The 56,583-nt window shown below is 58.1% G+C and carries 56 protein-coding genes (2 of these 56 only partly in view); 20 read left to right on the plus strand and 36 right to left on the minus strand.

What is annotated here, in order from left to right; translation table 11 throughout:
• Positions 1-157, minus strand: the 5' end (the start) of a protein-coding gene (locus BLT38_RS00300; RefSeq protein WP_083343398.1) for a TetR/AcrR family transcriptional regulator. The gene continues 443 nt to the left of window position 1, outside the view; the window shows 157 of its 600 coding nt (coding positions 1-157); its start codon is at positions 155-157; its stop codon lies beyond the left edge, outside the window.
• A gap of 83 nt (positions 158-240) precedes the next feature.
• On the opposite strand from BLT38_RS00300, the gene BLT38_RS00305 reads away from it, so the two are divergent.
• The gene (locus BLT38_RS00305) at positions 241-1,425 is read left to right on the plus strand and encodes an FAD-dependent monooxygenase (RefSeq protein WP_172838091.1); all 1,185 of its coding nucleotides are present in this window, start codon (positions 241-243) and stop codon (positions 1,423-1,425) included.
• Between the two features lie 61 nt (positions 1,426-1,486).
• Here BLT38_RS00305 and BLT38_RS00310 read toward each other — a convergent pair whose 3' ends face one another.
• The gene (locus BLT38_RS00310; RefSeq protein WP_083343400.1) at positions 1,487-2,314 is read right to left on the minus strand and encodes an oxidoreductase; all 828 of its coding nucleotides are present in this window, start codon (positions 2,312-2,314) and stop codon (positions 1,487-1,489) included.
• Positions 2,315-2,417: 103 nt separating this feature from the next.
• Between BLT38_RS00310 and BLT38_RS00315 the strand changes: the two genes are divergently transcribed.
• The 3 genes from BLT38_RS00315 to rfbC all read left to right on the plus strand — a co-directional run bounded on the left by BLT38_RS00315 (position 2,418) and on the right by rfbC (position 4,489).
• A complete protein-coding gene (locus BLT38_RS00315; RefSeq protein WP_172838092.1) occupies positions 2,418-3,044 on the plus strand; it encodes a TetR/AcrR family transcriptional regulator in 627 nt (208 codons plus the stop codon).
• Between the two features lie 82 nt (positions 3,045-3,126).
• Complete coding sequence (locus BLT38_RS00320; protein WP_083343402.1) at positions 3,127-3,666, plus strand: hypothetical protein; 540 nt, start codon at positions 3,127-3,129, stop codon at positions 3,664-3,666.
• 250 nt (positions 3,667-3,916) lie between these two features.
• Positions 3,917-4,489, plus strand: a complete 573-nt coding sequence (rfbC, locus tag BLT38_RS00325; protein WP_083343403.1) for a dTDP-4-dehydrorhamnose 3,5-epimerase — start codon at positions 3,917-3,919, stop codon at positions 4,487-4,489.
• On the opposite strand, the gene rfbD is transcribed toward rfbC, so the two are convergent.
• The 5 genes from rfbD to BLT38_RS00350 all read right to left on the minus strand — a co-directional run bounded on the left by rfbD (position 4,462) and on the right by BLT38_RS00350 (position 9,787).
• A complete protein-coding gene (rfbD, locus tag BLT38_RS00330) occupies positions 4,462-5,388 on the minus strand; it encodes a dTDP-4-dehydrorhamnose reductase (protein WP_083343404.1) in 927 nt (308 codons plus the stop codon). The two genes, rfbC and rfbD, sit on opposite strands and share 28 nt — an antisense overlap.
• A 1-nt stretch (position 5,389) precedes the next feature.
• A complete protein-coding gene (gene rfbA, locus BLT38_RS00335) occupies positions 5,390-6,265 on the minus strand; it encodes a glucose-1-phosphate thymidylyltransferase RfbA (protein ID WP_083343405.1) in 876 nt (291 codons plus the stop codon).
• Positions 6,262-7,353 carry a dTDP-glucose 4,6-dehydratase gene (gene rfbB, locus BLT38_RS00340; protein WP_083346829.1) on the minus strand — a complete coding sequence of 364 codons (1,092 nt, stop codon included), beginning with the start codon at positions 7,351-7,353 and terminating at the stop codon, positions 6,262-6,264. The genes rfbA and rfbB overlap by 4 nt, the downstream gene beginning before the upstream one ends.
• Positions 7,354-7,494: 141 nt before the next feature.
• Positions 7,495-8,379, minus strand: a complete 885-nt coding sequence (locus tag BLT38_RS00345) for a DMT family transporter (RefSeq protein WP_083343406.1) — start codon at positions 8,377-8,379, stop codon at positions 7,495-7,497.
• Between the two features lie 76 nt (positions 8,380-8,455).
• On the minus strand, positions 8,456-9,787 hold the full coding sequence (locus BLT38_RS00350) for a VWA domain-containing protein (RefSeq protein WP_231966648.1): 1,332 nt from the start codon (positions 9,785-9,787) through the stop codon (positions 8,456-8,458).
• Positions 9,788-9,945: 158 nt separating this feature from the next.
• Here BLT38_RS00350 and BLT38_RS00355 point away from each other — a divergent pair, with 158 nt between their 5' ends.
• The 3 genes from BLT38_RS00355 (at position 9,946) to BLT38_RS00365 (ending at position 12,727) form a co-directional block, all read left to right on the plus strand.
• Complete coding sequence (locus tag BLT38_RS00355) at positions 9,946-10,989, plus strand: VWA domain-containing protein (RefSeq protein ID WP_083343408.1); 1,044 nt, start codon at positions 9,946-9,948, stop codon at positions 10,987-10,989.
• Between the two features lie 122 nt (positions 10,990-11,111).
• Positions 11,112-12,278 (plus strand): two-component system sensor histidine kinase NtrB, encoded by a 1,167-nt coding sequence (locus tag BLT38_RS00360; protein WP_231966649.1) that lies wholly within the window; start codon positions 11,112-11,114, stop codon positions 12,276-12,278.
• A complete protein-coding gene (locus tag BLT38_RS00365) occupies positions 12,275-12,727 on the plus strand; it encodes a response regulator (RefSeq protein ID WP_083343409.1) in 453 nt (150 codons plus the stop codon). Before BLT38_RS00360 ends, BLT38_RS00365 begins: the two co-directional genes overlap by 4 nt.
• Positions 12,728-12,802: 75 nt before the next feature.
• On the opposite strand, the gene BLT38_RS00370 is transcribed toward BLT38_RS00365, so the two are convergent.
• Positions 12,803-13,504: a HisA/HisF-related TIM barrel protein gene (locus BLT38_RS00370; RefSeq protein ID WP_083343410.1), complete on the minus strand. Its 702-nt coding sequence runs from the start codon at positions 13,502-13,504 to the stop codon at positions 12,803-12,805.
• A 39-nt stretch (positions 13,505-13,543) separates the two neighbouring features.
• The gene (locus tag BLT38_RS00375) at positions 13,544-16,252 is read right to left on the minus strand and encodes an MGH1-like glycoside hydrolase domain-containing protein (RefSeq protein ID WP_083343411.1); all 2,709 of its coding nucleotides are present in this window, start codon (positions 16,250-16,252) and stop codon (positions 13,544-13,546) included.
• Between the two features lie 140 nt (positions 16,253-16,392).
• On the opposite strand from BLT38_RS00375, the gene BLT38_RS00380 reads away from it, so the two are divergent.
• Positions 16,393-17,343: a family 43 glycosylhydrolase gene (locus BLT38_RS00380; protein ID WP_172838093.1), complete on the plus strand. Its 951-nt coding sequence runs from the start codon at positions 16,393-16,395 to the stop codon at positions 17,341-17,343.
• A 32-nt stretch (positions 17,344-17,375) separates the two neighbouring features.
• Here BLT38_RS00380 and hisF read toward each other — a convergent pair whose 3' ends face one another.
• The 8 genes from hisF to BLT38_RS00425 form a co-directional block, all read right to left on the minus strand.
• Positions 17,376-18,149: an imidazole glycerol phosphate synthase subunit HisF gene (gene hisF, locus BLT38_RS00385; protein WP_083343413.1), complete on the minus strand. Its 774-nt coding sequence runs from the start codon at positions 18,147-18,149 to the stop codon at positions 17,376-17,378.
• Position 18,150: 1 nt separating this feature from the next.
• On the minus strand, positions 18,151-18,570 hold the full coding sequence (locus BLT38_RS00390) for a hypothetical protein (protein WP_083343414.1): 420 nt from the start codon (positions 18,568-18,570) through the stop codon (positions 18,151-18,153).
• Positions 18,570-19,178, minus strand: a complete 609-nt coding sequence (gene hisH / locus BLT38_RS00395) for an imidazole glycerol phosphate synthase subunit HisH (protein WP_083343415.1) — start codon at positions 19,176-19,178, stop codon at positions 18,570-18,572. The genes BLT38_RS00390 and hisH overlap by 1 nt, the downstream gene beginning before the upstream one ends.
• Positions 19,179-19,578: 400 nt before the next feature.
• Positions 19,579-20,268, minus strand: coding sequence for an imidazoleglycerol-phosphate dehydratase HisB (gene hisB / locus BLT38_RS00405; protein WP_083343417.1), 690 nt, complete (start codon positions 20,266-20,268; stop codon positions 19,579-19,581).
• A complete protein-coding gene (gene hisC, locus BLT38_RS00410; RefSeq protein WP_083343418.1) occupies positions 20,261-21,388 on the minus strand; it encodes a histidinol-phosphate transaminase in 1,128 nt (375 codons plus the stop codon). Before hisC ends, hisB begins: the two co-directional genes overlap by 8 nt.
• Positions 21,385-22,650 carry a histidinol dehydrogenase gene (hisD, locus tag BLT38_RS00415; RefSeq protein ID WP_083343419.1) on the minus strand — a complete coding sequence of 422 codons (1,266 nt, stop codon included), beginning with the start codon at positions 22,648-22,650 and terminating at the stop codon, positions 21,385-21,387. The genes hisC and hisD overlap by 4 nt, the downstream gene beginning before the upstream one ends.
• 151 nt (positions 22,651-22,801) lie before the next feature.
• Positions 22,802-23,677, minus strand: coding sequence for an ATP phosphoribosyltransferase (hisG, locus tag BLT38_RS00420; protein ID WP_047497658.1), 876 nt, complete (start codon positions 23,675-23,677; stop codon positions 22,802-22,804).
• 43 nt (positions 23,678-23,720) lie between these two features.
• Positions 23,721-24,071 (minus strand): phosphoribosyl-AMP cyclohydrolase, encoded by a 351-nt coding sequence (locus BLT38_RS00425; protein WP_083343420.1) that lies wholly within the window; start codon positions 24,069-24,071, stop codon positions 23,721-23,723.
• A gap of 335 nt (positions 24,072-24,406) precedes the next feature.
• Here BLT38_RS00425 and BLT38_RS00430 point away from each other — a divergent pair, with 335 nt between their 5' ends.
• Positions 24,407-24,730, plus strand: coding sequence for a ComEA family DNA-binding protein (locus BLT38_RS00430; RefSeq protein WP_047497662.1), 324 nt, complete (start codon positions 24,407-24,409; stop codon positions 24,728-24,730).
• Between the two features lie 64 nt (positions 24,731-24,794).
• Here BLT38_RS00430 and pgm read toward each other — a convergent pair whose 3' ends face one another.
• Positions 24,795-26,459, minus strand: a complete 1,665-nt coding sequence (gene pgm, locus BLT38_RS00435) for a phosphoglucomutase (alpha-D-glucose-1,6-bisphosphate-dependent) (protein WP_083343421.1) — start codon at positions 26,457-26,459, stop codon at positions 24,795-24,797.
• 250 nt (positions 26,460-26,709) lie between these two features.
• Here pgm and BLT38_RS21005 point away from each other — a divergent pair, with 250 nt between their 5' ends.
• Positions 26,710-30,537, plus strand: a complete 3,828-nt coding sequence (locus tag BLT38_RS21005) for a DNRLRE domain-containing protein (RefSeq protein ID WP_083343422.1) — start codon at positions 26,710-26,712, stop codon at positions 30,535-30,537.
• Between the two features lie 72 nt (positions 30,538-30,609).
• Here BLT38_RS21005 and BLT38_RS00445 read toward each other — a convergent pair whose 3' ends face one another.
• The 5 genes from BLT38_RS00445 to BLT38_RS00465 form a co-directional block, all read right to left on the minus strand.
• On the minus strand, positions 30,610-30,810 hold the full coding sequence (locus tag BLT38_RS00445) for a cold-shock protein (protein ID WP_047497671.1): 201 nt from the start codon (positions 30,808-30,810) through the stop codon (positions 30,610-30,612).
• Positions 30,811-31,009: 199 nt separating this feature from the next.
• Positions 31,010-31,708, minus strand: coding sequence for a (d)CMP kinase (cmk, locus tag BLT38_RS00450; RefSeq protein ID WP_083343423.1), 699 nt, complete (start codon positions 31,706-31,708; stop codon positions 31,010-31,012).
• A gap of 42 nt (positions 31,709-31,750) precedes the next feature.
• Positions 31,751-32,737, minus strand: coding sequence for a hypothetical protein (locus BLT38_RS00455; RefSeq protein ID WP_172838094.1), 987 nt, complete (start codon positions 32,735-32,737; stop codon positions 31,751-31,753).
• A gap of 45 nt (positions 32,738-32,782) precedes the next feature.
• Complete coding sequence (locus BLT38_RS00460; RefSeq protein ID WP_083343425.1) at positions 32,783-33,919, minus strand: citrate synthase; 1,137 nt, start codon at positions 33,917-33,919, stop codon at positions 32,783-32,785.
• Positions 33,920-34,044: 125 nt separating this feature from the next.
• A complete protein-coding gene (locus tag BLT38_RS00465; protein WP_083343426.1) occupies positions 34,045-35,064 on the minus strand; it encodes an NAD(P)/FAD-dependent oxidoreductase in 1,020 nt (339 codons plus the stop codon).
• 22 nt (positions 35,065-35,086) lie between these two features.
• On the opposite strand from BLT38_RS00465, the gene BLT38_RS00470 reads away from it, so the two are divergent.
• Together BLT38_RS00470 and BLT38_RS00475 are read left to right on the plus strand one after the other, a co-directional pair.
• Entirely contained in the window at positions 35,087-35,962 is an 876-nt protein-coding gene (locus tag BLT38_RS00470) for a hypothetical protein (protein WP_231966650.1), read from the plus strand.
• Between the two features lie 66 nt (positions 35,963-36,028).
• Complete coding sequence (locus BLT38_RS00475; RefSeq protein ID WP_083343427.1) at positions 36,029-36,754, plus strand: energy transducer TonB; 726 nt, start codon at positions 36,029-36,031, stop codon at positions 36,752-36,754.
• A gap of 76 nt (positions 36,755-36,830) precedes the next feature.
• Here the strand turns inward: BLT38_RS00475 and BLT38_RS00480 are convergent, their stop codons facing one another.
• The 4 genes from BLT38_RS00480 to BLT38_RS00495 form a co-directional block, all read right to left on the minus strand.
• Positions 36,831-37,409, minus strand: coding sequence for a hypothetical protein (locus tag BLT38_RS00480; RefSeq protein WP_083343428.1), 579 nt, complete (start codon positions 37,407-37,409; stop codon positions 36,831-36,833).
• 5 nt (positions 37,410-37,414) lie between these two features.
• On the minus strand, positions 37,415-39,184 hold the full coding sequence (polX, locus tag BLT38_RS00485) for a DNA polymerase/3'-5' exonuclease PolX (protein WP_083343429.1): 1,770 nt from the start codon (positions 39,182-39,184) through the stop codon (positions 37,415-37,417).
• 108 nt (positions 39,185-39,292) lie between these two features.
• A complete protein-coding gene (locus BLT38_RS00490; RefSeq protein WP_047497695.1) occupies positions 39,293-39,508 on the minus strand; it encodes a cold shock domain-containing protein in 216 nt (71 codons plus the stop codon).
• A 172-nt stretch (positions 39,509-39,680) separates the two neighbouring features.
• Positions 39,681-40,406, minus strand: coding sequence for an NUDIX hydrolase (locus BLT38_RS00495; protein ID WP_419865728.1), 726 nt, complete (start codon positions 40,404-40,406; stop codon positions 39,681-39,683).
• 57 nt (positions 40,407-40,463) lie between these two features.
• Here BLT38_RS00495 and bshC point away from each other — a divergent pair, with 57 nt between their 5' ends.
• From bshC to BLT38_RS00510, 3 genes are read left to right on the plus strand one after another with little or no spacing between them, the layout of a single operon-like run.
• Positions 40,464-42,080: a bacillithiol biosynthesis cysteine-adding enzyme BshC gene (bshC, locus tag BLT38_RS00500; protein ID WP_083343430.1), complete on the plus strand. Its 1,617-nt coding sequence runs from the start codon at positions 40,464-40,466 to the stop codon at positions 42,078-42,080.
• A gap of 37 nt (positions 42,081-42,117) precedes the next feature.
• Positions 42,118-42,435 (plus strand): hypothetical protein, encoded by a 318-nt coding sequence (locus BLT38_RS00505; protein ID WP_047497702.1) that lies wholly within the window; start codon positions 42,118-42,120, stop codon positions 42,433-42,435.
• Between the two features lie 47 nt (positions 42,436-42,482).
• Positions 42,483-43,868 (plus strand): glycoside hydrolase family 28 protein, encoded by a 1,386-nt coding sequence (locus tag BLT38_RS00510; protein WP_231966651.1) that lies wholly within the window; start codon positions 42,483-42,485, stop codon positions 43,866-43,868.
• A gap of 4 nt (positions 43,869-43,872) precedes the next feature.
• On the opposite strand, the gene BLT38_RS00515 is transcribed toward BLT38_RS00510, so the two are convergent.
• Genes BLT38_RS00515 through BLT38_RS00525 form a run of 3 tightly spaced genes read right to left on the minus strand, consistent with a single transcriptional unit; the run spans position 43,873 to position 47,000 of the window.
• On the minus strand, positions 43,873-44,238 hold the full coding sequence (locus BLT38_RS00515; protein ID WP_083343432.1) for a metal-sulfur cluster assembly factor: 366 nt from the start codon (positions 44,236-44,238) through the stop codon (positions 43,873-43,875).
• A gap of 4 nt (positions 44,239-44,242) precedes the next feature.
• Entirely contained in the window at positions 44,243-45,154 is a 912-nt protein-coding gene (locus BLT38_RS00520) for a polyprenyl synthetase family protein (RefSeq protein ID WP_047498047.1), read from the minus strand.
• A 25-nt stretch (positions 45,155-45,179) separates the two neighbouring features.
• Positions 45,180-47,000, minus strand: coding sequence for a hypothetical protein (locus BLT38_RS00525; RefSeq protein WP_083343433.1), 1,821 nt, complete (start codon positions 46,998-47,000; stop codon positions 45,180-45,182).
• A 152-nt stretch (positions 47,001-47,152) separates the two neighbouring features.
• Here BLT38_RS00525 and BLT38_RS00530 point away from each other — a divergent pair, with 152 nt between their 5' ends.
• Positions 47,153-48,751 carry a Na+/H+ antiporter gene (locus tag BLT38_RS00530; RefSeq protein WP_231966652.1) on the plus strand — a complete coding sequence of 533 codons (1,599 nt, stop codon included), beginning with the start codon at positions 47,153-47,155 and terminating at the stop codon, positions 48,749-48,751.
• Between the two features lie 2 nt (positions 48,752-48,753).
• On the opposite strand, the gene BLT38_RS00535 is transcribed toward BLT38_RS00530, so the two are convergent.
• The 4 genes from BLT38_RS00535 to BLT38_RS00550 form a co-directional block, all read right to left on the minus strand.
• On the minus strand, positions 48,754-49,749 hold the full coding sequence (locus BLT38_RS00535; RefSeq protein ID WP_083343434.1) for a phosphoesterase: 996 nt from the start codon (positions 49,747-49,749) through the stop codon (positions 48,754-48,756).
• The gene (locus BLT38_RS00540) at positions 49,746-50,669 is read right to left on the minus strand and encodes a ketopantoate reductase family protein (RefSeq protein WP_083343435.1); all 924 of its coding nucleotides are present in this window, start codon (positions 50,667-50,669) and stop codon (positions 49,746-49,748) included. Before BLT38_RS00540 ends, BLT38_RS00535 begins: the two co-directional genes overlap by 4 nt.
• Positions 50,670-50,674: 5 nt before the next feature.
• Positions 50,675-52,117 (minus strand): RIP metalloprotease RseP, encoded by a 1,443-nt coding sequence (gene rseP / locus BLT38_RS00545; RefSeq protein ID WP_231966653.1) that lies wholly within the window; start codon positions 52,115-52,117, stop codon positions 50,675-50,677.
• A 95-nt stretch (positions 52,118-52,212) separates the two neighbouring features.
• Positions 52,213-53,385 (minus strand): 1-deoxy-D-xylulose-5-phosphate reductoisomerase, encoded by a 1,173-nt coding sequence (locus tag BLT38_RS00550; RefSeq protein WP_083343437.1) that lies wholly within the window; start codon positions 53,383-53,385, stop codon positions 52,213-52,215.
• 62 nt (positions 53,386-53,447) lie between these two features.
• Between BLT38_RS00550 and BLT38_RS00555 the strand changes: the two genes are divergently transcribed.
• Positions 53,448-53,912 (plus strand): hypothetical protein, encoded by a 465-nt coding sequence (locus tag BLT38_RS00555; RefSeq protein ID WP_083343438.1) that lies wholly within the window; start codon positions 53,448-53,450, stop codon positions 53,910-53,912.
• Between the two features lie 162 nt (positions 53,913-54,074).
• Positions 54,075-54,365 carry an HU family DNA-binding protein gene (locus BLT38_RS00560; RefSeq protein ID WP_083343439.1) on the plus strand — a complete coding sequence of 97 codons (291 nt, stop codon included), beginning with the start codon at positions 54,075-54,077 and terminating at the stop codon, positions 54,363-54,365.
• Here the strand turns inward: BLT38_RS00560 and BLT38_RS00565 are convergent.
• Entirely contained in the window at positions 54,362-54,793 is a 432-nt protein-coding gene (locus tag BLT38_RS00565; RefSeq protein ID WP_083343440.1) for an acyl-CoA thioesterase, read from the minus strand. The two genes, BLT38_RS00560 and BLT38_RS00565, sit on opposite strands and share 4 nt — an antisense overlap.
• 9 nt (positions 54,794-54,802) lie before the next feature.
• Entirely contained in the window at positions 54,803-55,423 is a 621-nt protein-coding gene (gene pncA, locus BLT38_RS00570; protein ID WP_083346834.1) for a bifunctional nicotinamidase/pyrazinamidase, read from the minus strand.
• Between the two features lie 287 nt (positions 55,424-55,710).
• On the opposite strand from pncA, the gene BLT38_RS00575 reads away from it, so the two are divergent.
• Positions 55,711-56,253 carry a helix-turn-helix domain-containing protein gene (locus tag BLT38_RS00575; protein WP_083343441.1) on the plus strand — a complete coding sequence of 181 codons (543 nt, stop codon included), beginning with the start codon at positions 55,711-55,713 and terminating at the stop codon, positions 56,251-56,253.
• Between the two features lie 121 nt (positions 56,254-56,374).
• Positions 56,375-56,583, plus strand: the start of a protein-coding gene (locus BLT38_RS00580) for an isoprenyl transferase (protein WP_083343442.1). 685 nt of this gene lie beyond the right edge of the window; the window shows 209 of its 894 coding nt (coding positions 1-209); the start codon lies at positions 56,375-56,377; its stop codon lies off the right edge, out of view.

The following is a 56,583-nucleotide window of genomic DNA, read 5'->3' on the forward strand; positions in this document are numbered from 1 at the left end:
CGACGCTGATGCCGGTCTTCTTTGCGATGTGGTTTGTGGACACTTCGCCGAGCGGCTTTCGATTCAAAAGGTGAGCAGTTGCCTTGAGGATGTCTTGCCTTGTTTGCCTGGAACGATCTTGTTGTGGCGTCTTTCTTGGCTTAATAGTCTTTTTCATCTGTCACCCAAGGGCTTTCGGAAAGCGAGCAGTAAAGGCGAGTGATTGCTCGCTATTCTTACTAGAATTGAAGCATGAATGCGATGAGAGTCCAAGACGAAACGGCGACGGAATGCGATGTGCTGATTCAGGGTGCTGGTATTGGCGGTTTGGCATTGGGCATTGCTTTGCAGCGGCGTGGTTATCGCGTGCAGCTTGTGGAACGCGCAGGCGGATTGTCAGAGGTGGGAGCGGGCATTTGGATGGCAGCCAATGCAATGCAGGTTTTCGCGCATCTTGGCTTTGCAGAAAAGATCATTGCAGCGGGATGGACTGTGAAGTTGCTGCGACTTCAGGACTCGAAGTCTGGCGATATTCAGGTAACGGATATGTCGCAGATCGCAAAGGAATATGGATTTGAAACGATTGCGCTACATCGTGGTGTGTTGCAGCGCGTGTTGCTGGAACAGCTTCAGGAAGACCCTGTTCGCTTCGGTTGCGAAGTGCGATCTGTAACTCAAAGTGGTGATGGAGTTATTGCGAAGTTATCGGATGGTTCGTTGTGTATAGCAGCGGTGTTGATTGGTGCGGATGGATTGCATTCTCAAATTCGCTCGATTGTTGGGCTCGATGGCGAGAAGAGATATTCAGGGTCGTCTTCGTATCGCGCTATTGCACGTGGTGCGCGGGTATTGCCTGCTGGTGCGGAGCACGATGCTTATGAAGTATGGGCCAGCGGATGTCGTGTTGGTTTTTCGAAGATCAATGCGGGTGATTACTACTGGTACATGACGTTCGATTCTGCTGCAGGCGAAACTTCGTCTGCGAGCGAGAGGAAGGAGCATGCACAGAAGTTGTTTCGAACTCATTTTCCGCAATGGATATCGCTGCTTGAGAGCACGCGAGCGGAAGATATTTTGAGGACAGACATCGGTGATTTGAAGCCTCTATCTCGGTGGTCTTCCGAGCGTATTGGACTGGTGGGCGATGCAGCGCATGCGACGACACCGAATCTGGGACAAGGCGGCGCGATGGCAGTGGAAGATGCGTTAGCTTTGGCGGAAGCCTTCGGAAGATTCGGCCTGAACGAAACAGCATTAAGTCGCTTTGAACAATTGCGGCGAAAGAAGGTGGATTGGACTGTGTCCACTTCGTGGTCGATCGGGAAGATCTGTCATGTGGGGAATCCGTTGTTTCGTTTTCTTCGCAACGTTGCTTTGAGAAAGACACCGGCGAGCGTTACGCAGAAACAGGTGCAGCGGATGTATCGCCTTGACTCCTATTCGTGATGTGGGCCTGCGGAACGATAGTGCATGCAGGCCCACGATTTCGGTTGGAGTTTAGTGATCATCAGAAGTCCGTTGATAGGGAAAGATTCTTGTAGCGCTCCGTCTGTTCGATGACGAATGCGTTCTTCTTTTCAATGCGTGCGAGGGTATCGCTTCCCAATGGCAGGCGCACGGGCGGCTCGTTCATGTTGGCAAGCGTTAGCAGTGCTTGCGCTAGCTTTGCAGGATCGCCGGGTTGTTGTCCGTTATGTCCACCTGCAAATTCCCGCATCTGACCGACTGTTTCGGCGTAATCGCTGATTCGAGTTTTGGTTTCGATCAAAGAGCTTGCGTCGAGAAAATTTGTGCGGAAGAATCCTGGCTCTACGACGGTGACGTGGATGCCCAGCGGTTTTAGCTCGGCGTGCATTGCCTCTGTGATGCCTTCCAATGCAAACTTCGTCGAGCCATAGATTCCCCAGCCTTGAAAGCCTGCATAACCGCCGATGGATGAGATGTTCATGATGTGTCCGGCGTGGCGTGCGCGCATGCTTGGTAGTACGGCGCGAACGACGTTCAACAGACCGAAGACGTTGGTGCGATAGACGCCTTCCACTTCTTCAGCACTGCTTTCCTCGACAGCGCCGAGCAGACCATAGCCAGCGTTGTTCACCAGTACATCGATTCGACCGAACTTCGCCAATGCTTTGCTGACGGCGTCTTTAACCTGCTCCTCATTCGTGACGTCGAGGGCTACTTTCAGAAGATTTTCCGGTTCGCCGAGATAATCCAGCGCTTCCGTCTTGCGAGCTGTGGCGACGAGGGTATCGCCTGCTGCGAGGATCGCCTTCGCAATCTCTGCACCTAATCCGCGGGAAGCACCCGTAACGAACCATACTTTGGCATTCATCACATCCTCCTATAACGAAACATTGTGTCTCGTTATTCATTTGGAATATACGATACACTCAGTTCCGTAATGGATGCAGGAAATTTTTCAGCGGGGAAAAATCTTGTCTACTGCCAGTGAAGCGGTGTCTCGCCGCGGAAGGCCGAGAAGCGACGAGGCGCATCAGGCGATCCTTAAAGCGGCTTTGGAAGAAGTTTTTGCGGTTGGATTTCGTGCGCTTGGCATTGATGTGATTGCCGCCAAAGCGGGTGTGGGCAAAGCAACGATCTATCGTCGCTGGCCCAATAAGGCGGCGGTTGTGATGGACGCCTTTCTGGCGGAAGTTGGTCCAGGGACTGGGTTTCCGCGTGCGCCTCGCGCGGTGGACCGCATCCGGATGCAGATGGAGGCCCAGTCAAAGGCGTTTCGTAGCAAGTATGGAGTGCTGATCAAGTCGCTGCTGGGTGAGGCGCAGTTTGATCCAGAGCTTGCAGAGGCTTTCCGGGAGCGGTGGATTATGCCGAGGCGGCGTATGGCTCGCGAAGTCCTCGAAGAAGCGATTCAGCAAGGCGATTTGCGTGAGGACATCGATTTCGACGCTGCCATCGACATGCTTTACGCGCCCATCTATTACCGGCTGCAGATCGGGACGGGGCCTATCTCTGAGCAGTACGTCCGCGGAATATTTGAGCAGGTGATGTCCGGGCTCGGACGGAAAGAGAAGACAGCAACTGCTCGATTGAAACGGTAACCAGTGTCGTGAGATGGCGTCACGAGGAGGAACGGGGTGGTGGCTATACTGCGTCTACTTCTGCCGCTCCCGGATTCTGACAATGACCTTTGTTTCGCGTGCCTTGCTTGCTGCCAGCCTTGTGGCTGTCCCCGTTCTCGCGTGTGCCGAGAGCCATAACCCTGCCGATTATCCGTTGCGTTTGCATATCTTTGGGCGCAACCAGACGACGTTCTACCAAAATCGGCAGGCAGAAGAGTCGAAGGGCGAAGGCCGCGCGAATCTGTTTGAAAATGGCGAGCCGCGGGGGATCGATTTTCAGTTTGAGTGCGACAAGCGGTTGCAGGTGTCGTCGGGGTTTGAGACGTTTCCGGCGAAATGGAAAAAGCCGAACCAGGAGCTGGTCGTACTTTTGCCTGAGTTTGGCAAGCCGGGCAGCTATGACACCTGCCGTTTCAAGGTGGAGATGAAGGATTTTGCCTATTTCATGCGTGACGGGCGTCTGGGCTCTGAGCCCACGGCTGCTTTTAAGCAGTGGATGGTGAAGCATGAGTACGACCCGGAGCATGGGAAGAACACTCCAGTGGCGGCTGCTCCGGCGGCTGGCGTTGGTTCGGCTCCGGCGGGTGCTGCTCAGCCGTAATTTTGTCTTCAGTGAAGTATTTCTTCAGCTGCTCAAGCGCTGCTGCTACGGAGAGAAATATTCCGGCACGTCGTTTTGAGGCTTGTATTGAGGGCAAAGGTACGTCCGCTGCATTTAAATGTGAGTAAATGGCCCGTTTGGCACTAGGGTAGAATCAAGGTGAAGGCGGGCTTCTCCAGATCGTTGCTACTGGCGCGTATGCTGGTTACGCAATCTCGGCTGCCCTTCGATCTTTCTGGAGCTCCCATTCGTGCAGGTTCTCGATACTCCGTTGTCTGAAGTGAAGTTGGTACGCCCGAAGGTGCACGGAGACGACCGCGGCTGGTTTGCCGAAATTTTTAGCACGCGTACGTTTGCCGAACACGGTCTGCCAACCCGCTTTGTACAGGACAATCAGTCGTTTTCGCGGCGCGGCGTGCTGCGTGGACTGCACTTTCAGTTGGGCAATGAGCAGGGCAAGCTGGTGCGTGCGGCTTCTGGACACATCTGGGATGTGGCTGTTGATTTGCGGCCGGGTTCGCCACAGTTTGGTCAGTGGGCCGGATTCCATCTGACGGGGGAGACGATCGAGTATCTCTGGATTCCAGAGGGGTTTGGCCACGGCTTCCTGGTTCTGTCTGAAACCGCGACCGTGATGTACAAGGTCACGAATCTTTATGACTCCAACATGGAACGCGCTGTGCGGTGGGATGATCCTGCGTTGGGGATTAAGTGGCCCATCGAGGGTTTTGAGCCACAGTTATCCTCGCGAGATTTGGTCGCTCCGCTATTGAAAGATGCGGATTTGCCCAGCGCCTACAAGGAACCTGTCGCGCGTAGCTGATCGTATTCCGAGATAACTTGGGCGAGTGACTCATGCCAGTCCGGCATAAGGAAGCCGAGTTTTGTTGCAAGCAGGGAGCAGTCCATGCGCGAGTTCGCAGGACGCTTTGCCGGTGTCGGATACGCATCCGTTGGTATCGGCTGCAGTGTTGCGAATTGCACGTCAGGTTCGTAGTGCGCAGCCTGTCGAAGTATTTCTTCGGCGAAACCAAACCAGGTTGTCTCTCCACCGTTGCAAGCGTGATAACGACCGCTCAGGTTGCGCACGGCGCTCTCAGCGTTTGAGCCTGCTCTGTCGATGACGTGCAACGCAAGACGGGCCAGATCGTGTGACCATGTGGGTGCGCCGAACTGATCGGCAACGATGGTCATGGATTCGCGCTCACGGGCGACGCGAAGGATGGTGCGGAGGAAGTTCTTGCCGGTTGCGCCGTAGACCCAGCTTGTTCGAAAGATCATGTACGCAGCGCCGCTGTTTGCGAGGGCTTGTTCGCCTTCCAGTTTTGTGCGGCCGTATGTGCTCAAAGGGCCGGTTGCGTCAGTCTCTACCCACGGTTTCGTACCATCTCCAGCGAAAACATAATCCGTTGAAAAGTGGATCACCGGGATATGCAATGCTGCAGCTTCTTCACCGAGAACGCCCGGCGCGATTGCATTGATGGCTTCCGCAAGTTCGACTTCCGATTCTGCTTTGTCGACTGCGGTGTACGCCGCGGCGTTGATGATCCAGGATGGCCGATGCTCGCGAACGTAGGAGCGGATTGCATCCGGCGATGCGAGGTTCATCTCCGCGCTGGTTGGTGCGAGAACGGATTGATTGCGGAGACGCAGGAGGATGACGATCTCTCCGCCAACCTGACCTGATGCGCCCGTGACAAGAATGGGGGAAGCAGCGGTCACGTTAGAAGAACCGCTCTTTCAGAATGCGGCGGAGATAGACGGCATACGAACTCTTGCCAATCTTTTCAGCCAGTGCCTCAAGCTGGCCGCCGGTAATCCATCCCTTACGCCACGCGATCTCTTCCGGACAGGCAACCTTGAGGCCTTGGCGATGTTCGATTGCATGGATGAAGTTCGAAGCTTCCAGCAGCGAGTCGTGCGTGCCGGTGTCGAGCCAGGCGATGCCACGCCCCAGAATTTCCACCTGTAGCTGACCCTTTTCGAGGTACCAGCAATTGATATCGGTGATTTCAAGCTCGCCACGCGGTGAAGGCTTGATGCTTTCTGCGGCTTCGACGATCTGGGAGTCGTAGAAGTAGAGGCCCGTCACGGCGTAGTTCGATTTGGGTTCCGCTGGTTTTTCCTGCAGAGAGAGGGCGCGTCGTTGGTCATCAAACTCAACTACACCGTAACGCTCTGGATCGCTGACCGGATAAGCAAATACCATAGCGCCTTGCTTGCGCTTTGCGGCTTCCATCAAGGTTGGCTGGAGATCGTGTCCGAAGAAAAGATTGTCTCCCAGAACCAGACAGCAGCTATCGCCAGCGAGGAAGTCGCGACCAATGAGGAATGCCTGTGCCAGGCCGTCAGGCGAAGGCTGCACAGCATATTGAATGGAAAGTCCCCATTGTGAACCGTCTCCCAACAGATGCTGAAAGCGCGGCGTATCCATGGGAGTGGAGATCAGAAGGATCTCACGGATGCCAGCGAGCATGAGTGTCGACAGCGGATAGTAGACCATCGGCTTGTCATACACAGGAAGAAGCTGCTTGGAGACGGGCAGCGTTACGGGGTGGAGACGTGTTCCAGAACCCCCAGCGAGAATGATGCCTTTCACTTCTGTACCTCACGAGCCGAGTAGTTCTGCTCGATCCACTTTCTGTAATCGCCGCTTGTCACGCCCTGTACCCAAGCCTGATTTGCGAGGTACCACTCTACCGTCTTTCGCAGCCCGCTTTCAAAACTTTCTGCGGGCTTCCAGTTGAGTTCCGTTTCAATCTTTGTTGCGTCGATTGCGTAGCGACGATCATGTCCGGGGCGGTCCTGAACATGCGTGATCAGTTTGCTGTGCGGGACGTTTTGCGAGTCGGGCAGGAGCTCGTCAAGCAACGCACAGATGGTCTTGACCACGTCGATATTGGCGCGCTGATTGCAACCGCCGACGTTATAGGTTTCGCCGGGCTTGCCGCGTTCCAGAACCGCGCGAACGGCGGAGCAATGATCCTGTACGAAGAGCCAATCGCGAACCTGCAGTCCATCGCCATACACCGGCAGAGGCTTGCCTGCCATCGCGTTAAGGAGGATCAGCGGAATCAACTTTTCCGGGAAGTGATATGGCCCATAGTTGTTCGAGCAATTGGTGATTGTCGTCGGCAGGCCGTACGTGTGGTGCCACGCGCGTACGAGATGATCACTGGCTGCCTTGGACGCAGCGTAGGGGCTGTTTGGAGCGTATTGCGTGGTCTCTGAGAATGCCGGGTCGTTTGGTTCCAGCGTTCCATACACCTCATCGGTGGAGATGTGGTGGAAGCGGAATGCGGAGCGCTCGTCGCCGGTGAGCGTTTCATAAAACTCACGGGCCGCGTTCAGCAGCTGATGTGTGCCACCGATATTCGTGTCAAAGAATACCTTTGGCCCAAGGATCGAGCGATCGACGTGGCTTTCCGCGGCGAAGTGAATGACTGCCCGGAAACGATGCTCTGCAAAGAGACGTTTCAATAGGTCGGCATCACAGATGTCGCCGTGGATGAACGTGTAGTTGGGATTGTCCTTCAGCGATTCAAGAGTCAGCGGATTGCCCGCATACGTCAGCTTGTCGAGATTGACGAGCGGTGTTCCAACCGTTTCGAACCAATCGAGTACAAAGTTGGCACCAATAAAGCCCGCGCCGCCTGTTACCAGCACGGGGGCGTTCTGAAAACTCATACCAACCATCTTATATTTGAGCGACTTTCTCTGGAGTTTCCTGAGTGCCGTTTCCATGAGGGACGTTCCAGCATGAAACTGCGTGTGAGTTACGGCGGTTTCTGTGTTGTTCTGTCGAGAACTGGCGGTGATTTCTGGCGATTAGATGGTGATGAGTGCGACGGCGGGCAGGGCGAGGAGCATGCCGAATCTTTGGCGGCGGGAAGTCTTTTCGTGTAGCAGCCATGCCGCAAGCAGGATGGTTCCGGCGGGGTAGATGGAGGCGAGGACTGCGGCTACGTCGAGACGTCCAGCGCGGGTGGCCGCCAGGTAGCTGAGATTGCCACCAGTGTCGAGTAGCGATCCTCCGAGGATGAACAGGAGCGTCTTGGTGTGCCGTGGGTCGATATGGCCTTTTTCGCGGAAGCCGACCAGCAGAAGCAGGAGCGATATCGCCAACGCAGTGGTGGATGAGCCGATACGGGCTGAGGCCATGCCCCAAAGAACGCCGGATTGTCCCGCGAACTTCAAGGCCACGAAGTAAATGCCAAAACCTATGCCACCCAGGACGGAGAGCACCATCGCTTGTCGTGAGGCGCTGTGTGTGGGGTCGGTGGACGAGGCGATCATCCAGATGGCGGTTCCCGCGAGCAGGAAGCCGCTGAGTCGTAGTACGCCGGGTGCGCCGTCGAGGAAGACGGAGACGATGGCCGGGACGATGGCGCAGAGGAGTCCGCTTACGGCCGCGGCGGAGCCCATGTGGCCGGTGGAGAGCGCGATGTAAAAGGCCACCAGCGAGACGGAGGCGATGACTCCTCCTCCGATGCCCCACCAAAGCGTGGTTCCTGTAGGGAGGGGATTGCCCTGAAGCGTGGCGAGGGTGGCGACGACGGCAAGGCTGACGAGATGGCCGATGAAGACGACCAGCAGGGCTCCGCGAATGGTGCTGCCTGCACGACGGACGGCGATGGAACCGGCGAAGTCGCCACCGCCCCATAGGGCTGCGGCGAGCAGTCCGAAGGCCGCGTTTGCCCCAAGGAATGTCATCTATAGATGTTACCTGCTCGAACATGAGAAAGCCCCGTCACCGTGGTTGGTGGCGGGGCTTCAGAGTATGGCGCGATTACTTCTGAGGTGTGGTGGTGTTTCCGCCCGTGCGCATCATGTTTTCTGCGGTGGGGTAGTAGCCCTTCTTGGCAACGATGTTCAGGTCCGGGCGCGTTACGCGAACTTCGACCGTTCGGAACTTGCCGTCGGTGATGGCTTCGTGGGAGTAGTAGCCGACGGTGTACTGCAGGCGGACGTCCTCAGCAACCTTGCCGAAGCTTTCTTCGATGCCCTTGCGGCTCCACTGCGAGACGGCTTCACCACCGGTGGCTGCAGCGTACTGCGGCAGTACGTTTTCACGCATGGTGTATGGGATGTGGAACTTGTCCAGCCAGCCCACGTAGGGGGTGGCGGAGTCGCCGACGACAGTGGAGTAGATGGCGATCTTGTTGGTCTGGAGGAACTGAACCACGTCCTTGAACTTGACCTTGGAGCCGTATTCCTTACCGTCGCTGACGACGTAGATGATTCGGCGGCGGTCGCCGGGGCGCTTGGCGAGGGACTTGGCGGCTTCAAAGATGGCGTCGTTGAGCGGGTGCTGTTCCTTCGGCGGTGCCTGGAAAGTGGAGGCGGAGTTGCGCACCGGGGCCGTGTTGGGGTCGAACTGGTGGCCGTTGATGTTGGTGGTCTGCGAGAGTGGGCCCATGGGCGAGGCGAGGTAGGCTTCGCGACCGGTGGACTTAGCGCGCTCAATGGCGGCGATGGCGCGGTTGCTCTGCGCGCCGGTGTACTCGGTAACCATCTTGGTGCTGTTGTTGTAGGTAAAGATCGCCATTTCGTCGTAGGGCGTGAAGGCTCCCTGCACGGCGCCGAGGGCGTCGTTAACGCGCTGCATTACGTCAAAGGGCAACGACTGATCGACGACGAAGGCAATGGAAAGCGGGAAAGGATCGCTGGAGAAGTAGCGCATCTGCTGGCGGATGCCGTTTTCGTAGACGCGGATTTCGCGCCAGTCGATGGCGGGAACCAGCTTGCCGGACTTGTCCTTCACGGTGAAGGGAATCTGCACGAAGTTGACGCCGACGTTCAGCGTCTGCACGCGGCCGCCGGGGCCGAGTTCGGCTTTGAGGTCCGGAGCGGCCTGGTCGGCCTCGGGAACTTCATTTTTCTGCTGCGAACCCGGAAGCGACGAGGTGGGGACTACGCCGCCGTTGCCGCCATCGTCCGCGGGGGTGTTGCTGGTGCTGGTCGTGATGCCCCGGCCGGGGGTGACGCCAGCGGCCTCTGGGATCACGTTGGGACGTGGGCCGTCCGGGATGGCCTGCTGCTGACCCGCCTGCGCGCCTGCTACCGTAACCAAGCCCGCCGCAAGACCTGTTGCCAACACCGCTGCCAATCCAAGCTTCACCAAGACAAAACTCCTTCAATACGAACGAAACTGTCCCACCAAGAGTATCAGCCGAGGGTTTCGCGGCGGAATCTGGCGGTCGCTTTCTTGTTGGACGCAGCGGCGGGGTGCATCGTTGTCGTAGACTTCGGGGCGTGGTGTCCCGTCCAATACTTTGTATGCGTCCTCTGCGCGTTTCTACCCTTGCCTTTGCTGCCGTGATGTCGTTCGCCGCCTCTGCGCGGGCGCAGGATGCCCCATCGCCCATGGGGCCGCCGCCGGCGAGTTCCGCTCCGAAACAGGAGGAAGTGGTTGCCGATGGGCAGACGCTGAAGGTTCAAGTGAACCTTGTGAACACGTATTTCTCTGCGCGCGACAAGGGCGGCTTCCTGACTGGGTTGCACAAGGACGACTGCTCGCTGACGGAGAACAACGATCCGCAGGTGATCAAGAACTTCACGCAGGAAAAGAAGCTGCCGCTGACGATTGGAATTCTGCTGGATACCAGCGGATCGCAGCAGAATGTGTTGCCGCTGGAGCAGGAGAGTGGCGCGACATTTTTGAAGGATGTGCTGACGCCTAAGGATGAGGCGTTCCTGATTTCGTTCGACATCAATGTTGACCTGCTGGCGGATTACACGAACAGTCCTGCGGCGTTGCGCAGAGCGATGAACAAGGCGCAGATCAACACGGGTGCGGCCACTGGCTCGGTGACGGGTAACTCCACTCCGAGAGGCACGCTGCTGTACGACGCGGTGTACCTGGCGACGCACGAGAAGCTGCATGACGAGGCTGGCCGCAAGGTGATCGTCATGCTGACCGACGGCGGCGATCAGGGCAGCCAGGTGAAGTTGAAGGAAGCCATCGAAGCGGCGCAGAAGGCGAACACGATTATCTACGTGATCCTGATCAGCGACGCGGGTGGATTTGGCTTTGGTATGGGCGGGCCGATGTATACCGTGGGCAATCCTGCGGGAGACATGGACAAGCTGACCAAGGAGACGGGTGGCCGCGTGATCAACGTGGGGCATAACGGCAAGAAGCTGGACGATGCCTTTGCGCAGATCAGCGATGAATTGCGCACGCAGTACCTGATCAGCTACACGCCGAAGAACCAGAAGTTCGATGGGACATTCCGCAACATTGCCATCTCCTGCGGCAAGGATGTGAAGATCCAGGCGCGCAAGGGTTACTACGCGATGGCGGACTCGAATACGGAGTAACTGGTCTGACGACTTGCGTGCATCCTTTTTCTTAGCCGCGCTATCTTAGGTGGAAACGCAAATAGTTTTTCCCCGGGGAAGATGCGATGCGGATTGTATTCCGTGGTCGACAGGTCTAAGTAGTGACGCAGGACAACGAATCAAAAGAGAAGTCTTCCGGACAGCTACTGCCGGTTGATGCGGCGCGGGCAAATTCGTTGCTGGCGGCGATTGTGGAGTCGTCTGACGACGCCATTATCAGCAAAGACCTGGATGGAACCATTACAAGTTGGAATGCGGCGGCGGAACGGATCTTCGGCTTCTCGTCAGAAGAGATCGTTGGCAAATCGATTTTGACGCTGATCCCTGAAGACCTGCAAGATGAAGAGAAGACGATCATTGCGCGGCTGCGTCGTGGCGAGCGCATTGAACACTTTGAGACGACGCGCGTTGCAAAGTCTGGCAAGTTGCTGTCGCTGTCGCTGACGATCTCGCCAGTGAGAGATGCAAGCGGCACAGTAGTGGGCGCTTCGAAGATTGCCCGCGACATTTCTGAGCGCAAGGAATTTGAGCGCCGACTGGTGGAGACGGAGAAGATCGTTGCCACGGGGCGCATGGCCGCGACGATTGCGCACGAGATCAACAATCCCCTGGAAGCTGTGGTGAACCTGATCTACCTGGCACGGTTGAGTCCTACCGTGAACGAACAGGTACGCGAGTATTTGCGGTTGGCCGAGCAGGAGATTGAGCGTGTGTCGTTGATTGCGCGGCAGACGCTGGGGTATTTCCGCGAGACGGCGGTGCCGGTGGATTTTCCGGTGAGCGTGCTGCTTGATGAAGTTCTGACGGTATACGGTGCGAAGCTGGCTTACAGCGGCATTGATGTGCATCGTGACTACCAGCCTGCGCAGCGCCTGACGATGCGTAAGGGCGAACTGACGCAGTTGTTCTCAAACCTGGTGGCGAACGCAATTGATGCGATGCCGCTGGGTGGCGATCTGTCTGTCTCGGTTGCGCCTGAGGGCCAGTCTCCGGAAGACGGTGTACGCGTGCAGATGGCAGATACGGGCACGGGTATTTCCGAGGAATTGCTGGAGAAGATCTTCGAACCGTTCTTCACGACGAAGGAACAGCGTGGCACCGGTATTGGGCTGTGGCTCTCCAGGCAGTTTGTGGAGGACCATCGCGGTAGTATTGCTGTTACCAGCAGCACAGACGTCGAGGATCACGGAACCACCTTCCGCATCTTCCTGCCGTACGCAAACGGTCTGATGCAGGATGCTGTGGCTGGTGAGAGAGGCAATGCATGAGCATCCTTCGCCTTGATGGCGATTCGGCGTTTCCCCCGCCGCCGCATGATGCGGTTGCACAATTTAGTGAACGTTCTGCTCCGCGCAGACGGCGTGTACTGGTGGTGGATGACGAACGCCTGATCACCGATACCGTTGTGCAGATCCTGAACATCCATGGCTATGACGCGTTCGGCGCATACTCTGCAAACGAAGCGATGAAGCTGGCAGAGAACTTTCATCCAGACTTTCTGTTGTCTGACGTGATGATGCCGGGCACGAATGGTATTGAACTGGCTGTGGCCGTGCAAGAGATGTTGCCCACAGTACAGGTGCTGCTGTTTTCAGGCCAGGCAGGCACCAGCCAGTTGATTGAAAATCGGAACCTTCCGTTCGCACTGGAAGCGAAGCCAATTCATCCGGACAAGTTGATTAAGACGTTGGAGAACCTGGGCCGTCGACGCCGGTAAGACTGATCGTATCCACATAGGTAAGGGCATGGCGAAAGCCATGCCCTTATGCTTTTCGTAGTTTGTTTACGAGTACTACGCTTCCATGGCTCCGCTGTAGACGGCCATGCCTGCTACGGCGTCAACGCCCATGGCGTCGAGGTCGTCGACTTCTTTCTTTTCCTTGATGCCGCCGGCGACGATCAACTGCTTTGCTGTGCATGCGCGCAGGATGCCGGCGATGTCCATGGGGAAGCCGCTCATGGTGCCTTCGGTGTCGACGTGCGTGTAGAGGAAGGCGGCGCAGTCGTTCTCAAGCCATGTGACGGCTTCCTCAGGCGTGAGGTCAACGCTTTCCTTCCAACCCTTTACTGCGACCTTGCCGTGCTTCGTGTCGACGGAGAAGACGAGTTGATCTTCACCGAGCGTCCTGTTGAGCGACTCTGCGAAGTTGAGGTTCATGATCGGGTGGCGCTTGCGGTCGGCCTCGTTGTCGCCGCCGAAGAGCGTGGAGCCGTAGATGACGCGCTTGGCGCCGAGGTCGAGCATGCGCTGGCCGTCTTCTGCGGTGCGCAGGCCACCGCCCACCTGGCAGGTGAGCTTCGATGTGAACTGCTGGATGAGTGCGCGGTTGTCGCCCTGGCGCATGGCGGCGTCGAGGTCGATCAGTTGCACGAGCGGGTACTTCGAGAAGCGGTCGATCCAGTAATCGAAGTCGTCAAAGGCGAGCTTGAGTTTTTCACCCTGGACAAGCTGGACGATCTGTCCGTTCATGAGGTCGATAGATGGAATGAGCATGACTCTTCTAGTGTCGCAGCTTTGCGGTGGTGGCCGCCACTATTGGGCGCGGTTGCGTAGGGCACGGCGTGTGTAAAGGCCGTGGATGAGCGTGGCGGCGAGGGCGGTCCAGCCGGTCTGGTGCGAGGCTCCAACACCGCGGCCCGTGTCGCCGTCAAAGTATTCGCTGAACAGAATGAGGTTCTTCCAGTGGGGGTCGTCAGCGTAACGATGTTCGCGGCCGTGGCTGGGACGATAGCCATCCTTGTCTGGAAGGAAGAGGTTCACCATGCGGCGAGCGATGTCTTCGGCGATTTCAACGAAGGTCTTTTGTTCGCCGCTGCCGGTGGGGTATTCCATGGTGAAGCTGTCGCCGTAGACGAGGTAGTAACGCTCGAGCGCGGTGATGAGCAGCATGTTCATGGGGAACCATACGGGGCCGCGCCAGTTGCTGTTGCCGCCGAACATGCCGCTGTCGCCCTCTGCGGGAACGTAGCGTACGGTGAAGCGCTGGCCGTGGATTTCCGTCTCAAAGGGATGTTCGAGGTGATGACGCGAAAGGCCACGGATGCCGTGTGGCGAAAGGAATTCTGATTCGTCGAAGACGCGGCGGAGGATGCGTTCCATGCGGTCGCGCGGAGCGATGGCGATCCAGCGCGAGTTATCGATTTCAGGGTTGCCGCTCTTCGCAGTGGTTACGAAGTTCTTGAGTTCGGTTTTGTAATCAAGGAACCAGTCGATGCGCTTTTTGAAATCGTTCAGACCTTTGACGGTGCCTTTCTTCAGGATGCAGACGGCATAGAGCGGTGCGATGCCGACGAGGCTGCGTGCCTTGAGTGCGGTGGAGTTGCTCCCATCGGTTTTTTCGAGGCGGTCGAAGTAGAAGCCTTCTTCCTCATCCCATAGGCCGTTGCCACTGCTGGAATTGATGGCATCGATGATGGAGATGTAGTGCTCGAAGAACTTGTTTGCAATGTCTTCGTACGCGCTGGAGCGGCGGTGCGCAAGTTCGAGCGCCATGGTGAGCATGACGGAGCAGTACAGTCCCATCCATGCTGTGCCATCGGCCTGATGTAGGAGGGTGTCTTGTGGCAGCGGGATGGAACGGTCGAAGACGCCGATATTGTCGAGGCCGAGGAAGCCGCCGCCGAAGAGGTTGCGTCCTGACTGGTCGTTGCGGTTGACCCACCATGTGAAGTTGAGCAACAGCTTCTGGAAGGCGCGTTCCAGGAACTCGATGTCGCCTTCGTTGTTCTTATCAATGCCGAGGCGATAGACGTGCCATACGGCCCATGCATGCACGGGCGGATTGACGTCGCCGAATGCGAACTCGTATGCGGGCATTTGCCCGTTGGGGTGCATGTACCACTCACGCAGCAGGAGCAACAGTTGGTTCTTTGCGAACTCCGGATCGATCTGCGCCATGGGGATCATGTGGAATGCAGTGTCCCATGCGGCGAACCATGGGTACTCCCACTTGTCGGGCATGGAGAGAACGTCACGACAGAAGAGGTGACGCCACTCCGCAGACTTTTTACTGCGCGGTGGTGGCGCTACCTGTGTTGAGTCGCCGCTCATCCACTGCTGCGCGATGAAGTAGTAGAACTGCTTGCACCATAGCAGTCCTGCGTAAGCCTGGCGCGAGACGTTGCGCTCTTCCTTGGTGGCCTGGAGCGGGATGTGCGTTCCATAAAAATCGTTTGCTTCTGCGATGCGTTGATCGAAGATGGCTGCTGCTTGTTCCGCTTCAATGCGCGGCGGATGGGGCATATCTGCTGTTGGCAGTCGGACGAGGCGCAAGTAGACGGATCGGCTTTCGCCTGCGGGGATGGTGTCTTTGAAGAGCAGTGCGCAGCGTGTGCCCTCTGTGTGTTTCACGGCGTTGGCGTCGCCGTGAACGATGTAACGATCGAAGCCGTCTTTGCTGTAATGCGGCTCGCCTTTGTAGTTGGGGTCGAGGCGGAAGAAGTTGGTGTCGTTCTCAGTGAAGAGCAGTTCACTGGGCGTGAGTTGGCTGCCGGTGAGCGCGTAAAAGTTATATGTGCCCAGCATCTTGTGGACGGCGCGGACGCCTGTCTCTGCGCGCTTGCGAATGATGGGACGCGTTTTGCCGGTGGCTTCAAGATTGCGCCATGACCAGTTGTTGCGCAGCGTCAACGTGGGCAGCAGGTAGAGCGGTGCAGCGTCAGGGCCGCGATTGGAGGCGGTGATGCGGATGAGCGTGTCTTCATCGTCGGCCTTGGCGTATTCGATGAGGATGTCGAAGTAACGGCTCTCGTCGAAGATGCCGGTGTCGAGTAGTTCGTACTCAAGGTCGTTGTAGCCACGACGCTTGTTTTCTTCGCGCAGCTGCTGGTACGGGAAGGCACGTTGCGGATACTTGTAGAGCGCCTTGCAGTAGCTGTGCGTGGGTGTGGCGTCGAGATAGTAGAACTGCTCTTTGACGTCTTCGCCGTGATTGCCTTCCTGATTGCCGAGGCCGAAGAGGCGCTCCTTCAGGTGCGAGTCCTGGCCGTTCCACAGCGCGGTTGAGAAGCAGACGCGGCATTGGCGGTCGGTCCATCCGAGAAGACCGTCCTCGCCCCAGCGATAGGCACGGTACTGCGCCATCTCGTAGGGAAAGCTAGTCCACACATTGCCATCGGCGGAGTAGTCTTCGCGCACGGTGCCCCACTGGCGTTCCGGAAGGTAAGTGCCCCAGCGCTGCCAGTTCTTTTGACGGGTCCGATTTTCTTCTAAGCGATGTTCTTCGGCGGTGGTGTGTGACATGGGTTCTTTGATGCTCAAGTGTCCGATAGGTCACAAGCTGATTGGGATACCACATTTTTGTTAGTGGCCGTTGCAGTGTCTGGCTATGGGTTAGTGTATTGACGCTTGACCGGGCGTGCATGTTGGCTTGGAATTGGCGGATGAAACTTCTTCGCGTGTTGGTGTTGTGTGTTTTGAGTGCGGGTGTTGCGGTGGCGCAGGCGAATCCACTACTGGATCATGCGGACCCATTCATTACGCTGCATCCGGTGCAGGGCAAGTACGTGTTGCTGGCGACCACGGGCAACAACATTACGCTTTGGAGCGGCGCCTCTGTGCCTACCGCGGCGCAGGATAGCAAGGTGGTGTTAACCGCGCCTGAAGGGATGGATCAGGTGTGGTCGCCGACGCTGTGGCAGATGCAGGGGAAGTGGTGGATCTACTTTACGGCTCGCATGAACAAGGGCGGCCATGCCATCTTTGTGTTGTCGTCAGATACGACTGATGTGTTTGGTAGCTACACGTTTCATGGTGCGCTGGAGCTGGGAAGACCTTCGATTGATCCGTCATTGTTGATGGTGAAGGGCGTGCCGTACCTGATGTATGTGACAGTGGATCGTGGTGAGAATGCGATCTGGATGACGAAGCTTGCATCGCCATTGCAGCCGGTGGGTGAGAAGGCATTGATTGCGGAACCGGAGTTCGCGTGGGAGCGTGGTGCGGGGACGACGAAGAACTATCCCGTGAATGAAGGGCCTACAACGCTGTATCACGCGGGTAAGACTTTCATTGTGTATTCGGGGAGCGATACGGCATCGCCACGATATTGCTTGGGATTGTTGACGTTTCGTGGCGGCGATCCGTTAGTGCGGACGAACTGGGTGAAGATGCCGCAACCGGTGTTTGAGGCGAATCCTGCGAATGGGATTTATGGGCCGGGGCGTGGCACGTTTGCGCAGGATGCTGGCGGTTGGTGGCTGCTGTATGCGGCCAAGGCTACGGATGATCCTACGTCTCGGAATCGTGCGGTGCGGGCGCAGCGATTTACGTGGAAGGATGGCGTGCCGGTGTTTGGTGTGCCGATGAAGGATGGGCCGATCAACTCTCGCTGATCGGCCCTGTTGTTCTTAGAGTTAATTTTTGTTCACAGGCGGACAGGAACGCCGTGTTGTTGCAGTTCGCGCTTGAGTGCCCAGCTATCGGTGATGCCGAAGTGGAAGATGCTGGCGGCGAGTGCGGCGTCTGCTTTACCGCGACCAAACACATCTGCGAAGTGTTGTGCGTTGCCTGCGCCGCCGCTGGCAATGACAGGGATCTGCACGGCCTGCGAGACGCGTGCGGTGAGTTCGTCGTCGAAGCCGGTGCGTCGACCGTCGGAGTCCATGCTGGTGAGCAGGATTTCGCCTGCGCCGCGCTGCTCAGCTTCAATGGCCCAATCGACTACTTTCAAGCCGGTGTTTTTGCGTCCGCCGCTTACGTACACTTCGGCATTGCCTACGGGATCGGATGAGTCCGCGGCACGCTTGGCGTCGATGGCGACGATGACGGCTTGGGCTCCGAAGCTGCTGCCGATTTCACCGATGAGTTCCGGGCGTGCGATTGCGGAGCTGTTGATGCTGACCTTGTCTGCGCCTGCCAAGAAGACCTGCTCCGCGTCTTCCGCCGAGCGGATGCCGCCGCCTACGGTGAAGGGGATGAAGAGTTCCGCGGCGGTGCGCTTCACTGTGTCGATGAGTGTGCCGCGGCCTTCGTGTGTAGCGGTGATGTCGAGCAGAACGATTTCGTCCGCGCCCGCTGCTGCGTGGCGGTGGGCAAGTTCGGCGGGGTCACCAGCGTCGATGATGTCGACGAACTGAATGCCTTTGACGACGCGTCCGGCACGGACGTCGAGACAGGCGATGATGCGTTTGGTCAGCATGTTATTTCTTCTTCCCGCGAATGTTGAGTAGCTTCATAAGTCCATCGAGAAGCGGAGAGCTTTCACGATCACGGATATGTTGAATTCGAGTGCGCTCAGCTACTTCAATGGCTCGCAATGTTATAGGGCCAGCTTCTGCGCGAATTCGATTTGCATTTCTTAGTGATGGGAGTGGTTCTCCGAGGCCGATGTAAACCAAATTGGAGTCGTCAACGGCTGTTTGTTCTACAAATCTCATAAGCCGTTTGAATTCGTGATCATCAGTTTCAGCAACATCATCCAATCTTGGCTGAAGGATGGTTTCGAAGATTAGATAGTGGCCGGGCTCCTCGTCGTCAAAGTAATCGAACATCTTCAATGCGTGCTCCTCCAAGTGGGGGAACTGAGCGAAAAAGCGCGCGTTGAAAGCTGTCCAGATCATCACAGCTCCACGAAATTGCGTAGTAGTTTGAGGCCGGTGTCGCCGGATTTTTCTGGGTGGAACTGGACGCCCATTACGTTGTCGCGTTCTACGGCTGCGGTGAAGGGGCCGCCGTAGCTGGTGGAGGCTGCGGTGTCTTTGCTGATGGGCGCGCGCCAGGAGTGGGTGTAGTAGACGAACTCGCCGTTGGTGATGCCGCGCAGCAGTTTGCTGTCGGGGCGGATGTCTTCGAGGGAGTTCCAGCCTACGTGGGGGCTTTTGAGTTCGGCTCCGTTGAAGGTGGCAGGGAAGCGTTCGCACTTGCCGCCAAAGGCGCAGAGGCCGTCGGTGCTTTCTGCTTCCGTGGAGCCCTGATAAAGCCACTGCAAGCCCACGCAGATACCGAGGAAGGGCACGCCGCGTGCGATGGCTTCGCGTGTGGCCTCGGTCAGCTGTAGGTCATGCAGAAGCTGTGTGGCCTGAAAGTGACCCACGCCGGGAAGGACGATCTTGTCGGCCTTGCGGACGTCGTTGGGCGATTGCGTGATGTTGGTCTCTGCACCGAGATAGTTAAGTGCCTTAACTACGCTGGTGAGATTGCCGGCTTTGTAGTCGATTACCTGGATCATAATTTTTAGGCGAGTCCGCGGGTTAGCGAGTCAGCAAGTCAGCGGGCTCGGTGTTCTTCGTTTTGAATCCACGTATGATGCGGGCAATTTCTAATACAAACGTAATTGCGAAAATGAAAGCCAAATCTTTCGCACTGCTCTTGAGTGTTTCCCTAAATGCTCCATCTACCAGCATTAAAGTGACCACAATCCAAAGTGGAAGAGACGCCCACTTCTTCTGCAGATATCCCAGTAAGCAGAGCGGGAACATAAGCACTGCACAGGCGTTACCTAAAGTGAGATGTGGGTAATAGCCATACGACACGAATCCAAGACCACACATGAAAAGCGCACCTGCGCTTGCCATGATGAATAAGGGAACCGACATGTCTGTACGGCTAATTCCCCACATAAGACGTCCCTAGAGCAGCCCCTTAGTGGAGGGCAGCAGGTCTTTCATGCGTTCGTCGCGGCTTACGGCTCCGCGTAGGGCTCGGGCGAAGGCTTTGAAGATGGCTTCGATCTTGTGATGGTTGCTGCGGCCGTACATGGTTTTTACGTGGACGTTGCAGCGGCCGCCGCGGGCGAAGCCGTCGAAGAAGTCGGTGACGAGTTCGGTTTGCATGTCGCCGACGATGGCTACGTTGACCTGGTCGTCTACGGCGTAGCCGACGCGGCCGCTGATGTCGATGGCGGCGACGGCGAGTGTCTCGTCCATGGCCATGACGAAGTAGCCTGCGCGCAGGATGCCTTTCTTGTCGCCGAGTGCCTTATCGAACGCTTCGCCGAGTGCGATGCCTACGTCTTCAATGGTGTGGTGCTGGTCGACGTCGAGGTCGCCGTTACAGACGAGGTCGAGATCGAAGCCGCCGTGGCGCGTGAAGAGTTCCAGCATGTGATCGAAGAAGCGGATGCCGGTGCGGACGTTGTAGGTGCCCTGGCCGTCGAGGTTGAGGCGCAGCTTGATCTTGGTTTCGGTGGTGTTGCGATCAATCTCTGCGATGCGTGGCGATGCGGTGGCAGCCACTGCGGGAGTGCCCGGCTGATTGGGGAACGCTTCGGTGTATGCGGGTGCGGTGTGGAGGTCGCTTCCGTTTTGTTCATTACTCATAGTCGGGTGTCTCCTTCGGTTGTGTCTCCGGCTTGTTCACTTCGGCGGGCGTCCATCCCATGCCTGCAAGTGTGTCGCGGAGTGCGGCGATGCCGGTGGTGATCTGATCTTCAAGGCCAATGGTGATGCGGACGCAGCCATCGAGGCCGGGGTCGCTGCTGCGATCGCGGACGAGTACGCCGCGTGCGCGCATGCCATCGACAAATTCCTTGTGGCGCGGGCCAATGTGCATGAGTACGAAGTTGGCGTGCGACTGCCAGTAAGGCACCTTCATGTTGGCGAGCGCCTTGTACACGCGTTCGCGGCCTTCGGTGATTTGTGCGACGTACCAGTCGATGTATTCGGTGTCGTCTACGCTGGCGTTGACGGCGGTGAGTGCGATGCCGTTGACGTTGTAAGGCGAGCTGGCCTTGCGGAGATGGTTAATCAGATTAACTGGTCCGGCGATGGCGCCGACGCGCAGGTTGGCCAGACCGTAGGCCTTGCTGAAGGTGCGCGCGATGAGAATGTTGGTTAGTTCTCCGCTGATGAGATCGTCCATGACGGATTCGCCGAAGAAGTGGAAGTACGCTTCGTCGACGAGAATCACCGCGTGTGGTGCGGCTTTCGCGATGGTGCGAATCTGCTCACGCGTGATGGTGTTGCCGGTGGGGTTGTTTGGCGAGCAGAGGATGATGAGCTTGGTCTTGGGCGTGATGGCTGCGAGCATGCGCTCGTAGGGGAACTCAAGCTTGTCATCCATCTGGATGCGAACGAGTTTCGCGCCCATCGCCATGGCGTTGACGTCATACATGAAGAACGACGGCGTGGCGAAGAGGCATTCGTCACCTTCTTCAAGGAAGGTGTAGGTGACGAGGTGAATGCCTTCGTCAGTGCCGTTGGCGAGCAGGACCTGTTCTGGCTTGAGGCCGTAGTGTGCGGCGACCTTTGCTTCTACGGGGCCGCGCTCGGGATAGATGGTGAAGCTTTCCAGCGAGAGTGTGCTGAGTGCTTCACGCACGCGCGGCGATGGTGCGTGCGTGTTCTCGTTGAAGTCGAGGCGCAGAGCGTCGCGGCCACCGAGAGGTGGGTGGTACTCCGGCATGGCGAGGATGGCGCGGCGGGGTTGAATGTCGCTCATCGTTTGCCTCCTTTTCTGCGGATGCGCACGGAGTTGGCGTGCGCGATGAGGCCTTCGGCCTCTGCGAGTGCGATGGCGTGCGGCGCAAGTGTGGCGAGGCCGCTGCGCGTGTAGTTCTGCACAGTGATGACTTTGAGGAAGTCGTTCACGCTGAGTCCGCCACGCATACGACCGACGCGGCCTGTGGGCAGAACGTGGTTGGGGCCGCTGATGTAATCGCCCATGGATTGCGGTGAATAGTTGCCGATGAAGACGCTGCCAGCGTTGATTACCCACTTGAGGTCTTTGTCGCTGTCGACGGTGAGGTGTTCGGGTGCGAGGCGGTTGGTGATGGTGTGTGTCTCTTCGATATCGCCGCAGAGGAAGACTGTGCCGCGTGCCTTCAATGAGATTTCAGCGAGCTTGTTGCCCTTGGCTTGCAGCTTGGTTTCCGCAACCACGTCGCGTGCGAGCTGTTCGTTTGCGGTGACGAAGACCGCGAGGGTTTCGGGGTCGTGCTCGGCCTGCGCAACGAGGTCGGCGGCGATGCCTGCGGCATTGCCCTTCTCGCTGGTGACAACGATTTCCGTGGGACCTGCGGGCATGTCGATACCGCACTCGGTGGATGCGATGATCTTCGCGGCGGTGACGTAGAGGTTGCCGGGGCCAACGATCTTATCGACGTGCGTGATGGTCTGCGTACCGTATGCGAGTGCTGCGATGGCCTGCGCGCCGCCGGTGCGATACATCTCCGTGATGCCTGCGAGGTGCGCTGCCGCGAGTGTTTCGCGTGCGGGCTTCGGCGAGCAAACGACGATGCGCTTGACGCCTGCGACGGATGCGGGGATCGCGGTCATCAGCAGCGTTGAGGGAAGAGGGAAGCGTCCACCGGGGACGTAGCAGCCAACAGATTCGAGCGGGCGAACGATCTGGCCTACGGTGACGCCGGGCGTGTTCTGCGTCATCCACTCTTCGGCTTTCTGTTGTTCTGCGAAACTGCGAATGTTTTCTGCTGCGGTCTGCAATGCGGCTTTTAGTTCTGGTGATGTTTCATTCCACGCGGCGAGCATTTCTTCCTGCGTTACGCGGATGGGGCCGTTCAAGCTGTCGAACTGCGTTGCGTATTTCAGCAGCGCCTTGTCGCCGTTCTTCTGCACGTCGCGCATGATCTTGCGGACGACGGGTTCCACCTCGGCGGTTTTGACTGCACCGCGGCGCTCGAGTGTGGCGAGGAGTTCGTAGGCGTTAGCTTTGGCGCGGCCTGTGGTCTTGATGAGCTTCATTGGTCGTCCCTTGTTGCATTCCCGTGGTGCGAGAGGAATGCAGGTCCTTCGACTTCACTTCGTTTCGCTCAGGATGACGCACGCTGTGCGTATGAGCCTCGCTGTTCCTCACGCGAGCTTCGTTACATGAAGCTCGCATGAGGAGGCTGTTCTACAGAACAACCTTGCTCAGCGGATATTCGACAATGCCGCTGCCGCCTGCTGCCTTGAGCTTGGGGATGACTTCGCGCACGGTGCTTTCGGGCAGGATGGTGTTCACGGCGACCCAGTTCTCATCCTTCAAATGCGAGACGGTGGGTGACGAGAGTGCGGGCAGGATCGACAGGATTTCGTCGAGGTTGGCCTTGGGTACGTTGAGCATCAGGCCGACCTGCGAGAGCGCGTTGATGGCGCCATTGAGCATAAGCGCCAGGTTGTCGATCTTCTGCTTCTTGAACGGATCGGCGTAGGCAGCCTTGTTGGCGATGAACTGCGTCTCGCTTTCCATCAGCAGATCGATCACGCGGAGGCGGTTGGCGCGGAGGCTGTTGCCGGTCTCGGTGACTTCAACGATGGCGTCGCAGAGCATGGGCGGCTTCACTTCGGTTGCGCCCCAGGAGAAGTCGACCTTAACGTTGATGTTCTTTTCGGCGAAGTAGCGCTTGGTGTACTCGACCAATTCGGTGGCAATGACTTTGCCTTCCAGGTCTTCGGGCTTCTGATAGGGCGAGTCTTCGGGAACGCAGAGAACCCACTTCACCTTCTGGCGGCTGGCCTTGCTGTACGTGAGCGAGGTGATGCGCTCAACGTCGGAGAGGTTCTCAAGAATCCAGTCGTTGCCGGTGAGGCCTGCATCAAGTGAGCCGGTTTCTACATAACGTGCCATCTCCTGCGCGCGGACGAGCATGCATTCGATCTCGGCGTCGTTGATGGAAGGGAAGTAGCTGCGGCCCGAGGGATCGATCTGCCAGCCAGCAAGTTTGAAGAGGTTGAGTGTGGCGTCCTGTAGGGAGCCCTTGGGGATGCCGAGTTTGAGTTTCTTGCTCACTGTTTTCTCCGAAGTTTGGAAACTTGTTGTCGCGATGCGCGCGTTACTTGCCGAGTTCGATTTCTTTGGTGAAGCAGCTTACGGTGCCTTCGTGGCAGACCAGGCCGTCGCCTTCCACTTCCACCTGGAAGAGCAGCGTGTCAAAGTCGCAGTCGGTGCGCAGGCTGACAATCTTCAGGCGGTTGCCGCTGGTTTCGCCCTTCATCCACAGCTTGTTGCGTGTGCGCGAGAAGAAGGTGACGAATCCGGACTCCAGTGAAAGGCGGTAGCTCTCCTCATTCAGGAAGCCGAGCATGAGCATCTGGCCGGTGGCTGCGTCCTGCACAATGCCGGGGACAAGGCCGCCTGCTTTTGCGAAGTCGATGGTGGGTTGCGGGGCTGCTGCTGTGGTCATACGTTCCTCAAGTCTGATGTGTCGTTTGTGATGAGGCGGACACAACAAAGCCCGCCGGTGAGCATCGCTCGGGCGGGCTGGTGATGAATCGAATCCTGTGCTTGCTGCCTTCGTTTACCGCTTTGCACCGGATACCGCCGCCGTCGCGCTGATATGCGCGTGGTGATGGTGGCCGTGATGGTGCGTGCGGACGAGCATTGCAGCTATAAAGCTACCCGGGATGCGGGCGGTATGTCAATTATTTCAGTGCGATGAAGAGCTTTGACTACGGTCTATGCAGCGGCGCTGCGGTGGCGTATCTTCCTTACGGAAGTACTCTTTGGAGGACATTTCGTATGAAGTTTTTCCGCTCGCTTCCCCTTCTTGCACTGGCGCTGACCCTGCTGCCGGTTTCACCCGCGCAGAGCAAGCCGGCGGCCAAGGCTGCTGCAACTGCTCCGACCCCTCCGGCGATGACCATGGGTGATCCGCTGGATATCAATACGGCATCGCTGGACCAACTGCAGGCTCTGCCGGGCATTGGCCAGGTGTACTCGAAGAAGATCATTGACGGTCGTCCGTACACGGCGAAGAACCAGCTTGTATCGCGCGGCATTGTTCCCAAGGCCACGTATGACAAGATTTCGTCGCAGATTGTAGCGAAGCAGGTTAAGAAGTAGCTTCGAGTTTTACGTATGAGAAAGGGGGAGCCTCGCGGCTCCCCCTTTCTATTTGTGTGTCTCGTTAGCCTTTGAGGGCTGCGTTGACCAGTTGCTTGGCTTCGTCCTGAATCTGGCGTAGGTGATCTTCACCCTGGAAGCTTTCCGCGTAGATTTTGTAGACGTCTTCTGTGCCGGAGGGACGTGCTGCGAACCAGCCGTTCTCCGTCGCGACCTTCAGACCGCCGATGGATGCGCCGTTGCCGGGTGCCTTGGTGAGGATGGCAGTGATGGGTTCGCCTGCCAGTTCCTTGGTCGTGACCTGTTCCGGCGATAGCTTGCCGAGCTTGGCCTTTTCTTCCTTGGTAGCTGCGGCGTCAATGCGCTGGTAGACGGGGTTGCCGAAGCGTTCCGTGAGCGACTGGTAGAGCTGTCCGGGGTCTTTGCCGGTGCGTGCGGTCATCTCGGCGGAGAGCAGGCCCATGATGAGGCCGTCCTTGTCGGTGGACCATGCGGAACCGTCAAGGCACAGGAACGATGCGCCTGCCGACTCTTCGCCACCGAAGCCGAGCGAACCATCGGAGAGGCCGTTGACAAACCACTTGAAGCCGACAGGTACTTCGAGAACCTTGCGGCCAAGACCAGCGCCGACGCGATCAATCATCGAGGATGAGACGAGCGTCTTGCCGATCGCAGCTTCCTTGCGCCAGTTGGGGCGGTTGTCGAAGAGGTACTCAATGCTGACGGCGAGGTAGTGGTTGGGGTTCAGCAGGCCGGTGGATTTAGCGACGATGCCGTGGCGATCGTGGTCGGTGTCGCAGGCCCAGCTTACGTCGAAGTGGTCCTTGTTCTGGATCATGCCAGCCATGGCGAAGGGCGAGGAGCAATCCATGCGGATCTTGCCGTCCCAATCAATGTGCATGAAGCGGAAGGTGGGATCCACGATGGTGGAGAGCACCTGCAGCGGCAGCTTGTATTTGTCGGCGATGCGCTGCCAGTAATAGACGCCTGCGCCGCCGAGGGGATCAACGCCCAGCTTGAGGCCGCTGGCGGCGATGGCCTGCATGTTGACCACGTTGGAAAGGCCGTCAACGTACTCGGTGATGTAGTCGTGCTTCGTTGTTGTGGAGGCCTTCAGTGCCTGTTCAAACGGCAAGCGCTTTACGCCTGCGAGCTTTGCTTTCAGGATGTCGTTGGCGCGGTTCTGCACCCAGCCTGTGACGTCGGTGTCGGCAGGGCCGCCGTTGGGCGGGTTGTACTTGAAGCCGCCATCCTCCGGCGGATTGTGCGAGGGCGTGATGACGATGCCGTCTGCCAGGCCGTCTTTGCGGTCCTTGTTGTAGTCCAGGATCGCGTGCGAGAGCGCGGGTGTTGGCGTGTAGCCGGGCTGACCGTTGGTCTCGGGCGTGCCCGCGTCGATGCGTGTGGCAACGCCATTGGCAGCAAGGACTTCAAGAGCGCTGCGGAAGGCGGGTTCGCTGAGGGCGTGAGTGTCCATAGCGAGGAAGAGCGGGCCGGTGATCTTCTGGCCTGCTCGGTACTCGCAGATGGCCTGCGTGATGGCGAGGATGTGGTCCTCATTGAATGCGCCCTGGAGCGCTGAGCCGCGATGGCCGCTGGTTCCGAAGCTGACCTTCTGCGCGGCGTTATCCGCGTCGGGGTGCAGCGTGTAGTAAGCGGAGACGAGACGGGGCAGGTCGGTGAGGTGATGTGGATCGGGCAGTTTACCGGCGTTCGGGCTGTTGCTCATCAGTGTGCTTCCTCAAAGAAACAAATTGGTGCATAGCGAACCCTGCGAGTGTATCGCGGGAGTGTTATTCCCGTTTTGGGATTACCTGTGCTTAGATGCGGAAATTCTGTGTTGTGTGTTGCCGTTGCGGCGGGAGTGGGGTGGAGTTCTGTCGTTACACTGTAGCTCTCCTGAATAGGCATACGGACAGCGAATGGCCCTGTTGGTATATGGCCTTTTGCATCGTGTGTTGTGAGTTGACTTACGCCGCATGCGATTGTGTTTGACTCCATTACGGACTGCGCATAGGCAGTCCGTTACCGCGGCGCTGGCATTTGCAGGCCTGTTGCTGTTGCCGGGGCGCGTCCACGGACAGGCGGCGACGCTGGCTGCAGATACTGCTGTGGATACTGGGCGTCCATCCGTCAATTTCGGTTCGTTGAGCAATCTCTACATCAACAGCACCAGCACTTCGCTGCTGCGATTTGACCTGGGCACGTTGCCGTCTGGCACGACCGGATCGCAGATTAGCCGGGCCACGTTGCGCCTGTATGTGAACCGAGTGAATACGCCGGGAGTGGTTGGTGTTGCACCGGTTTCAGCGGCATGGGCGGAAGGCGCGGTCACGTCGCAGACGCTGCCTGTGTTTGGCACTGTGGCGCAGGTGTTTGCTGTTACGGATGAAGGGCAGTTTGTGACGGTGGACGTCACGGCGATGGTGCAGGCCTGGGTGAATACGCCGTCGACAAATTTTGGCTTGGCGTTGACGGCGTCGACTGCGGACGTGGTGCTGGATAGCAAGGAAAGCGATACCACGGCGCATCCTGCGGAGTTGCAGATTGCACTGACCAGCGGTGTTGTGGGGCCGGTGGGACCGCAGGGGCCGAAGGGCGACAAAGGCGATGCTGGGGCCCCGGGTCCACAAGGTATTCAAGGTCCGAAGGGCGATCCGGGACCACAAGGCATACAGGGCATTCAAGGTGTTCAAGGACCGGCTGGGCCTGCGGGTGGTCCTGTTGGACCGCAGGGGCCGGTTGGTCCTCAAGGGCCAAAGGGTGACAAGGGCGATCCCGGTTACGGGCTGACCTACAAGGGCGCTTGGAATGCGGCCTTGTCATATGCGACGGGCGATGTTGTCACGTCTGGGAATGCCGCGTGGGTGTCGCTGGTGGACGCGAATGTAGGGAATGCGCCGAGTGCGTCCGGAGCATCGTGGGGACTGCTGGTCCCTGCGTCTTCCGGGACGTCGACGGTCATCAACGGGTTGCTGTTTGACGCCACGTACGTGCCCACCACGAACTATGCGACGAACCATGTTGTGACGTGGCAGAACACAGCCTGGGTCTCATTGCATGATGCGAATCATGGCAATGCGCCGGATGCTTCGGTAAACGACTGGGCTGTGCTGGTACCTGCTGCCATTGGGATTCAGGGGCCACAGGGAGCTGCGGGAGCGACTGGTCCACAAGGCCCTCAGGGTGTGAAGGGCGATACGGGCGACGTTGGACCACAAGGAGCGCGTGGTGCAACGGGAGCCACGGGGCGTCCGGGGTTTGTGTATCAGGGGGCGTATGCGTCCGCCACGAACTACGCCGCAGGAGATGTGGTGATGTGGCAGGGCGGCGCCTGGGCGTCGTTGGTGGATTCGAATCAAGGGAACACGCCGGATATTTCGCCAACCTATTGGGGAGTGCTGACCTCGCAAGGCGCTCAGGGGTTGAAGGGCGATAAAGGCGACACAGGCGTCGCCGGGCCACAGGGGCCCGAAGGTATCGCAGGTGTGGCTGGACCTCAGGGGCCGACCGGACCGATGGGATCGACTGGACCGCAGGGCGCTCCAGGACGCGATGGTGCACAGGGCGTGCAGGGACCAACGGGGCCGGTAGGGCCGCAGGGCAATCCGGGACCGGCAGGTCTGTCGTGGCAAGGGACGTATGCGTCTGCCACGAACTACTCCGCGAACGATGCTGTGGCATGGCAGGGGCAGACATGGCTTTCCCTGCATGGCACGAACCAAGGAAATACGCCGGATAGCTCGCCTGGAGACTGGACTCTGTTGGCCGCGGCGGGTGCCACGGGTTTGCAGGGGCCACAGGGAGTTCAAGGACTTCAAGGACCGGTGGGGCCAGCAGGTCCACAAGGTGCGAAGGGTGATCCCGGCGACACAGGTGCTCAGGGTCCGCAGGGTGCTGCAGGAATGCAGTATCAGGGCGCTTACAACAGCAGCACCAGTTATGCGTTGCATGATGCGGTGGCGTATGGGGGTGGTACGTGGATTTCGTTGCAGGCGATGAACCATGGCAATCCCCCGGATTCGTCGGCGCTGTGGTGGCAGCAGATTGCTGCTCCCGGAGCGCCGGGGCCTGTGGGTTCTCAGGGAGCGAAGGGCGATCCCGGCGATACAGGTCCTCAGGGTTTGCAGGGACCGATTGGTCCCACCGGCCCGCAGGGTCAGCCAGTGCATTTTCTGGGGGCATGGTCGGCGACAACGCCATATCTGACCGGCGATGCAGTTTTCTATGGCGGCTCGGCGTATATCGCTTCGAGTGCGGTGACGGGGAACGCTCCGGGTGTGAGTCCGGTGTGGCAGTTGCTCGCCCAGAAGGGTGATGCTGGAGCCGCAGGCTCGCAGGGAGCTCAGGGAATTCAGGGTCCACAAGGAAATCCGGGAGCCGCTGGTGCAACAGGGCCGCAGGGCGCCGCGGGATTGCAGTGGAAGGGCGTGTGGAACGGCAGCACCGGGTATGTGACGGGCGATGCGGTTTCGTATAGCGGCTCTGCTTATATCTCGACTTCCGATGTAAATGTGGGAGTGACTCCGGGATCGTCACCCTCGTGGTCGTTGCTGGCAGCTGCAGGTGTAGCAGGGCCTGCGGGTACGAATGGCACCAATGGAACGAACGGTGCGACGGGTACAGCAGCAACCATTCAAGTAGGCACGGTCAGTACAGGCACTGCGGGCAGTAGCGTGGTGGTACAGAACGTCGGCACCAGCAATGCGGCCGTTTTGAATTTCACCATTCCGCAAGGAGCGGCGGGAGCAGCAGGCACGCCGGGGTTGAACTACAAAGGAACGTGGCTGAACGGCTCTGGATACAGCACAGGCGATGTCGTCTTCGAGGCTGGATCGTCGTACGTGTCCAAGCGAGATACAAATACGGCTGATCCCGCAACGTCTGTTGCGAACAATACGGGCGACTGGGCACTGCTGGTTTCACAGGGAAGCCCAGGACCTGCAACGGTAGCGATTGGCACAGTGACCAGCGGTGCAGCCGCTGCTGTTACGAATACAGGGACTTCGAATGCAGCGGTGTTGAACTTCACTTTGCCGAAAGGCGATACCGGCGCAACCGGTGCTGTAGGGCTAACGTTCTTTGGGGCGTGGGATAGTTTGGTTTCTTATCCACCCACAAGCGTGGTCACCTATAACGGCTCGGCTTACTTTGCACGCGCTGCCAGCAGCGGCGTGCATCCTGTAGGCGATCCGACGAGCGCGTCGGCATGGTCCCTATTGGCTGCTGCCGGAGCGAACGGTGCGGCTGGAACTGCCCCATCGATCAACGTGTACGCCACGCATACGGGCAACGCGGGAACTTCCGCCATTGTGAAGAACGTGAGCACAGACCCGTCGAGTATCCAGCTGGACTTCACCATCCCAAAGGGAGATACCGGCGCGACAGGACCGACTGGTGCGACCGGGCCTGCGGGCTCGGGCGGTGGAGGCAGCTCGTTTTTCACGACGGTACACACGGTGCCGAATGGAGCGGCGCAGTATCACAACCCCATCGCGGATGCGAAAGGCACAACCGAAAACGGTGCCGTACTGGGATGGCTTCCCTCGACGTGCAACCTGGCCAGCATTCAGGCGTATTACTATGCCGCGGCCACCACGGGTGGGCAGCCGACGAATGCGCAATTAACCATTCGCACGGGAACGCCAGGAAACATGAGCGCGGCAACGGCGTGTACGGTAGCGCCGAACACCACGACTACATGCACAGGGCCGGGAACTCTGGGGGCCGGCAACTTCGTGTCGCTGAACATCTCTACGATCGCGACCACGACGTCGTACCTGTACACACAGTTCAGTTGTAACTAGTGCTTGCGTGAGAGGGCAGCCTTTGTTGTAGAAGGCTGCCCTCTGAATCTGTCGGGGTTTCTTGCAGAGACCTTAGAGAGGCGTGACGTCCGACGCCTGCCAGCCCTTGGGTCCCTTCACCACGTTGAATTGCACTGCCTGGCCTTCCTGCAGGCTCTTAAAGCCATTGGACTGGATTGCCGAGTAGTGTACGAAGACGTCCTCGCCATTTTCACGGCTGACGAACCCGAATCCCTTTGCGTCGTTGAACCACTTCACTGTGCCCTGTTCCATAAAGCCCGGTCCCTCTTCTTCTTTGTTCGAGTCTGCCGTTGAATACAAGGGATCAACCGCTTTTGGCGGGGAAATGACCACTTTGTCTCAAACGATTGCGCATAGACTAGCACGAAACTAAAAATTTACTGAGGAAAAACAAAGGTTCGTACGATTTCGTGAAAACACCGAAGTCTGGCGACCCCATTTCCGCGAAAGACTAGCGTTGCGCGACTTTTGCGACGATCGCTGCTGCGCGTTCCAGAACTTGATCCAGCGTCATGCCGGTCGTATCGACAAGAACAGCGTCATCTGCGGGCCGTAGTGGGCTCTCTGTGCGCTCACGATCGCGCTTGTCACGTTCACGCATATCGCGAAGAAGATCTTCCTTGGATTCGGTTGCTGGCTGCTGCGCATAGCGACGATCACCGCGTGCTTCCACGCTGGCATCGAGGAAGATTTTGACATCCGCGTCAGGAAAGACAACGGTGCCAATGTCGCGGCCTTCCATCACAACGCCGGTCGGCGCTGCGAGGCCAAGCGTGCGTTGTGAGTTGACCATCCACACTCGCACCGGGCCGTGTGTGGAGACCTGCGAGGCAGCCTGCGTTACATCGGGATTGCGCAGCGCAGCGGTGACGTCTTCACCATCAAGCAAAACGCGGTTGCCATTGGCGCTGGGCTCCAACGTGATGGTGGTGCTGTGCGTGAGCGCGAGTACAGCTGCGCCATCGGTCACGACAACGTCACCGCGCAGGGCCTTGAGAGCCAGGGCGCGATACATGGCGCCGGTTTCCAGATTGAGCAGACCAAAGGTGCGCGCAAGATGCGCAGCCACCGTGCTTTTGCCCGCGCCTGCGGGGCCATCAATTGCCACGACGAGGCCGTGGCGCGTTCCGTTCTGAGGTGCAGAAGTCATTCTTTCTATTGTGCCGGATGTGTGAAGCTTGCGTGACAGGTCTTAGCGGTCCGTGTTTTTGTGCATCGGGTTGCGCAGCAGCATGGTGAAGGCGAATCCTACCGTGTCTTCATGCAGGCGCAGGCCACGGCTGTAAAACGCCGACCATGTCAGGTGAGGAGCCAGCGGTACGTCCAGAGAGAGGTTGATGCCGTTGTCTTCGGCAAGTCCGTTGGAGTTTTGCGTGGCGTCTGGACGGCCGGAGCGCGGATCGACCTGGTAGACGGTTTGTGTGCCCAGTGGGAGCTGCTCGTAGCCTTCCAGGTAGAGCGTGGAGGCTCGCGGAAGTTCCAGGCTGACGCCTACACCAAAGTTCGCGAGTTCACCGCGCGAGGTCTGCGAACGTTGCACGCGACGGTTTTGCAGACGGCTGGTGGAACCGATGCCAAGGTCAACATAGGGCGCAAGGAAGCTGGCGGATTGCAGGTGGTTGGTGACGTTGTATGTCACCTTGCCCGCGCCAATGCCGTCTTCCACGGAGCCGGTGGGCGCAGCGAGCGATCCGGTCAGAACATCGTTGAAGTCGCCCAGCTTGCCCATGCTGAAGCTCTTGGAGCTCAGATGGAGCGCCATGGTGGTGTCGCCGGGCAGGCCGTGGCGGATGGTGGTGTCCGTATAGGGTGGGCCGGTGGTCGGCTGCACTACGCGTTGCGAACGCATGTACAGGAAGAGCGGCGTTGCCACGTCGGCGCTGACATAACGATTGAATCGCCATGCAAGGCTTGGGGTCAGGATGTTCGCCCAGCCGGTGATGGAATCGTATTGTGAGCTGGAGATGACGCTGGCGTTGAAACCGGTAGTACGCGGCACAATGCCCGCAGGGCCAAGGCTGTTGGCGACGGCCAGCGCCAGATCCTGATCGGACATGTTCTTGGTGCTTTGGATTGCGGCGGTGGTTTGTGGCGTCGCGGTCTGGGCAGGGCAGGTTGTTGCGGCCATCGCGGCCCACAAACCCCATCCCAAAAAGAAACGCCCTGACCGCATAGACATAGAGCCTATTCGGGCAGGGTGCTTCGTGGCAATCGACGGTTGTACTTACGAACGCTGAGTCATCGGAACGTAAGGCGCGGGATAGGCCGGGCCAGTGTATTCGGCGCGCGGACGGATCAGGCGGTTGTTGTCATGCTGCTCAATCACATGCGCTGCCCAGCCGGAGATGCGGCTTACCGCGAAGATCGGCGTGAACAGATCCATATCAATGCCGAGCGTGGTGTACGTGGAGGCGGAGTAGAAGTCGACGTTGGCGTTCAGCTTCTTTTCACCGCGTACGTAGCCTTCAATCTGTTCGCTCATCTCGTACCACTTGGCGTTGCCAGCGGCGGTGCCAAGGTCCTTCGACATGCGGCGCAGATGCGTGGCGCGCGGGTCTTCCGTCTTGTAGACGCGATGGCCAAAACCGGAAACCTTCACCTTGTTGTTCAGCAGATTCTTCACGTACTCCACGGGGTCTGCGCCAGCGGCGTCGATCTCGTAAAGCAGCTTCATCACAGCTTCATTCGCGCCGCCGTGCAGCGGCCCCTTCAGCGCGCCAATGGCGCCGGTGATGGCAGAGTGCACATCGCTGAGCGTGGCGGCGATGACGCGTGCGGCAAAGGTGGAGGCGTTCAGTTCGTGATCGGCGTGCAGAATCAACGCGCAATCAAATGCCTTCTCAGCCTCTGCAATGGGCTTTACGCCGGTCAGCATGTAGAGGAAGTTGCCCGCGTGGCTGAGCGTGGTGTCAGCCTCAACGATGGCCTTGCCCTTACGGATGCGATCGAAGTACGCCACGATCATGGCGATTTGCGAGGTAAGGCGGAAGCTCTTGCGAACGTTGGCTTCGTGGCTGCTGTCCGTGTCGTCCGGGTCGCCAATGCTAAGCAGGCTGACGGTGGTGCGCAACACTTCCATCACGTTGGCTTCGTTGGGCAGCGTCTTCAGGAAATCGACGACGTTTGTAGGAAGCGTGCGGGTGGCCGCGAGTTTCTGCTTGAAGTCTTCCAGTTCCGCGTCGGTGGGCAGTTTGCCAAACCAGAGCAGGTAAGTGGTTTCTTCAAAAGTGGATTTCGCGGCGAGCTCGTGAATATCAATGCCGCGATAGGAAAGGACGCCCGCCTCACCATCAATCCAGCAGATACCGGAGGTCGTAGCAACAATCCCTTCAAGCCCGCGTGGGGCAACTGCCTGCGACATGGATGAGGACTCCTGAGTAGGTGGACAAAACAGCCTTATAAACCGCCGTTATATCGAAAGGTCTGTGCGGTTGTCATCACGTCTGCGCGAATATCGCGCTACTCGCCGTCGCGGGAGTCCTGACTTCAGGCGGCGTACTCCTGGAATCGCTGCGGACGGAAGGCCTGCAGGTCCAGAACAGGCGGCTCATTGAGGATGAGTTCGGCCATGGCCTGCGCCGTTGCGGGGGCAAGCAGAATGCCGTTGCGGAAGTGCCCAGCAGCGACAAAAGAATGCTCGCCGGTGCGGCCAAGCAGGGGCAGATGATCGGGTGTATCGGGGCGCAGACCGGCCCAGCGCTCAACCTCCGGCGCGTCGGCCAGCGCAGGCAGCAGAGCCGCTGCTTCGGCGCGTAAATGCTGGATATCTGTGTCGTGTACGGTGCGATCGAAGCCTGAATCTTCAATTGTGGAACCGATCACGATAGTGCCATCCAACCGCGGAATCAGGTAGATGTCCTGCGTGCGCACCACGATGTTTCCCAGGCCACGCGCAGACATCGCTCCGGGCGCATTCACCCGCAGCATCTGGCCTTTGGCGGGATGTACGGGCGGTGGGCTCCATGCGCCGGTGCAGTCCAGGAAGGTGCCGCAGGAGATCACGCTGTCCTTTACGCGGACGTCGATGCCGCCTTCGCGCTGAAATGCGCCGCGGACGGGAGCGTCTTCCTGAATGGTGATGTCGGACTTGGTGACGGCATCGCGCAACGCGGCAAAAAGCTTGCGCGGGTCGACGCTGGGCTCCGCGTGTCGGCGATAACCCGATCCGGCCAGCGCCGGGAGCGCGGTGCGGTGGTGCCGCCAGCCTTCGGCGTGCTCCAGCACCCATTCCGTCTCATAGGGCACGCGTGTTCCGCCGCGCTCCGCGATGATCTCCAGGTAGTCGCGATAGAGGTTACCGCTGTGTTCCGCCATGGCCACCAGCTCCGGCGGATGCGGATGGGTGGAATCGTTAACCCCAATCATGCCCCCGGCAGCCCAGGAAGCCTGCTGCCCGGCGCGTCCCCGCTCCACCACGGTCACGGACATGCCTGCGGCTCGCAGCTCCAGGGCGCATGAGAGGCCAATCAGTCCGGCACCAGCAATGACAACATCGGGGGATCGCATGCGTCTATTCTAAGTTCGCACCATGCGTGATTCGAAATCTGCGGCGTCAGATAACGATCCGCAGAGTATCCGTGGAGGAACCGTGGACGATCAGATTTCCCATACCGAAGGACAGCGCTCCTATGCAGCGCTGCTTCCCGTTGCTGTTGCACTTTCCATTCTTTTGGCCATCGGCGCGCTCATATGGGCCTTCATGCTGCAGAACCGTCTGCAGAAGACAGAAGAAAAACTAGCCATGACGGACGAACGCGCCAGCACGCTGCAACAGCGCATTTATGCCTCCGATGCAAGGTCTCGTGCGGCTTCGGAGACGTTCGCGCAGAGGCTCGGCACCACGCAGGCACAGCTTGATGCGAAGGCTGCGGCCATCATGAAGCAGCAGAACGTTGACAATGCGAGGCGCGAAGAAGCGGAAGCGAAGTTGAATGAAAATGTGTCTGCCGTGAAGACCGACCTGGGGTCCACGAAGACGGATCTTGGCACAACGAAGACAGATGTTGCTGCGACCAAGGCTGATCTTGCAGATACGAAGTCACAACTGCAGCGCACCATGGGTGACGCGGGCGTGATGAGCGGCCTGATTGCGAAGAACCACGATGAGCTGGAAGAGCTGAAGCACAAGGGCGATCGCACCTACTACGAGTTCACGCTGCAGAAGGGCGCACAGCCCACGCTTCTGTCGTCTGTGAAGTTGCAGTTGAAGAAGGTGGATCAGAAGAAGGGCAAGTTCACGCTGAACGTAAGCTCTGACGATCGCAACATTGAGAAGAAAGACAAGACCGTCTACGAACCAGTGCAGTTCTATAGCGGCAAAAATCCTGCGTTGTTTGAGATCGTGGTGAACAACGTGGCGAAGAACCAGGTGACAGGATATTTATCTGTCCCGAAGGGGCAATAGCTGTAACAAAACGATTCGCGGCGGTGTCTACAGTCCCAGCATTCTCTCTCGCAGATGGGACTGCTTATGTTCGAGATGTCGATCGTCGAATCGTCGGGCGCGCTGAAGTCAAAGTCCAGCCGCTTTGTGTGGATCACGGCCACGTTCAACGCAATGGTTGTCGGTGCCATGATCCTGGTTCCACTGCTGTATCCGGAGGCGTTGCCACGGACATCGCTGATGTCTGCAGTGACAGCGCCTCCGCCTCCTCCCCACGCTGCGCCTGTTCAGCAAGCCGCGCCGCAGCGTCAGATGAGGCAAGTGGCAGCGATGAACATATTCACCGCTCCAAGAACTATCCCGCACACGATTGATCGCACCCATGATGCCGCGCCTCCGTTGATCGGCAGTGGAAACATGTCCATTGCAGGTGTCATGGATGGTGGTGGTTCTGGCCCCATCGGCGTACTCGGTGTGGCTCCGGGTCCACCTGTTGTGACTGTGGTGAAGCCGAAGGTGACTGCGCCTGTGCTCATCTCCAGCGGAGTGATTGCTGGCAACAGGCTTTCGGGAAATCAACCTGTCTATCCAGCGATTGCAAAGGCTGCACACCTGTCGGGTGCGGTGGTATTGCGTGCCATCATCTCGAAGACTGGAGAGATGGAGCGGCTCACAGTCATCTCAGGGCCAGAGATGCTTCGCAGTAGCGCGGTAGCTGCTGTGCAGACGTGGCGCTATCGGCCTTACCTGCTGAATGGCGAACCAACCGACGTGGAGACAACCATCACCGTGAACTTCTCGCTCGGCGGATAACGAGGTCCATCAGGACTTCGTAGATGTTGCGAAGAGATGGAAAACAATCTCTTCGCAACATACCGCTGTGGGCTATTTACTTTGGCAGTTTCACCTTTACGGTTTCCTGGTGATAGAAGCTGATGCTTACGTCGGAAGCTTTGCGCTTGTTCCACACATCCTGCGGTACGTTGTACGCAAAGATGACATAACCGTGGCCGGTAGCGCCGGGAGCGATGGTGCTTTCACGCAGCAATGGCGCGGGTGCAACGGCATCCAGCTTTGGCTGCATGTCCGGGAACATGGCGGCGAGGCGGGGCAGGTCTGGCTTCTCCAACGCATTGGCGGTCATGATTGTGCCATCTTCCATAGTCAGCGTGCCGTCGATGGTTTTCAGGAAGAGCGGTACTTCGGTGTTGTCCTTCAGCGCAATGTCGGCGATGACATAGGTAACCACGTCGGTCTGATTCTCACCAACGAGCATGCCGCCACCGCGCGCATACTTCGCCGTGTACTCAAACGTCTGCAAAGGCCCTGCGGTGGCTGTGACCTCAGGGTGCAGATACACCTTTGCAAACCATGCGCCTGCTGCTGCCAGGATTGCCAGCGCAATCAGAATGGGTACCAGCATGCCCCGCTGTTGCTTATCGCCGCCGTCCAGCTTCATCTCTGCCATGTGTTCTATGCTCTCACCTGCGTTGGACGTGGACGAAGCGCTTTGAGAAACGCATCGGCCTCGAGTGTGTTCAAAACGTCGTCCTTCGTAAGCCATGCACGACGAAGTTGTGTGATGCCGAAGCGCATCTTGTCCATGTCTTCCAGTGAATGCGCATCGGTGTTCACGCTTATTTTGCAGCCCAGCGATTTCGCTTTACGAAGATTCAGATCGCTGAGGTCGGCACGTGCAGGAGCTGCATTGTGTTCCACCGCAACGCTTAGTTCTGCACATCGACGCAGTACCTTGTCCATGTCGAATGGATACGGATCACGCTTCAACACTTTGCGTCCGGTGGGATGACCCAGGATGTGCAGATAGGGATTCTCAACAGCACGCAGCAGGCGTTCTGTTTGTTCGTCCGCAGGCAGATTGAACGCGGAGTGAATACTCCCAATGACCACATCCATCTGTGCGAGCGTTTCGTCTTCCAGGTCGAGCGAGCCATCCTGCAGGATGTCCACCTCAATGCCGGCGAAGACGCGGATGCGGCCTTCCATCTCTGCATCCACAGCATGGATAGCGCGGATGTGATCGCGTGCACGCGCATCGTCCAGACCATTCGTCATGGCAAGGTTCTTCGAGTGATCGGTGATGGCGATGTACTTCAACCCGCGCAGCAGTGCGCCTTCTGCCATCTCGCGAATGGTGAAGGTGCCATCAGTGGCAACCGTGTGCATGTGGACGTCGCCACGAATGTCATCCAGCGTGATGAGCTGCGGCAAGCTGTTCGCTTCCGCCATCTCCAGTTCGCCGCAGTTTTCGCGCAGCTCTGGTGGAATCCATTGCATGCCCATCGCTGCGTAGATTTCTTCCTCAGTTGCCGCTGCAACGATGGCGCTCTCACCCTCTTGAGGATTCATGCGTGCCAACGCATATTCGCTCAGCGTATAGCCACGCTTCAACGCTTTCTGGCGCAACAGCACGTTGTGCATCTTGGAGCCGGTGAAGTATTGCAACGCCGCGCCATAGCTAGCGCGCGGCAGCAACCGCACATCCACCTGCAGTTGATTGCGTAGCGTGAAGCTGACCTTGTTCTGACCGCGTGCAAGCAGCGTATCGATCAATGGCAACGATGCAACATGCTCTACAGCTGCACTGACAACGTCCGGTTCACATGCAGGACCGGTGACAAGAAGATCGAGGTCGCCAACAGATTCCTTGCCGCGTCGTAACGAGCCCGCTGGCGTGATGGTTTCAATGCCGGGAAATTCGCGGATCAGTTTGCTGATGGTCTCAGCGATCTCTGCTGCATTGTCGATCCGATAACGGCCGCTATTTTTCTTGGCGTCTTCAATGCCCTTAAGCAGCTTGTCCACCTGCTTCTGTCCGAAGCGCGGAAGCTTTGCCAGCTGGCCTGCCTTTGCGGCTGTTTCAAGCTCATCGATGTTGGAGATTTCAAGTGCGCTCCACATCAGCGCAACGGTCTTTGGCCCCATGCCGGGCAGGCGAAGCAGTTCCAGCATGGAGGGCTTGTACTTCTTCAGCAGCTCGTCGCGCATGGGCATGGAGCCGGTGCGAACCAGGTCCACAATGTTCGCGGCCATGCCTTTGCCAATACCGCCGATGGCAAGCAACTGTTTGGGGTCGTCAACAAGTGTGACAAGCGGGGTGGTTTGCTGTTCCACAGCTTCCGCAGCGCGGCGATAGCTGCGCACGCGAAAAGGATCAGCTGCGTCAATCTCCAGCAGCGCCGCGGTTTCTTCCAGCAGGCGTGCCATGGTGATGTTGTCCATACGGACATGAGACTACATCGACGCAAGCTAAGTTGTGAGGCCTCGTTACGCGGAGAGGAGTTTGGGCGGGTTGAGGCCCGCCCTTTTCGATTCGCCGTGAACGAAGCGTTAGGCTGCCGTCAGAATGACTGCGTCGGCCTGCGGTCCTTTGGAGCCTTGAATCACGTCGAACTCCACCGGGTCGCCTTCCTTCAGGCTCTTATAGCCATCCAACTGGATCGCGCTGTAGTGCACGAAAACATCCGCGCCACCGTCATCGCGTCCCAGAAAGCCATAGCCCTTTGCATTGTTGAACCACTTTACTGTGCCCTTGTACTGTGCCACTCGTGCTCACCACTTGCGCAACCATCACGGCCTACGTGCTCGCTGGATTATCCTTCGCGAGGATGGTGCTTGATAGACGCGCTGAAGAAGATTTCGGAGCACGGTGAGGTAATTTTTTCCGAAAAATTACAGTCTCCGATGGCATGTCATTTCATGACATCGAAGACTGCGTTTACTTGCCGGAAAGATCGCGCAAACGCTGCGCATAGCTCAGTGCGCCAATGATGGTTTTGCCATCGTGAATCTCGCCTGCGGCGCACATGCGTACTAGCTCGGACAACGGCAGAAGGCGAACCTCAATCTTTTCATCGTCCTCAGGCTGCGCCGTTCCAGCGACGATGCCGGTGGCCAGATAGATTTCCATCCACTCCGCAACAAAACCGGGGCTGGCGTAATAGCGGACCAGCTTTGTCCACTTCTTTGCGCGGTAGCCGGTCTCCTCAATCAGTTCGCGCTTGGCGGCTGCCAGGGTCTTTTCGCCGGGTTCCACACGTCCGGCAGGAAGTTCCAGCAGGTACTGGTCAGCGGCGTGGCGGAACTGGCGTTCAATCACAACGAGGGGATCAGCGGGGTTGGTGCTTTCATCAACCGCTAACACAACGACCGAACCGGAGTGTCGAACGACATCGCGAATGGCTTCCACGCCGTTCGGTTCGCGCACTTTTTCTGTGAATACGCTGAAGACTTTGCCCTGATACGCCTTTTTTGAGGACAGGATTTGTGCCTTGCCCTTGGGCACTCGGGGTGCCTTGACGGGCAGCTTCGGCATCTCTGCAGAGGCCACGACACCCTTCTTCGCTTTTGGGCTGGAAAGCTTGGTGAGTTTTTTCTTTGCGGGGGCGGTGGGTGCGATACGCTTGGCCATAGCAATCAACGTATCAAAACCTGCATCCAACACGTGGTACGTGCCATCCTATAGCGGACCCCGTTCAATCGCGGAAGCAGTGACCTGTTTATGAGTCTTGAGTGTTACCCGATCACCGTTCTTCCGCACCTGTCGCGGCTCTTCGTGGATTACACGGAGCTGCGTACGGCTGCGCCGGATGCCCCGGTGCGCCGTTTTTATGCGGCCAGCCCATTTGATGACCGTTGGATGCAGGGGCGGTCTGGACGTCTGCAACCGGAACGCAATGTTCTGGTGGATGCGCTGACGGAACAGGCCAAGGGGTTTGGTTGTAGTGACACAACGTTTGAAAATCTCGAAAAACTTCGTAACGGCGCAAGGGTGGTTGTCACCGGCCAGCAGGTAGGTCTGCTTGGCGGCCCGCTGCTCACGTTGATGAAGGCCGCCACGGCGATTCGCAAGGCTCAGGTTGCCAGCGAGCGTGGTGTGCCGCATGTGCCCATCTTCTGGATGGCCACCGAAGATCATGATCTGGACGAAGTGAACCAAGTTTCGCTGCTGGCAAGGCACAGTGTAGAGACATTGCATTCCACCTTCCCACAGCATCGCCAGCAGCCGGTGGGTGACCTGGTGCTGGGGCCTCAGATTGAGGCTGTGCTGGAGAAGGCGGAAGAACTGCTCGCCTATGCTCCCATCACAGAACTTTTGCGCAGCAGCTATACGCCGCAGGACACGTTGGCTTCCGCGTTCGCCAAATTCATCGCAGGCGTCTTTGCAGAGTTTGGTCTGATCGTTATTGACGCCAGTACCCGCGCGTTCCATCAGATGGGTGCGCCAGTAATGCGTGCGGCGATTGAAGATGCGGATGCACTTCACGCTGCCGTGGTGCAGCGCAATCACGATCTGGCGGCTGCGGGTTATGGCGCGCAGGTGCTGGTGCATGACGACAGCACGCTGTTATTCGTTGTTGGTGAAGATGGCAACCGCGTTGCCCTGAAGCGCGCTGCGGGAAGCAATGAGTGGAAGGCCGGATCGCGTGTTTATACCGCGGAAGAACTGCTGGCCATCCTGGATGCCGAGCCGGAACGTATCAGCCCAAATGCTTTGCTGCGACCAGTGTTTCAGGATGCGATTCTGCCTACGTCGGCTTACATCGGTGGCCCTGCGGAGATTGCCTATTTCGCGCAGTTGCAGCCTCTTTACAGCGCGATTCTTGGCGTACCGACACCGATCCTGCCGCGTCTTTCCGGAACACTCGTCACCGCGCCCATTCGAACCGTGATGGATCAGCATGAGGTTGCGTTCCGTGATGCGTTGACCACGGCCGATGCGCTCTCGCAACGGTTGGCGGCACGGGCGATGCCCATTGAAGGCAAACGCAAGATCGCCGGTGCGGGCAATGCTCTGGATGCCGAGTTGAAGGAAGTGGAGCAGTGGATGAGCGCCATGGACAGCAACTTGGGCCATAGTGCTTCCATTGCAGCGAACAAGATGCGTTACCAGATGAACCGTTTGCGGCGACTGGCTGCGAACTGGCAACTGGAGCGCGAGACCTTCCTGCGCAAACATGCTGAGGCGATGACGCTGAACCTTCATCCGAACGGGCATGTGCAGGAGCGTCTGCTGGCGGGCGTGCAGTTCCTTGCTGTGAGCTCGGTGGACTTGGCTCGGATGCTCGTGGAAAACGCTGAGCAGGATTGTCCCGGCCACCGCGTCTTCGACATCTAAGCCGCCGCCCACGCAGAGGGCGTAGAATCCTCTGCGTATGGCGAAGAAGCAGACGAAGGAAATCGGATTTGAAGTGATGTGTCCGGACTGTGGCGCGATGCTGCGCATTGATCCCGTGACGCAGACCATCATTGCTCACACCCCCGCCCCGCGAAAGCGCACGTTTGAAGATCTGGGCTCGGCCGCAAAGGCTGCGCGCGAGAATGATGCGCGTCGCGACAACATCTTTGCGCAGTCCGTGGAAGCGCAGAAGAATCGCGACAGCATCCTGAATGCAAAGTTTGAAGAGGCTTTCCGCAAGGCGAAAGAGACGCCGGATACGGGCAAGCCCTTCCGTGAGTTTGATCTGGATTAGTTCAGCAAAATAGGGAACAGGTTGCGATGGTTAGGAAAGTAAACTTCTTGCTTCGCGGCCTGTTGCCGCTGGCGCTGCTTGTATCCGCTTCACTGCATGCGGCCACGCTTCGCGTGAACGATTTCGGTGCAAAGGGCGACGGCGCTGGGGATGATACAAAGGCCATTCAACGCGCGCTGGATAAGGCCGCAGGGCATAACGATACGGTGACGTTTGCTCCGGGCACGTATCGCATAGGCTCCATCTTTGTGAAGAACAACACGCACCTTGATATCCCTAAGGGCGTTACGCTAATCGGCATTCAATCGCTGAGTGCGTATCCACAGATGCCAACGCGTGTCGCGGGCATTGAAATGACATGGCCTGCCGCGCTGGTGAATGTCTACAAGCAGCAACACGTGCAGATCAGTGGCGAAGGCACCATCGATGGCGACGGCAGCTACTGGTGGAAAAGCTACTGGGACCTGCGTGCCACGTATGAGCCAAAGGGATTGCGCTGGGCCAGCGATTACGATGCGAAACGGCCACGCCTGATCCAGGTGTTTGACTCGTCAGACGTGAAGCTGGGTGGCGGTTTGCAACTGCATCGCTCAGGCTTCTGGACGGTGCACATCTGCTACTCGCATGATGTCACGGTGGATGGTGTGGCCATCCGCAACAACATCGGCGGCAAAGGACCTTCGACGGATGGCATTGATATCGATAGCTCGCATGACATCCTGGTGCAACACGCCGACATTGATGTGAATGATGATGCACTGTGCCTGAAGGCTGGCCGCGACAGCGATGGTCTGCGTGTGAACCGGCCCACGTATAACGTGGTGATTCGCGATTCAGTGATTCGCTCTGGTGCTGCCGCGGTGACGTTCGGTAGCGAGACATCCGGCGGCTTCCGCAACGTGGAAGCCTACAACCTGACCGCAGAGAAGAACGTAAGCAATGGCGTACTGATTAAGAGCGCACGCGTGCGTGGCGGCTTCGGTGAAAACCTGCGTGTGCATGACCTTCATCTCGATGGTGTGAAGACGCCGATAAAGGTGACGCTGAACTGGAATCCCGCATACAGCTACGCCACATTGCCGAAGGACGCCGACCCAAAGGCCGTACCGCCGTACTGGATTCCGTTAACAACGCCTGTGCCGCCGGAGAAGGGTCTGCCGCACTTTCACGATGTCCACATCTGGAACATCGACGCGAAGAACGCGACCACTGCGATCGACATGTCCGCCTATCCAAACACAACGCTGGATAACTTCGTGATCGATCATGTGACAATTGCCGCGAAGTCTGCAGGAAGCATTACGAACACACGCAATATAAAACTGAACGACATTCAGTTGAAGATTGAGGATGGTAGTGTGCTGAAATTCGCGGACAACGCAGAGCTTCAAGGGCAGGACAAGGTGCAATACGGCATCACGCTGAAGCAATAGATCGCTACAGCGTGATGCGGACGAGACCTTGTTTTGCAGGACGATCAAGGCCAAGCTGCTGGCGCGCCGCAGGCGTCATACGTTCAGCGGACCAAGCAGGTTCCCACACAACTTCGACCGTAGAGCGACTGACTTCACGCATGCCGGCAAGGCGGTTGTGGATCTGGCCTAGCATCAAGGCTTCGCGTTCATCATTCGGAGCACGCATCGTTAAGTCGATGTGGACGAAGTAGCGCGGCTCATAGCCGGGAGCCTCTTCGTCGCGCGTGATCTGGATCCCGTAAACGAGGCCGAGATCGACGATGTTCACCTGCAACTCGGTGTCAAAACAGACACGGAGTGCCTCGCGAACATCGTCTTCGGTAAGCATGGGATTAGTGTGTGCGCTCAACCAGAGCGCGGGCCACGGCCTTCAGACGTTCAGCATGTGCACCAAAGCGATCAAGCTCTGCAAGCGCATCGCGCAGCAGTTCTGCAGCGGTGGCGCGGCTGCTCTCAATGCCGAACACAGCGGGCCAGGTGGCCTTGTCGGTTGCTGTGTCCTTGCCTGCGGTCTTGCCCAGCTCTTCGCTGCTCTGGGTCATGTCAAGTACGTCATCAACAATCTGAAATGCAAGTCCGGCCTTCTGTCCGAAACGACGAAGACTGGCGACTTCGTCCGCAGAAGCGCCGCCGATCAGTCCACCGGCAACGATGGAGACGGTGATGAGCGCACCGGTCTTGGACCGATGAATGGCTTCCACACGCTCGGCGGTGGGCTTGGTGCCTTCGCCTTCAATGTCCCACACTTGGCCGCCGATCATGCCGGGAGCCAGACCGTCGTAGCCCACGCCGGTGCCTGTGGCGATGGCGATTTCCTTCACGATTTCAATCTTCGCGAGCGCATCACCGGGAAGCTTGGCGAGTGTCTCGTAAGCCAGCGTCTGCAGCGCGTCGCCTGCGAGGATAGCCATGGCCTCGCCATAGACCACGTGGCAGGTGGGCTTTCCGCGACGCAGATCATCGTTATCCAGCGCGGGCAGATCATCGTGGATGAGCGAATAAGTGTGCAGCATTTCAACGGCTGCACCAACGTCGGCCGCGCCATCCGGCAGCGTGCCTTTGATCATGCGCGCGGATTCCAGCGCCAGCAACGGGCGCAGGCGCTTGCCGCCCGCGAAAACGCTGTGGCGCATGGCGCGATGGATGTTGTGCGGCTGCACATCCGGGCCGGGCAGCAGGCGTTCTAACGCTGCGTCGGTCTGGGCCAGGCCTTCCTGAACGAGTTGCGAAAAATCTACAGACATGTGTGGGTGAGCGATCTCTTTGATTCTACCGGAGAAGGCTGCTGTGCGAAGATTCTTCGCGCTTTGCCGCGATGATAAGGAAACCTAACCCAAGCAAAGACAGCGCGCCGCCCGCCCACTGATCCCACGGCTTGCGATAGCGCGCTTCAACACGATGCTTCCCGACGCTGTTCAGAGGCACAGCCAGAAGTCCGTCCGGACGCTGAGGCAAAGCGCTTTGCTCCACACCATCCAGCACCACATGCCACCCGTAAAAAGGGCGCAGGCGAACGATCAACACATCGTCGGCGTGGGTGGCATGTGCAGTGAAGATCAGGTCGTCCGAATGCGGAATCTGCTCGGCAGGCAGCGGTGTTCCTTTCGGAAACGAACCGTTACCGCTGGCAGGTTGATTACGCACATCCTGTGCGATCCATGCCGCGGGAAGTTTGATCTTTAACACATCGTTGTCGTCATGCGTGGGAGTGTATTCGTCCGTCTGCTCGAAGCCGTCGCCACGATGAAAGAACGTCCATTGCGGCGCAAGACCTTCTTCGTCATCGCAACCCTGACGGAAGATGGGATTGGCAAGTCCGTACGCAGCGACGAGCGTCAGCACCAACCCCGCCACGATCCACGTCGTATTGGTCTTCTGTGTAACTGCGTGGGATGCGGTGATGCGTTTCACCATCAACATCACCACCGTCACAGAAACCGCACCCTGCATAGCAAGAAAACGCCATGGAAATTGCAAAAAGTTCAGTTGCGGTGCGTGATGCCACACCGGACCAGAGACCGGCGTTTGCAACACAAGAACGATGACGCTGTAGATCATCAACAGAGGCACAACGATGCGCCACGCATTGTGTTGTTGCAGGGACGCATCGCGGTCATGCATGCCAGCGAATGCCCGCACCTGTTTGCGCTGCAACAGCAAAGCCACGCCACCACACACTAGCGCCGCGGCCACCAGCACCAACGCAATGGTGGACGAATGGAGCAGCACACCATTGTGAAACTCGTCCTTCGAGTATGCGAAAAGATAGTTCGCCTCGGGGCTTGCAGCGGGAGTCAACGCCGCATTCAGCGTGATGAATTTGCGTTCAACTGCAAAAGGGAAGAGGTAAAACGCATCCAGCAGAACGCCCAACAGAAATCCCGCGGTCACGCGGCCGAAGTAGGGCCATGCCGCATTGCGGTCTTTGCGCAGAAGGTAAAGCCAGCGCATGCCGCCGATGAGCAGCATCGTGTAACAGCCCACAACCGCAGCGGGCGCATTGCTGATCCACAGCAGTGCGATGGCCACAGCAATGCGCCATGCCGTTACACGCTCGCGAAGCAGCCCGATCAGCAGCAGCGGCATCCACGCGGCAGCCATCAATTCTGCATAAGCAGTGCGCTCGTAAGCGCAGAACAGCATGTACGGGTTCACCAGATAAAGGCAGCCGCCTAGGACGGCGAGGCCTGGCGACACCCATCGCCGCAGCAGGCGATGCATGCTCACGCCACAGAGGAACAAGATGAGCGCGGTAAAGCTGAAGACGATGCCGCTCCACGGCAGCAGTAATGTCAGCAACGCGCCGGTCATCCATGACAGTGGTGGATAAAAGAGCAGGCGTGGTTCGCCGGCGTCCCATGCGGCGTGGAAGGCCCATACGGGCTTCACAATGCCGCCCTTCCACTGCGTGCTGGCTTCCATCCAACTGCGCAGGTGAAAGTCGAAGTCGTGGCCGCAGGAGTAGCCGCGTGTCAGCAAAGGAAGGGAAGCCAGTACGGCGGCAATCGCCAGCACAATCCACGCAAGCACGTCCGCTCGCGTGACGAAGTGCTGGGGCCCTTTCGTCTGCGTTTTCGCTCTATCCAACATGGTGATCTTTACGAGTCTAGCTTCGTAGAAAGAGTTTGTTCCGGCCAATCGGGATTTTCGTGTGGCTTCCAGATTCCGTGTTCATGGAACAACCCGGATATCTCTACCTGACCCCATTCATAAAGTGGCGTTGCGGATGGCACACTAGAAGGGTGAATCTTCATGTCCTGCAATCGCTCCTGCTGGGGCTGCTGATTGCGATTGCACTGATCGCAGGAGTGGCACGGCGGCTTTCTGTCTCTTATCCCATCGTGCTGGTGATGGCGGGACTGCTTGCGTCGTTCCTGCCGGTCGTTCCGGATATCCCGTTGTCGCCCAGCCTGGTGTTTCTGGTCTTCCTGCCGCCACTGCTGTTTGCGGCCGCATGGCAAACATCGTGGACAGAGTTCAAATACAACATCATCTCCATCAGCTCGCTGGCCATTGGGCTGGTCTTCTTCACCGCTACCGGCGTAGCAATTGCAGCGCATTATTTTCTGCCAGAGTTTGACTGGCGAATCGGATTCCTGCTGGGCGCAGTCGTCTCGCCCACGGACGCGGTCGCGGCAACATCGATTGCCCGCAAGATCGGCATGCCCAAACGCATTGTGGACATTCTGGAAGGCGAAAGCCTGCTGAACGACGCCACGGGCCTCCTCGCGCTGGAGTTCGGCGTGGACATGCTCCTGCGCGGTTCGGCACCCACGCTTTCAGAAGGGCTGCTCCGTCTGCTCTGGCTGTTTGCAGGCGGTGTGGGCGCGGGTTTGCTCTGCGGCAAGGTCGTTGTGTGGTTTGAGAGCTACATCGATGACGGCCCGGTTGAGATCGCCGTGTCCTTCATCGTGGCCTATGGTTCGTATCTGACGGGTGAAGCCGTGCATGCTTCTGGCGTAATTGCCGTGGTGGTGTGCGGCCTGTTCATGAGCCGCAAGAGCGCCACATTCTTTTCGCCGGGTGTGCGTCTGCAGATCACAGCGGTCTGGGATGCTGCAGAGTTCCTGCTGAATGGCATGGTCTTCCTGCTGCTGGGCATGCAGATTCAGCCCGTGCTGAACGGTATTCGCGGCCTCACTCACGTTCAGGCTGTTCTCTACGGTTTGAGCTTTGCGGCTGTCCTGATTGCGTTGCGATTGCTATGGTGCTTCCCCATGGCTGGCATCACATATGGGCTGCGCCACCGCTTTCAACATCAGCCTGATCCAAAACCTTCAGCACGAAGCATCTTTGTGATTGGTTGGACAGGCATGCGCGGTGTTGTGGCTCTGGCCGCTGCAAACTCGTTGCCGTATCAACTGGCGGATGGGCGTCCCTTTCACCAGCGCAACATGATCATCTTCCTTACGTTCTGCGTCATCCTTGTGACGTTGGTGCTGCAAGGGCTTTCGCTACCGGCTCTGCTGCGCGTCCTGCGGCTGCAGAATCTTCCCACCAGCGAATGCGATGAAGGAGAGGCACGGCGCATCCTGATCCGCAGCGCGGTGGGCTATCTGACGACGGCACGCGAGAGTGATGATGTTTCGCTGCATCATGCCTACGACGACCTGCTGCATCAGTATGAGCATCGGCTTGAGTCCATTCAGGACTGCGGGCCCGGTGTTCCAGCGCAGGATCTTCACGCACGTTCCATGCAGACGATTCTTGCGGAGACGTATCGCACAGAGCGGCAGGAGCTGATCGCACTCCGCGATCAGGGCCGTGTGGACGAGAGCGTCTATCGCACGCTGGAACGCGAGCTGGATCTGGATGAAAGCCGCTTGCAGAGTTCCACGTAAGGCTAAAGTGGGTCAGTGGGCAGAATGTTGCGCTGATCCAGCGCTTTCAACTCTTCTGTGACTTCTGCAGCAATGCGACGTGCTTCATCCACGCGATCTACGGGAACGCTGATCGCGCCCACGCGTGGATGGCCGCCGCCACCATAGCGTTCGCAGATAGCTGCGATGTTCGCAAGCTTGTCCGCAGATACAGTGGTCCATGGATTGGTTCCGACTGAGATCTTCGTACGGAAGCTGGACTTCGACAGTCCCACCACGTACACACCCTGCGGCAATAGGTAATACGGAATGAACTTGTTGTAGCCCTCGGTGGGCTGGTCCGTAATGTCGAAGGTGATCACGCCCTTGTCGCTGGCCGCGCGTGAACGCAGCAGCGTGATGTCGCGACGATGCTTCTCCAGCCGCGGCTGCACTTCTTCCTGCACAAAGTTTTCCTGCAACGTATCCACCAGCGGCTGCGATGTCAGCAAAGGAATCAGCCGCGGAATGAAGGTAGGATCGCTGGTGCCTTCAATCGCCATCATTAACTTCATAGCTGGCGCTGCGAGACCCACAGCGGCATCGGCCGACTCAAACTTTGCACCGTCGATGATGTCAGCCCACAGCAGCAGGTCTTCCAGGCCCTTCGTACTGAAGCCAAACTTCTCGCGCGCAATGTCTGCAATGAAACCCGTGCACGAGATGCGCGTGGGATCGAAGAACTTCTTGCCAGACTTGTCGTGCAGAAAATCTTCGTGATCCGCTTCCGTCAGAAACGCGCTCTGGTGATGATCGAACCACCACGTCAGCTTCGGTGAATCGTAATACTTGAAGTCCACGATGGCGTTTTCATCGCCGCTGAAGTCTGCAGGATCAAACTGCGCTCCGGCTTTGTGAGCAAGACCTTTGTAGCTGTACTCCGTTGCGGTGCCAATGCATTCGCGATGAAACTTGGTGAACAGCGACGCGGAGCATGCACCGTCAAAACAGTTGTTGTGATACAGCACGCGCAGGTTCATCCACGTCTTCCTTCGTACACTTTCAAGTGCGTGTAAGCCGCGCCCAGCAGCGGCGCTTTCACACCATTAGCGCGAGCCAGCAGATCACCCAGGATGTGATCGGCTTCTACCGGCAAGCCCTTCGTCATATCGCGATACATGGATGACGTCAGTGTCGAACCAGCCTCGGTCATACGATGACCATGGCCTTTGACGAACTCCGCATCAGCGGGATGACTGTTTGCCGTGGCAATCGCAATAGCCTCATCCTGCACCGCAAGCGCCATCGCGACGCCATGTTCGCCTGTTGCAACGATCTCGCCAACATTGCCGCCACCCAGCACGCAGACCGCGCCCATGGTGGAGAGGATCCACCACTTCTGCCACATGGTATCGATGATGTCTTTGGACAACACAAGCGTGATGCCGGGAACCGCAAACGTGTCGTGCAGCGCCTGCGCGCGTGTCGTCACAGTGCCGTCGATCTCGCCAAAGTTCATGTGATCCAGCTTCGTCATCTGACGAATAACGCCGTCAGGTTCCACATCGCAAACGATGCGCACGGAGCCGCCCATGACCTTCTCTTTGCCGAAGCGATGCGCCAGTGTGTCCAGGTGCCGCATGCCGTTCAGGATCGGCACAATCACAGTGTTGTCACCAACTGCGGGAGCGAAGTCGTTCATCGCGCTCTCCAGCGAGTACGCCTTCACGCTGATGATGACGACATCAAATGCGCCAGCGGACTTCAGTTCTTCCGCAGTGATTAGCTTCGGCTGCGAGAGTACAGCCTCACCGGCTGGCCCAGCAATGCGAAGTCCGTCACGCTGCAACTGTTCTTTGCGCTTGCCACGCACAAGAAACGTAACGTCGCGATCGGCGAGCGCCATGCGTCCACCAAAGTATCCGCCAGTGGCGCCGGCGCCCACCATCAGAATGCGCATTTGCGTTATCCCTTATGGCTGAAGATTGACAGCTTGGTGATGTCGTTGAAGATCACGAACATCGCAAACAGAATGATGCAGACAAACGCCGCCTGGTAGATGCGCTCTTTCAACTGCGCATTCACATCGCGACGGATGATGCTTTCAATCACCAGGAACAGGATCATGCCGCCATCAAGGATGGGCATCGGCAACAGATTGAAGATGCCAAGGTTTAGGCTGATCGCAGCGGCCAGGCTCAATACAGTCCATGTGCCCATCTCGCGAGCCATGCCCACCTGCTGCGCAATGCCAACGGGGCCGCTCAGGTTGCGCACAGACACCTGGCGCTTGAACATGCCACTCAGCACATCGAACACCAGCGTGGAGTTCTTGGTGAAATCCTTCCAACCGGTTTTGATCGCAACGTTCATCGGCTGCTTGGTTGTTACAACCGGCGGCGCAATCACTCCAAAGCCCAGCTTGTAAGCCTGTGTACCGTTCGGTCCGGGTGTAAGACGCGGCGTAATGGGAACTCGCAGTGTTTCGCCCTTGCGATCGATCGTGAGCATCACCGCACGGCCATCCACGTCGTTCAGATAGGCGCTGGTGGCCTCCGTGCCATGGAAGCTATGGCCATCAATGGCCATGATCTTGTCGCCCTTCTGCAGACCCGCACGTGCAGCAGGCGTGGTGCTATCGGGCAGATCGTTAATCACCACAGGGCCTTCCTGCGGACGCGGCACAAGACCCAGCACCATGGAAACATCTTCAGGGCCAAAGTCTTCCGGCTTACCGGTGTAGTTGATGGGCAGTTTCGTGTCGACGCGGTGGCCGTTATGGATGTACGAGAAGGGAAGCGTCTGCCCCGCCTTCAAACCGCTGAACATCATCACGTCCTGCCATGTGGGATTCGTGATGCCGTCGAAACGCACAATCTGATCGCCCACCTGGATACCGGTTTTTGCTGCAGCCGAATTGGCCACAACGTAATCCAGTTCGCCACGATCCTGCAGATACTCAATGGTCTCGTGGTGGAAGTGCGCAACGATGGTGAAAACAAAAATCGCCAGGATGAAGTTGGCGATCGGACCCGCCAGGGCAATCACCATGCGCTGCCAGCGCGGCTTCGCGTTGAAGTTGCCAGAGTCTTCACCCGGCCGACCGGAGTGTAAAGCGCCGTCAGGAGAATTGGGTTCGATGCTTTCGCTGGGCGCCGTCTGGATCATGTCCATTTCGGTTTCGCCCGTCATCTTCACGTATCCGCCAATGGGCAGCGCGCACACTTTGTAGTCGGTGCCGTTATGCACATAGCCAAACAGCCGCTTGCCCATACCGATGGAGAATGCCTCCACGCGGACGCCGAAGAGCTTCGCCGCGGCAAAGTGACCGAACTCGTGAACCAGGACCATAACGCCCAGGATTACGAGGAAATAAATAATGGTGATGAGCATTTCGCCGATGTGCAACAGACCCTCTCGAACTACGCCCGACCGGCACTAAAACTGACCGAGCAACATGAAGTTTAGACGTTTTGTGGTGCGTGTTTGTTCCCTGTACGGCCTTAGGCGCGTGACAGCATCTCCGATGCCACCAGGCGTGCATTTTCTCGTGCGGCAGCGTCGGCTTGTAGAACTTCGGCAATTGTCGCAGGATTAGCCGCTGGTGTCCGTTCCAATACGCGTTCAATCGTGCGCGGAATACCAAGAAAGGGTAGATCGCCGTTCAGAAATGCCGCAACAGCAATCTCGTCGGCGGCGTTCAGGGCAATGCAGTGCGACGGGCCGGCTTCCGCAGCTTCATACGCCAACCGCAGGCAAGGGAAGCGCTCAAAGTCCGGCTGCTGGAAATCCAGTTGCGCCAGCGCGGCCATATCGAACGTCAGTTCGCTGGGAACGCGTTCCGGATAAGCCATCGCATAAAGAATCGGCAAACGCATATCCGTAACGGAGAGCTGCGCCAGGATGCTGCCGTCCACATACTCCACCAGTGAATGAATGGTGGATTGCGGATGGATCGTGACCTTCACCTTGTTCGCAGGCAGATCAAAAAGGCGGCAGGCCTCAATAATCTCCAACCCCTTGTTCAGCATGGTGGCGCTATCAATCGTGATGCGCTGTCCCATAACCCACGTGGGATGCTTGAGCGCCTGCGCGGGCGTAATGTTTTCAAAGTCCTTCAGCGGCGTATTGCGGAAAGGGCCACCGCTGGCGGTCAACCATATCTGCTTGACTTCGTTGGTCGTTCCGGCGCGCATGGCCTGATGAATGGCATTGTGCTCGCTGTCGATGGGCAGAATCGTGACGTTGTTCTTCTTCGCCGCCGCAATGATCAATTCGCCCGCAGCCACCATCGCTTCTTTATTGGCAAGCCCAATCGTCTTACCCGCATTCACAGCGGCATAGGTCGCTTCCAGACCGGCGACACCAACAATGGCGCTAACAACAAAACTCACTTCCGGCAGCGTCGCCACGCGCACAGTGCCTGCAGTCCCGTAGACCACTTCCGTGCCGGTAATGCCTGCAGCCTTCAGCTTTTGCGTCAGTTGTGTGGCCAGCTCTTCCGTGGCAACGGACATCACCTGTGGGCGCCAGCGTGCAGCCTGCTGATAAGCAAGGTCCAGGTTCGTTCCGGCAGCGAGTGAGACCACGCGATAACGCTCCGGGTAGCGCTCGCAAATGTCCAGGGTGCTGGTTCCAATAGAGCCGGTGGAACCGAGAATAGCGATGTTTTTCATCACCTTTCATTTTCTCAGATAGCCAATGCCTACGGGTGCTATCGTTCGTGGGCGAGGTGCAAATGGCTGCACGCGGTTGCTGGAGTCCGGGCACGGTCATCCTGGTGGCAACACTCCTTTGCGGAACCCTGGATATCGCAGATGCTGCAATCTTTACCCTCGCCCACGGACATGATCCGCTCGTGATGCTGCGCTCCATCGCCGCCTGCCTGCTGGGCCCAGGCGCAATGCGCGGCGGTTACGCTATGTCATTCGTCGGCTTGGGCTTGCATTTTCTGATTGCTGCCTTCTGGGCCAGCTTTTACGTTCTGGTGGTTGGTCAGGTGTCCGTCGCGCGCCGTTACCCGCTTGCAGCAGGCGTTATCTACGGTCTGTTGATTTACCTGGTGATGAACTACGTCGTGTTGCCGCACACGGCACTCCATATTCCGCTTCCAAAAGGCGGTCTCGGCATGGTGAACGGCTTGCTGGCCCTCATGCTGCTCTTCGGTGTTCCAGTCAGTCTGCTCAATCGCAAACGTTGCTGATCGGTCCCGGGTTTTCCTCACGTGGGTCCCCTGATCTCCCGTAGTTTCTTCACGATCGTTTAAGTTGGCGTGACCTCTTGGCGCGCCGTCCGGTGTACACTCCATGCATCCGCGTGTGATATCGCGGCCAGGCAGACAGGGTTTCGTAAGGAGGCATCCCGTATGACCAAGGCAGATCTTGTGGATGGCGTGACCGCCTCCGGCGACCTTACCCGCCGCGACGGCGAAGTGATTGTGGATACATTCTTCGAAGGCATCATTGATGCCATCCGTGGCGATGAGAAAGTGGAGATCCGTGGTTTCGGATCGTTCCGCATCCGCCAGCGGAATGCGCGCATCGGACGCAATCCAAAGACAGGCGACAAAGTAGAGGTGCCCGCCAAGCGCGTGCCTTACTTCAAGCCGTCTAAGGAACTACGCGATCTGGTCAACGCCGCCGAACCAACCACTTAAACTTCCTTTTCCAGCAACTTGCGAAACGCCTGGGCGTAGGGCTCAGGCAACTCGCGTTTCGTCATCTCGCGGCTTACCACCACGTGGCTCGTTGAGCCTTCGCACAGTAGTTTCCCGTCTTCCACCCGCACAACCTCATAGGCCATCTTTAAGACTGGGCCGCGCATGGCTGTAATACGCGTGCGCACTGCGATTTCGTCGTCGTAACGAGCCGATGCGCGATAGCGCGCTTCCACGCTGACGACTGCGATAAGGCAGCCGTGATCTCTCTCCAGGTCAGCATAGGCAAGCCCCAGCGAACGCATCAGCTCCACGCGCCCCACCTCAAACCAGATCAGGTAGTTGGCGTGATAAACCACGCCCATCTGATCGGTTTCGGCATAGCGGACACGGAGACGGGCTTCGGCGTGGAAGGGTTGTTGCGGCATAGGTTAAGTCTAACGGTGTAGCAGCGTTTCGCTTGTGACGGTGCTCACACCGGCCGCCTGCCATCTCTTGGTCATCTCCGTCATCGATTGCGGATCGATTCCCCGCACCGCATCCGTAATCACCGTGATGTTGAAGCCAAACTGCTTGCCATCCAGGGCAGAGAAGCCCACGCAGTAATCCCACGCAAGGCCGCACAGGTAGAGGTTGGTGACTCCCTTATCGCGGAAGTACCCAGCCAGACCGGTAGATGTGGTGTGATCGTTTTCCAGAAAAGCAGAGTAAGAGTCGATATCGCGCCGAAACCCTTTGCGTAGAACCATCCCCGCATGAGGCAGTTCCAGATCAGGCGACAGCTCCGCCCCGGCGCTTTCCTGGATCGTGTGGTCTGGCCAAAGTGCCTGTGTTCCATAAGCAGCCTCAACGGTCTCCACAAATGCCTGCTTCCCGTGCGTCGACGCGAACGAGATGTGGCCCGCCGGGTGCCAATCCTGCGTCAGGGCAATCTCAGCAAATTTTTTGCCCAAGCGGTTGATCACGGGAATCACTTCTTCACCTTGGGGAACAGCCAGCGAACCACCCGTGAGAAAGTCCCTCTGAACGTCAATAACCAGCAGCGCATCCTGTGACATGTCCGGCACGATCCTTTGCGTTTCTAAGCTTTGTTTTTGATTCTCTGCTTCATCACGTCGATGCGCCACAGTGCGTCGCTGCGTCTTCCACTTACACGGTTACAGCGGCGGGGCATAGTTACTTGTTTGGTTCCTTTCCGGTTTTCTTCTGGAATTCGGGGGTATTTCTGGCGGTTCCCCCTTGACTTACCAGTTACCCCGTATCAGAGTAGGAACATCGCGGTCGTTCTTTATCGGACGTGCGCGATATGGGGCCTTGCTCTGGCACCCATCCGCTACAAGACAATATGGCAACCATGATGGCACCCGTCGAACAGCGGGAGGTACTTCGTTGCGATCACTGCAGCCTGGTTCAGTTCCGGTCTGCAAACTCGCTTTGCCGCAAGTGCCGCAAGCCCCTGGATGTGGAAGAGCCTGAGCCGGTTGCGGCTCCCGCGCTTTCACTGGTTCCGCCGGCTGCACAGTCGTCGGACGACAGCGGTTTGCAGGTGGCTACCGCAGTGCGCGATCTGCGTCGCGTACGCAACCTGAGCCAGCGTCAGCTTGCTGGCCGCATGAACGTCCCCCGCACCTATATCAGCAAGATTGAGAACGGCAAGGCGATGCCGACCCTCAGCAGCCTGGAGCGTCTGGCCAGGGCTCTGCAGGTGGACATCAGCGCCCTTCTGCGCGACGCAAAGACGCGTCACAAGGACGAAGCTGCTGTTCTGATGGCAGATCCGTTCCTGGCAGAGATCGCTCAGTTCTGCTCGCAACTGGACGCGCTACAGAAGTCGATCTTCCTGAACCATGTGCGCGAACTGGCCAGTGGCCGTCGCCGGATGGCTTAGGAACCTGACTTTTCGCGACTTCTCTCTCCTCGGCACCGCGCTCAGGTCGATTGCTTCATTGCAACGGCCTGAGCGGACGTGCTACGGTCGAGCGGTAGCGAATCTTCCGGAGTAGAAACCCTTGCCACTGACCCAGCCCTTGCGTATCCACGAGCTTTCCCCTGAGGAACTCGAGGTGTATCGCACGCTGGATCCGTCCCGCATCCCGGAACATGTTGCCATCATTATGGATGGCAACGGCCGCTGGGCAGGCAAGCGCGCCATGAAGCGCTTCCTCGGCCATCAGCAGGGTGCTGAGAGTGTTCAGTTCGTGGTGGAAACAGCATCACG

Source organism: Terriglobus roseus (assembly GCF_900102185.1).
Taxonomy (GTDB): Bacteria; Acidobacteriota; Terriglobia; order Terriglobales; family Acidobacteriaceae; genus Terriglobus; species Terriglobus roseus_A.

Bases quoted from the DNA above. Each gene is read 5' to 3' on its own strand.
- hisF (WP_083343413.1), bottom strand. From the start codon at position 18,149: ATGCTGACCAAACGCATCATCGCCTGTCTCGACGTCCGTGCCGGACGC.
- BLT38_RS00565 (WP_083343440.1), bottom strand. From the start codon at position 54,793: ATGCCGCAACAACCCTTCCACGCCGAAGCCCGTCTCCGTGTCCGCTAT.
- BLT38_RS00305 (WP_172838091.1), top strand. From the start codon at position 241: ATGAGAGTCCAAGACGAAACGGCGACGGAATGCGATGTGCTGATTCAG.
- BLT38_RS00310 (WP_083343400.1), bottom strand. From the start codon at position 2,314: ATGAATGCCAAAGTATGGTTCGTTACGGGTGCTTCCCGCGGATTAGGT.
- BLT38_RS00365 (WP_083343409.1), top strand. From the start codon at position 12,275: ATGAGCATCCTTCGCCTTGATGGCGATTCGGCGTTTCCCCCGCCGCCG.
- BLT38_RS21005 (WP_083343422.1), top strand. From the start codon at position 26,710: ATGCGATTGTGTTTGACTCCATTACGGACTGCGCATAGGCAGTCCGTT.
- BLT38_RS00460 (WP_083343425.1), bottom strand. From the start codon at position 33,919: ATGTCGCAGGCAGTTGCCCCACGCGGGCTTGAAGGGATTGTTGCTACG.
- hisB (WP_083343417.1), bottom strand. From the start codon at position 20,268: ATGAGTAATGAACAAAACGGAAGCGACCTCCACACCGCACCCGCATAC.
- hisH (WP_083343415.1), bottom strand. From the start codon at position 19,178: ATGATCCAGGTAATCGACTACAAAGCCGGCAATCTCACCAGCGTAGTT.
- BLT38_RS00555 (WP_083343438.1), top strand. From the start codon at position 53,448: ATGGCTGCACGCGGTTGCTGGAGTCCGGGCACGGTCATCCTGGTGGCA.
- polX (WP_083343429.1), bottom strand. From the start codon at position 39,184: ATGGACAACATCACCATGGCACGCCTGCTGGAAGAAACCGCGGCGCTG.
- hisD (WP_083343419.1), bottom strand. From the start codon at position 22,650: ATGAAGCTCATCAAGACCACAGGCCGCGCCAAAGCTAACGCCTACGAA.
- rfbB (WP_083346829.1), bottom strand. From the start codon at position 7,353: ATGAGTTTTCAGAACGCCCCCGTGCTGGTAACAGGCGGCGCGGGCTTT.
- BLT38_RS00480 (WP_083343428.1), bottom strand. From the start codon at position 37,409: ATGGCAGAGATGAAGCTGGACGGCGGCGATAAGCAACAGCGGGGCATG.
- BLT38_RS00540 (WP_083343435.1), bottom strand. From the start codon at position 50,669: ATGCGCATTCTGATGGTGGGCGCCGGCGCCACTGGCGGATACTTTGGT.
- hisC (WP_083343418.1), bottom strand. From the start codon at position 21,388: ATGAGCGACATTCAACCCCGCCGCGCCATCCTCGCCATGCCGGAGTAC.
- BLT38_RS00455 (WP_172838094.1), bottom strand. From the start codon at position 32,737: ATGTCTATGCGGTCAGGGCGTTTCTTTTTGGGATGGGGTTTGTGGGCC.
- pncA (WP_083346834.1), bottom strand. From the start codon at position 55,423: ATGTCACAGGATGCGCTGCTGGTTATTGACGTTCAGAGGGACTTTCTC.
- BLT38_RS00550 (WP_083343437.1), bottom strand. From the start codon at position 53,385: ATGAAAAACATCGCTATTCTCGGTTCCACCGGCTCTATTGGAACCAGC.
- BLT38_RS00355 (WP_083343408.1), top strand. From the start codon at position 9,946: ATGCGTCCTCTGCGCGTTTCTACCCTTGCCTTTGCTGCCGTGATGTCG.
- BLT38_RS00375 (WP_083343411.1), bottom strand. From the start codon at position 16,252: ATGTCACACACCACCGCCGAAGAACATCGCTTAGAAGAAAATCGGACC.
- BLT38_RS00520 (WP_047498047.1), bottom strand. From the start codon at position 45,154: ATGTCTGTAGATTTTTCGCAACTCGTTCAGGAAGGCCTGGCCCAGACC.
- BLT38_RS00370 (WP_083343410.1), bottom strand. From the start codon at position 13,504: ATGCTCATTCCATCTATCGACCTCATGAACGGACAGATCGTCCAGCTT.
- BLT38_RS00505 (WP_047497702.1), top strand. From the start codon at position 42,118: ATGGCGAAGAAGCAGACGAAGGAAATCGGATTTGAAGTGATGTGTCCG.
- BLT38_RS00525 (WP_083343433.1), bottom strand. From the start codon at position 47,000: ATGTTGGATAGAGCGAAAACGCAGACGAAAGGGCCCCAGCACTTCGTC.
- BLT38_RS00430 (WP_047497662.1), top strand. From the start codon at position 24,407: ATGAAGTTTTTCCGCTCGCTTCCCCTTCTTGCACTGGCGCTGACCCTG.
- BLT38_RS00320 (WP_083343402.1), top strand. From the start codon at position 3,127: ATGACCTTTGTTTCGCGTGCCTTGCTTGCTGCCAGCCTTGTGGCTGTC.
- BLT38_RS00445 (WP_047497671.1), bottom strand. From the start codon at position 30,810: ATGGAACAGGGCACAGTGAAGTGGTTCAACGACGCAAAGGGATTCGGG.
- BLT38_RS00470 (WP_231966650.1), top strand. From the start codon at position 35,087: ATGCGTGATTCGAAATCTGCGGCGTCAGATAACGATCCGCAGAGTATC.
- BLT38_RS00475 (WP_083343427.1), top strand. From the start codon at position 36,029: ATGTTCGAGATGTCGATCGTCGAATCGTCGGGCGCGCTGAAGTCAAAG.
- BLT38_RS00425 (WP_083343420.1), bottom strand. From the start codon at position 24,071: ATGACCACAGCAGCAGCCCCGCAACCCACCATCGACTTCGCAAAAGCA.
- BLT38_RS00535 (WP_083343434.1), bottom strand. From the start codon at position 49,749: ATGAACCTGCGCGTGCTGTATCACAACAACTGTTTTGACGGTGCATGC.
- BLT38_RS00345 (WP_083343406.1), bottom strand. From the start codon at position 8,379: ATGACATTCCTTGGGGCAAACGCGGCCTTCGGACTGCTCGCCGCAGCC.
- BLT38_RS00515 (WP_083343432.1), bottom strand. From the start codon at position 44,238: ATGCTTACCGAAGACGATGTTCGCGAGGCACTCCGTGTCTGTTTTGAC.
- BLT38_RS00560 (WP_083343439.1), top strand. From the start codon at position 54,075: ATGACCAAGGCAGATCTTGTGGATGGCGTGACCGCCTCCGGCGACCTT.
- cmk (WP_083343423.1), bottom strand. From the start codon at position 31,708: ATGACTTCTGCACCTCAGAACGGAACGCGCCACGGCCTCGTCGTGGCA.
- BLT38_RS00380 (WP_172838093.1), top strand. From the start codon at position 16,393: ATGAAACTTCTTCGCGTGTTGGTGTTGTGTGTTTTGAGTGCGGGTGTT.
- pgm (WP_083343421.1), bottom strand. From the start codon at position 26,459: ATGAGCAACAGCCCGAACGCCGGTAAACTGCCCGATCCACATCACCTC.
- bshC (WP_083343430.1), top strand. From the start codon at position 40,464: ATGAGTCTTGAGTGTTACCCGATCACCGTTCTTCCGCACCTGTCGCGG.
- BLT38_RS00465 (WP_083343426.1), bottom strand. From the start codon at position 35,064: ATGCGATCCCCCGATGTTGTCATTGCTGGTGCCGGACTGATTGGCCTC.
- BLT38_RS00575 (WP_083343441.1), top strand. From the start codon at position 55,711: ATGGCAACCATGATGGCACCCGTCGAACAGCGGGAGGTACTTCGTTGC.
- BLT38_RS00390 (WP_083343414.1), bottom strand. From the start codon at position 18,570: ATGATCTGGACAGCTTTCAACGCGCGCTTTTTCGCTCAGTTCCCCCAC.